This window comes from Phycicoccus sp. CSK15P-2 (assembly GCF_016888005.1).
In the GTDB taxonomy this organism is placed as follows: Bacteria; Actinomycetota; Actinomycetes; order Actinomycetales; family Dermatophilaceae; genus Phycicoccus.
In genome coordinates, this window is sequence record NZ_JAFDVE010000032.1 from 1 (window position 1) to 57,671 (window position 57,671).

The window sequence follows — 57,671 nt, forward strand, 5'->3', positions numbered from 1 at the left end:
CCATCCGCCGCGGCACGTTCCGATCCGTGCGCGAGCTCAACGCCAAGATCCGCGTCTTCATCAACGGCTGGAACGACCGCTCCCACCCCTTCGTGTGGACCAAGACCGCCGACGACATCCTCAAGAAGGCCAACCGTCAGAAAACTTCAAACACGAACCACTAGCTCTCTGGTCCCTGGCGTTCGCGGTCGTCCAGAGCCAGTTGGGCGGGTGTTCGATCGCCGTCGCGACAGCGCCACTAGCATCTTTCCCGGATTCGACCGTCGAGGGCAGGTGGGTGCGAGCAGTGGTGGACGTCGACTGGATGGGCGTGCGCCGGTGTGCTGGGGCACTGGGAGGTGAGGGCACGGTGATCCTGCGGCTGCGCACCGACGCCGAGGTCGACGAGCAAGTCCTGGATGCCGCTCTCCCTCCGGACGAGGGGGACTCACCGGCCAACGGGGGCTGGTTCGCCGGTCCGGGAGGGTTCCTGCTGCTGGCCGAGGGGCTGCGCGCGGAGGTCGACCCGTGGATCGAGCAGCTCGCGGCCGGTCTCGACGACGCCGGGTTCGAGGGCACGCTCACCGGCGCGTCGGTGGTGGGAAACCCCCGGTGGGCCCAACGGGTCGACCGCGAGGCGGTCTCGTTCGTCGCCGTGCTCGGCTACCGGCCCCGGCCCGGAGTGGGCTACTACGACGGATGGTTGCCCGACGCCGAGGTCCTCGACCGCGCCCTGGGCCTGGGCATGGGGTGGCTCACGGCCCACGGTGCCCGCGTGATGGCGCTGGCGGACCTGCGCGCCCGATTCTGGGTCGACGCCACCACAGCCAGGCGAGTCATGCGTACCGACCTGCAGCGGCGCTCGATTGCCTTGTCGTCCGGCTACGACAAGCACCGCTCCGAGCTGCGTCATGTCAGCGTCGCCAGACGCGGCTTGGTCAGCCTGACCAGTCGCGGGCTGCGCCCGTGGCGGGAGACTGTCGACGAGTTGCGAGCCGCGCTCACCACAGCACCTCTGGAGGGCCTGGCCATCGCCATGGTCACCCCTCACGATTTCTCGGGCCTGCGCCTGCCGAAGTACTCTGGCGCGGCCGACGGACGAGCCTACGACTACCATCCCGAACGGTGGGCCGAGTTCACCCTCGACCCCTGCGGCATCCAGATCCTCACCGACCAGCACCTCGCCGCGGCCACCGACCTCACCTCCTGGGTCACCACCCGGCTGGACCACGACCACCACCTGGTCGAGGCCCGCGACCTCGCCCCCTGGTACGAACCCGTCGCCGCCCGCCGGCCCGTCGCGCCGGACGTGCTCGACCAGGCCCGCCGCGACTTCGGCGAAGCCATCCTCACCTACGATCGCGCCGAACGGCTCGGCCTGAACACCAAACCGCCCCGGCCACGCTGAGCCGTCTCGGTCAGTCTGGCGGATCACGACATCGATGCAGGTCAGCCGCCCGATCGGTCGTAGAGTCGCGTCATGGCGAGGTTGCGGCGGGTGTCCCCCCGATCGGCGGGGTGGACACGCAGGCGTGCCGGCAGGCACTTCTCGTACCGCGACGCCGGCGGCGAGTTCCTCCCACCCGCCGAGGTCGCCCGGATCAAGGCGCTCGCCATCCCGCCCGCCTGGGAGGACGTCTGGATCTGCCCGTACCCCAACGGCCACATCCAGGCCATCGGCACCGACGCCGCCGGACGCCGCCAGTACCTCTACCATCCGGACTGGCGGACCCAGCGCGACGAGCTGAAGTTCGACCGGGTGAAGATCGCGGGTGCGCGGCTGGCCAAGGCCCGCGAGCGGATCGTCGACGACCTGGCGGGGGAGGGGATGCCGCTGGCCCGCGCCGCCGCCACCGCCACCCGGTTGCTCGACCTCGGGTACTTCCGGATCGGCTCGGACGCCTACGCCGACGCCAACGGCTCGTTCGGGCTGACCACCCTCGAACGGCGGCACGTCCGCCGCCAGGGCAGCGACCTCGTCTTCTCGTTCGTCGGGAAGTCCGGCATCGAGCACTCGATCGTCATCAGCGACCCCCAGGTGATCGACTCGCTCAACTTCATGCGGCGGCGGCGCGGGGGGTCGGCCCGGCTCCTTGCCTACAAGGGAGAGGCGCGCTGGGCCGACCTCGACGCCTCCGCGGTCAACGACTACATCTCGACGATGGTCGCCGAGGACCTCACCGCCAAGGACTTCCGGACCTGGCACGCGACCGTGCTCGCCGCCGTCGCGCTCGCCGAGTCCGAGGAGCCCGGCGACACGACCACCTCGCGCACACGGGCGGTCAAGGCGGCGGTGGAGGAGGTCGCGGCCTACCTCGGCAACACCCCGACGATCGCGAGGAAGTCCTACATCGACCCGCGGGTCATCGACCAGTACGAGGACGGCGTGACGATCGCCGGGACGCTCGCCAAGCGCTACCGCGACGACGCGAAGCGCCAGGCGGCGGTCGAGAAGGCGGTCGCCCGGCTCATCGACGGCGCCTGACGGCGGCGGGGCCCCGCGCCGGTAGGCTCGCGGGCGATGAACGAGCACCCCGCCGCGGCCGACGACGGCGCCCTGCACGCCGCACCGACCGAGCGCATCGCCACCGCCGGGGCCGCCGACACCCTCGACGTCCGCACCGGAGAGCTCGCCGGCCGGGGCTACGACCCGTCGGTCACGCCACGCCCGGAGACCACGCGCACCGCCACCGGCCACGTCATCGAGGACGGCCCCGACGGCCCCGGGCCGGCGCCCTACGTCACCGTCGTCCTGCCCTGCTACAACGAGGGCGCGCACCTCCTCGAGGAGATCGACCGCTGCAGCCGGGCCCTCGAGGACTCCGAGCTCACCTACGAGCTGCTGTGCATCGACGACGCGAGCACCGACGACACCCTCGCCGTCCTGCGCGACGCCCAGACCCGCTACCCGCACATCCGCGTGCTGCCGTTCCGGCGCAACGGTGGTTCCGGTACGGCCCGCCGGATCGGCACCCAGCAGGCCCGCGGCGAGATCGTCGTGTGGACCGACGCCGACATGACCTACGAGAACGAGCGCATCCCCGAGCTGGTCCGGATCCTGCGCGACGACATCACCTACGACCAGGTCGTCGGCGCCCGGACCACCGAGGAGGGCACCCACAAGTGGGCCCGCGTCCCGGCCAAGTGGTTCATCCGCAAGGTCGCCGAGTGGCTCACGAAGACGCGGATCCCCGACCTGAACTCGGGGCTGCGCGCCTTCCGGCGCGACGTCTCGCTCCCGTACCTGCGGCTGCTGCCGGCCGGCTTCTCGTGCGTCACGACGATCACCATCGCGTTCCTGTCCAACCAGCACGACATCAAGTACGTCGAGACCGCCTACGCCAAGCGGGCCGGGGTGAGCAAGTTCCACTTCGTTCGCGATGCCTACCGCTACATCCTCCAGGTGCTGCGGATGGTCATGTACTTCGACCCGCTCAAGGTGCTCATGCCACCCGCGCTGTGGATGGTGGCCATCGGCGCCGTCAAGGCCGTCGTCGACATGGTCCGGCACCCGTTCTACTTCCCGGCGAGCACCGTGCTCCTCGTCGTCAGCGGCATCATGATCGGCTCGCTGGCCCTGCTGTCCGACCTCGTCGTCCGGTCCCGCGACGGTGTCTGAGCCCGCCGCCCCGGCCCTCGGAGGGTCCGACGCCGCGCTGCGGGTCGCCGTCGTCGGCCCGTCGCACCCGTTCAAGGGCGGGGTCGCCTCGCACACGACCACGCTGGCCCACGAGCTCGCCGACGCCGGGCACGACGTCACGCTCGTCTCGTGGAGCCACCTGTACCCCTCGGCCCTCTACCCGGGCGAGCAGGCGGTCCCCGGTGGGGCCCCGGACGTCGACCCGTTCCCGCGGACGCTCCGGGTGCTCTCCTGGGCGCGGCCCGACACCTGGGTCCGCACCGGCCGCCGGCTGCGGGACGTCGACGTCATCGTCGTCGTGCACGTCGTCCCGGTCGTCGTCCCGGCGCACCTGGCACTGCTCCGGGCGGCCGGGGCCATCGGAGGCGCGGGGCACCGCGGGCCGCGGGTCGTCGTCATCGCGCACAACGTCCTGCCGCACGAGCCGCACCCGGGGGACCGGCAGCTCGTGGGCTCCCTCGTGCACCGGGCCGACGCGGTCGTCGTCCACTCCGACGAGCAGGCGCGGGTGGCGGCCGGGCTCGGCGCGCACCGGGTCCGCGAGGTCGACCTCCCACCGCACCTGCCGGGCGGCCCCCCCGAACCACGGCCCGAGCACGACGGCCCCGTCCGGCTGTTGTCCCTCGGCATCGTGCGCGACTACAAGGGCGTCGACCTCCTCGTCGACGCGCTCCGCGACGTCGGCGGCGTGACCCTGACGGTCGCGGGCGAGCTGTGGGGCGAGGCCGGGCGGCGGGTCCGCGAGCTCGCTGCCGACCCCCGGCTGGGTGGGCGCGTCGAGGTCCATGGGGGCTACGTCCCCGCGGACCGGATCGCGGGCCTCCTCGCCCGGCACGACGTCCTCGCCCTGCCGTACCGGTCGGCGACGGCCTCGCAGAACGTCCTCCTCGCCCGCCGACACGGCCTGCCGGTGCTCGTCACCTCGGTCGGCACCTTCCCGCGCCAGGTGCGCTACGGCGTCGACGGCCTCGTCGTGCCACCCGGCGACCGGGACGCGCTCGTCGACGCGCTGCGCCGCCTCGCGGAGCCGGGCGTCGTCGCGGGGCTCGCCGCCGAGGTCCGCGAGCCCGACCTGTCCGGGCCATGGGCCAACTACGTCGGGGCCATCGAGGCGCTCGCCGCCGAGCCCTCCCTCCTCGACGACGGCGCCGAGGCATCGGCGGTCCCGCTCGGTCCCCTCGGCCGCGCACGGGCGACGGTCGCGGGTCTGCGGGCCCGGCGGGGGCCGGTGCTCGAGCTCAACTCCCAGGACCTGCCCGAGGCGCTGCGGTCCACCGAGCTCCTCACCGTCGACGCCGAGGCGGTCGCCGCCACGGAGGTGGCCCGGAGCCTCGGCCTGCCGCGGGCCAAGGACCCGGTCGCGGCGTGGGCCGCTCTGGGTGCGATCGCCGCCCTGGTCCGGATCCTCGACGACCCCACGGGCACCGCGGTCGTCGTCGACGAGTCCGGTAGCGGCAGCCCCTTCTCGCGATGGGCCCGAGCCCTGGGCTTCGCGCCGGTCGAGCTCGAGCTCACCGGACGCCGAGCGGCGGTCGAGGTCCTCGACGTCGACACCGCGAGCCTCGACGTCCTGGCGCGGCTGCATCCCGGCGGGTGCACCGCGTCCGACGTCGACCACGTGGTCGGCCAGGCCTCGTGGGCGCTGCGGTCCGGCGGTCTGCTGGCGGTCACGGTCCCGATCGGCGACGACGACCCCGACTTCGCCGTGCGGCCGGCGGACCTGCGCGGCGTGCTCGCCCGGGCCGACGACCTCGGGCTCGCGCTCGTCGGGGACGTCGACGGAGACGTCCTCGGCCGGATGCGGGAGGCGCGGGACTGGTTCGGGGACAGCGACTCGCCGGCGTACGCCGTCCTCCGCCTCGTCTTCCGTCGCCGGTGAGCCGATGACCCGCTCGCGCGTCCTCAACGCCGTCCGCTACGGGCTGCTCGTCGTCATCCTCGTCGCCGTCGGCTGGGCGCTGGCCCGGAACTGGACGGAGGTCTCGGGCGAGCTCGGGCGGATGAGCGTCGGGGCGCTGCTCGCCGGGTTGGTGCTCACGACGGGCGCTCCGGTGTTCACCCTGCTCGGGTGGCGCGTGCTGCTCGCCGACCTCGGGTCGCCGCTGCCCGCGGCACCGGCCGCGAGCGTGTTCTTCGTCGGCCAGCTCGGGAAGTACGTCCCGGGCTCGGTCTGGACGGTGTTCGCGCAGGCCGAGATGGGCACGCGGCTCGGGGTGCCGAGGCGACGGATGGCGGTGACCGGTCTGCTGTCCATCGGCCTGGCGATCCTCTGCGGCAGCCTGCTCGGCGTCGTCGCGCTGCCCCGGCTCGTCGCCCGCGGGAGCTCGCCGGTGACGGCCTGGGTCGTCGTCGCGGCAGTGCTCGTCGGGGGTGTGCTGCTGTGGCCCCGTCTGCTCAACGCCCTCGTGGCGCTCGGCCTGCGGATCCTGCGCCGCGACCCGCTCGAGCACGCCCTCGGCGGCCGGGCGGTCCTCGTCACGTGTGTCTGGTTCCTCGCCGCGTGGGTGTCGGCCGGGGCGGGCGTCGCGGTCCTCGTCCGGGCCGTGCAGCCGGCCGCCGGGGCCACCGACCTCGCCGTCGCGGCCGTCTGCGGGTTCGCTCTCGCGTCCGCCGCCGGACAGCTCTCCGTTCTCGTGCCGGCCGGGGTCGGGGTCCGCGACGGCGTGCTCGCCCTGCTGCTCGTGACGTTCATGCCGCTCTCGGCCGCCACGGCGGTCGTCGTCGTCGCGCGTTTCCTCGCCGTCGTCTCCGACCTCCTCGTCGCCGGCGGCGGCTGGGCCTGGGGGCGTCGGCACCACCTCCTAGGATCGCAGGGGTGAGCGAGCGACCGGAGCGCGAGGAGCAGCTGGCCTACTCCGAGCAGATGGCCAAGATGCTCGACGAGCAGGGCCGACGGCAGAAGGCGGCGAAGATCGTCGCGGTCGTCCGGCATGCCCTGGGGGTGGCGGACCTCTCCGGTCTCACCGCCGTCGACGTCGGGTGCTCGGCGGGCTTCATCGCCGACGAGCTCGCGCTCGCCGGGGCGCGCACGAGCGGTGTCGACATCGACGAGCCCGGGCTGGAGAAGGCGCGGGCGAGGTTCGGCAGCCGTGTCGACTTCCGGGTGGCCCGCGGCGAGGACCTCCCGTTCGAGGACGGCACGGTCGACGTCGCCGTGCTCAACCACATCTACGAGCACGTCGTCGACCCCGAGGCCGTCGTCGCCGACATCCACCGGGTGCTCCGCCCGGGAGGCCTGCTCTACCTGGGTGTCGGCCACCGATGGCAGGTGGTCGAGCCGCACCACCGGCTGCCCTTCCTGTCGTGGCTGCCCCAGGGTGCGGCCGACCGGTACATGCGGCTCACCCGCAAGGGCGACTCGTACTACGAGCGCTACTACACCCCGCGTGGTCTGCGGCGGCTCTTCGCCGCGTACGACGTCTGGGACTACACGCTCCCCGTGCTCGCGGACCCGTCGGCGTTCGCCGCGGGCGACAACGTCCCCGCCTGGGCGGCACGGGTGCCCGAGCGGGTGCTCGCGGCCGGTCTGCCCCTGGTGCCGACGTACGTGTGGGTCGCCTTCAAGGGGGCCGCCGCGCCGGCCGGCCCCCCGCTGCGGGTCGCGCCGCGCCACGTCGCCGGACCATGACCGACGGCACCGTGCGCACGGTCCGGTGCTCCCGGCCGGTGCCGCTCGGGGCCGTCGTCGGCATCCTGCGCCGCGGGGGCGGCGACCCGGCCAGCAGGCGCGACGGCCACGGCTGGTGGTTCGCCTGGCGGACGCCCGACGGCCCGGCCACGCTCCGGCTGGAGGCGGCGGGCGGCGTCGCCGAGGAGGTCACCGCGACGGCCTGGGGGAGTGGGGCCGTCTGGGCGCTCGAGCGGGTCCCCGACACCCTCGGCGAGCACGACGACCCCACCGGCTTCGACCCCTCCCTGCACCCTCTCGTCGGCGAGGAGTGGCGGCGCCGCCCGCACTGGCGGGTACCACGCACCGGGCTCGTCGTCCAGAGCCTCGTCGCCTCGGTCATCGAGCAGAAGGTCACCGGCAAGGAGGCCTTCGCGGGGTATCGGCGGCTGGTGCGCCGCTTCGGCGAGCCCGCGCCCGGCCCGGGGGAGGCGCTGCGGCTCGTCGTCCCACCGACGCCCGAGGGATGGCGGACCATCCCCTCCTGGGAGTGGCTCGCCGCGGGGGTCGACGGTGGCCGGTCGCGCACCGCGGTGTCGGCGGTCCGGCACGCGGGCCGGCTCGAGGAGTGTGTCGGCCTGCCCCGGGACGCCGCGCACGCCCGGCTCACCGCCCTGCCCGGCGTGGGTGCCTGGACGTGGGCCGAGGTGGCCCAGCGTGCGCTCGGGCTGCCCGACGAGGTGAGCTTCGGCGACTACCACGTCGCGAAGGACATCGGCTGGGCGCTCACCGGGAGCCCGGTCGACGACGCCGGGCTCGCCGAGCTCCTCGAGCCCTGGCGCGGGCACCGGTACCGGGTCCAGCGGCTCCTCGAGCTCGGCGGGCACCATCGGCCGCGGCGGGGGCCGCGGATGTCGACGCCGACCCACCTGCCGGTCCGCGGCCGCTGACTGACCGGGTCGGCGTGGGTCGACCGCGGCGGCCGAGGACCAGCGAGACCTTGCGGGAGCCGGTCGTCGGGTCGCCGAGCTGTACGGACGACCACGCGCCGGCCCGGTCGGGGGACCAGCCACAGCCCTCCGTCCATCGACGCTTGTCCCGGTCTTTGCACAGATTTTCGATCCGTTTACATGCCTACGTATTGCCATATATCGATGAATGGGTGGAGGGTGCTGCCACGCGGTCGTCATCGGGGACGACGCCACCGCAACCGACCGGAGGAAGAACCATGGGCTCGTGTGTCGTCGTGTCTCCGTTCGAAGCAGGGCTCCAGCCGCTGGCCTCGGCCAGCGCCGCGGGCGCCCTGCGGGACGCCGGGGTGGAGGTGACGGCCTGGGACCAGGACCTCGAACCCACCACCGCCCCATCCGTGCAGCCCGAGCTCGTGCTGCTCTCGGTGCAGCAGTTCGAGGCGCTCCAGCGCTCGGTGGACCTGCTGCCCTCGCTGCACCGGGCCTTCCCCGGCGCGAAGATCGTCACCTTCGGGCAGTACGCCCAGATGAACCCCGGGGCCTTCCTCGACAGCGTCGACGGCGTGCTCTACGACGAGCCCGAGCGGGTGGCCACCGACCTCGCCGCGGTCGCCGACGGCGCGGCCCCGGACGTCGTGCCGGGCATCCGCACCCGCACCGGCTTCAGCCCCAGGGCACCGCGCGGTCGGCTGGCCTTCAGCAAGCCGGCCCGCGACCTCTTCCCCGACCTCGTCCTCTACCCGGGCCACCACGGGGCCCGCGGGCTGGTCGGCAACATCGAGGCCTCGCGCGGGTGCCACCACAAGTGCACCTACTGCTCGGTGTACGGCGCCTACGACGGGGGTAGCGCGGCCTACGAGGTCGAGCCGGTCGTCGCTGACGCCCTGGCGCTCGCCGAGGGCGGGGTGCGCCACTTCGTCTTCATCGACGCCGAGTTCTTCAACACCCGCACCGTCGGCGAGAGCGTGATGCGGCGTATCCGCGAGGAGCTCGGCGACTCGGTGACCTTCGAGCTCACGACCCGCGTCGACCACGTCCTGGACTACACCACCGAGCTCGAGCGGCTCGTCGACCTCGGCCTCGTCACCGTCACCTCTGCCCTGGAGTTCCCCTCCGACCGCATCCTGCGGATCTTCGACAAGGGCATCGACGTCGACGACATGCGCCGCGCCATCGCCGAGGCCCACCGCATGGGCTTCGTCCTCAACCCGACGTTCATCCCGTTCACCCCGTGGGTCGAGTACGACGAGCTGCTGACCTTCGAGGACTTCCTCGTCGAGACCGGCCTCGCCACCGTCGCCCACCCGACCGTGCTGCAGACCCGGCTGCTGCTTTTCAAGGGCTCGCCGCTGCTGTCCTCCCCCTGGGTCCAGGACGTGCCGCTGGAGGACCGCGGGTCCTACCTGGACTGGACCCACGACGACCCGCGCGTCGAGGTCCTCTGGCACGAGCGCCGCGACGAGGCCGAGGACGCCGGCGCCGTCCGATGCTGCGTCAAGTGCTGAGGAGGACACGATGACCGGATCCGCGCGCGTCAAGGTGCACACGGCGAGCGAGCTGCCCTCGCTCTCCTGGAGGGTCGACGTCGAGAACACCCCGGACGCCTGGCCGTTTCTCGCGCCGTCCTGGCTCGCCGGGACGACTGCAGGGCTGGCCACCGAGGCCAAGCCGCTGCACGTCGTCGCCACGAGGGCGCGCGGTGAGACCGGGGTGCTTCCCGGGTACCTCTTCGATGCTCCCGCGGGCGTCGACTGGGACCCGCGCACCTACCTCGGCTGGGAGGCACCGGACGGCACCAAGGTCTGCTGCGGCGTCACACCCGACCGCACCGCCAGCGACGAGGTCGACGGCTGGGGTCCGGACGCGCTGTTCCCGAGCCTCGTCGTCGGATCGCCGCTGGGCTACCGCAGCGAGCCGGCGTACAACTTCTGGTCCGCCGGCATGATCGGCACGCTCACCGAGACCCTGCGCGCCGCCGCCGCCGAGGCCGGGGCACGCAGCGTCGTCGCCCCGTGGGTGCCGGACCGCGCGGGTAACGAGGAGATCCTGACGGGCATCCGGTGCGCGGGCGGGGGGAGCACGTTCTGGGGCCTCGAGGACCACCTGCCCCTGGAGGCCGGCTCGTACGCCGAGCACCTGGAGTCCCTGCCCCGCAAGCGTCGCCAGCGGGTGCGCCACGACCAGGTGATGCTCGCCCGCTCCGGCCTCTCCGTCCGGCACGTGCGCGGCCAGGACCTCGCCCCGTACGTCGACCGGGTGGCCGAGCTGGTCTGCCTCAACCGCGAGAAGAACGGCGCGAGCCAGCAGCCGCACCAGATCACCGCGATCCTGCACGAGCTGCTCGCGGCGGACGCCGACCTATGGGGCTACCTCGGCGAGCGCGACGGCGCGGTCGTCGCCGCCTGCGTCGCGGTCCGCCGCCGCCGCCGGCTGTTCGTCAAGTGGGCGGGGTTCGACTACGACGTCGTCGGCGAGCGGTCCGGGCTGTACTTCCCGTTCGCGTTCGACATGCCGATGCGCGACGCCTACGCCGAGGGCGTGCGCTCCATGGAGCTCGGCGCCGGCGCGCACGAGGCCAAGGCCCTGCGCGGCTGTACGTCCCGGTCGATCAGCACCGCCCTCTGGGTGCGCGACGAGGCCCTTCGCCCGCGCGCCACCGCCCTGCTCACCGCCTTCGGCCAGCGCCGGCGGCGGACCTTCGACGACGCGGAACCCCGCCCGTCGACCACCATCCTGCCGCTCGCCGGCGGCGGGGACGACTGCTGTGGAGGTGCCCCATGACCCTGAAGGTCATTCCCCTGTCCGGCTTCCTCGGGGCTGGCAAGACCACGACGATGGTGTCCGCGGCCACGGCCCTGGAACGGGTCGGCGCACGTGTCGCCGTCATCACCAACGACCAAGGGACCGACCTGGTCGACACCGCGACCGCGCAGAGGGCCGTCGACCAGGTCGACGAGGTCACGGGCGGCTGCTTCTGCTGTCGCTTCGAGGACCTCGCCGCGCTCGTCGACCGGCTTCTCGCCGCGGGTAGCGCGGACACCGTGATCGTCGAGGCGGTGGGCTCGTGCACCGACCTGCAGCGCACGGTGGTTCGTCCGCTCCGCGACATCTACGGCGACCGCCTCGAGGTCGCGCCGCTCACCACCGTCGTCGACCCGCTGCGCTACCGGGCCTTCGTGCGGGTGTGGGAGCGCGGCCAGGAGTCCGACGTCACCTACCTGTTCAACCACCAGATCGCCGAGGCCGACATCGTCGGGGTGAGCAAGACCGACCTGCTGCCCGTGGAGGACGTCGACGCCGTCGTGGCCCTCGTCGAGCAGCGTTACCCCAAGGCACGGGTCGTGCCCTACTCGGCGCGGTCCGGTGACGGCTTGGAGGACCTCGTCGCCGCCTGGGACGGTGCGGCCGGGTCGGAGTGGGACGTCGACATCGACTACGACCGCTACGCCAGCGCGGAGGCCGAGCTCGCGTGGCTCAACGCCACCTACACGCTGCAGGGCGAGAGCGTCGACCTCACCGCGTGGGGACGAACGGTGATGCAGGCGATCCACGACGCCTGCCGCGAGCGCGACCTGCTCGTCGGGCACGTCAAGGTCCGGGCCACCGCAGACGAGGGCGAGGTCAAGCTGAGCCTCGTCGGCGAGGGGCCGGTGCTCGACGAGAGCCTGGAGACGCCGGTGACCTCGGCCCACGCGGTCGTCAACGCCCGGGTCTCCTGCGAGCCCGAGGCGATGGACGGCATCCTCGCCGATGCCGTCGCCCTGGCCGACACGGTCGCGGGGGACTCCTCGGTGGCCGAGGCAGAGCTCGCGTCCTTCAAGCCCGGCTACCCGACCCCCGTGCACCGCGTCGCGGCGCGGGCCTGAGGAGGCATCATGAGCGGAGACACGCTCCGTGCGGACGTGCGCGAGAAGTACGAGACCGCCGCGAGCACCGCCCGGGCGGGCGCGTGCTGCGGCCCCAGCGACCCGGCCGTCATCGGCGCGGCGCTCTACACCGAGATCGGTCCCGGCGAGGCCCCGGACGCCGCGCTGCTCGCGAGCCTCGGCTGCGGGAACCCGACCGCCGTCGCCGAGCTGCACGCGGGCGAGACGGTGCTGGACCTCGGGTCCGGCGGCGGGCTGGACGTCATCCTGTCCGCACGGCGGGTCGGCGCCACCGGCCGGGCCTACGGCGTGGACGCCCTGGACGAGATGCTCGAGCTCGCGCGGGACAACGCCCGTGAGGCCGGCGTCGAGAACGTCGAGTTCCTCGAGGGGACGCTCGACGAGGTGCCGCTGCCCGACGGCAGCATCGACATCGTCATCTCCAACTGCGTCATCAACCTCGCGGAGGACAAGCCGGCGGTGTTCGCCGAGATCGCCCGGCTGCTGCGGCCGGGCGGCCGGCTCGGGGTGTCCGACGTCGTCGCGGAGGACGACCTGGGCGTGGCCGACCGTGCCGACCGCGGCTCCTACGCCGACTGCGTCGCCGGAGCCCTGAGTCGCGGCGAGTACGTCGACCTGCTGGCGGCGGCGGGCTTCACCGGCGTCGAGGTCTCCTTCACCCACGAGGTGGCCGACAGGATGCACGGCGCGATCATCAGGGGCCGGCGATGAGGGATATCCCGCTGTGGCGTCGGCTGCTCGCCGAGCTGCTCGGCACCGGGGCACTCGTCTGCCTCGTCGTCGGCTCCGGGATCATGGCCGCGAGCCTGTCGCCGGACGACGTCGGGCTCCAGCTGCTCGAGAACAGCATGGCCACCGGGTTCGGGCTGTGCGTGCTCATCGTCCTGCTCGGCCCCGTGTCCGGTGCGCACCTCAACCCGGTGGTCACGCTCGGCATGGTGCTCTGGGAGGGGCTGCGGCTTCGCGCGGCCGGGGCGTACGTCGTGGCCCAGCTGGTCGGGGGGGTCGGCGGCTGTATCGTCGCGAACGTCATGTTCGACCTGCCGGCGGTCAGCGCGTCGACCACCGAACGGACCGGCGCGCCGCTGCTGCTCGCCGAGGTCGTCGCCACCGTCGGCCTGCTCACCGTCATCCTCGGGCTGCTGTGGCAGGACCGGGCGGCCTGGATCCCCCCGATGGTCGGGGCGTACATCGCGGCGGCGTACTGGTTCACGTCCTCCACGAGCTTCGCCAACCCCGCCGTCACCGTCGGCCGCGCCTTCACCGACACCTTCGCCGGCATCGCGCCCGCGTCGGTGCCGGCCTACGTCGCGGCGCAGCTCGTCGGCGGCGGGCTGGCCCTGGTCCTGGCCGGCGTCGTGTTCACCGGGGCGGTCCGCGCCGCCGCGCGGGCCGAGTCGGAGACGCTGCCCCCGGGCCCGGGCCCGGGCCCGGGCCCGAGCCCGGCCGCCGGCGCGACGCCCGGGCCGGTCCTTGATCGGACCTGATTGGATCGTTTAATCTAGAGATATGGATGGAGTGCTCACCGACGACGAGGCCGAGCTGTTCGCCTCCTGGTTCCACGCCCTGTCGGATCCTACGCGGATCCGCATCCTCAACCTCCTGTCGACGACAGGCGAGGAGATCGGGGTCGGCGCCATCGTCGACACGCTGCGGCTGCGCCAGTCGACCGCGTCCCACCACCTCAAGGTCCTGCACGGCGTCGGCTTCCTCTGCCGCCGCCGGCACGGCACGGCGGTGCTGTACCGGGTCAACGCCAACTGCCTCGAACGCTTCCCGTCGGCGGCCGACATGGTGATGGGTCGGCTTCGCGTCGACGCCGGACCGCAGTCCCCCGGCTGGATCCCGACGACGGCCTGACCGCCGCTGCCGACCGGTCCCGTCCTCCCGGCCCGGGCGGCGGGCCCCCTGCCCGAGGTGAAGGAGGAGCGCCGTGCTGGGTGAGCTCTGGTGGTTCGTGACGTTCACGGCCCAGGCCGTTCTCGAGCTGCTGCCGTGGTTCCTCGTCGCGATCGTCCTCGGGGTGCTCATCCAGCACCTCGACCTCGACATGCTCGCCAAGCGGGCCCTCAGCCGGCACGGCGTCCTCGGGGTGCTCCTGTCCGCCGCCGTCGGTGCCCTGAGCCCCTTCTGCTCGTTCACCGTCATCCCGCTCATCAGCCGTCTGCTCCGGGCAGGGGTGCCGCTGTCGGTCATCATGGCGTTCTGGATCGCCTCCCCCGCCATGGACCCCGAGATCTTCGCGCTCTCGGCGGCGGCCCTCGGACCGGACGTGGCGACCGCCCGGCTCGTCGGCGCCATCGTGCTGAGCGTGGGCTCCGCGCTCGTCGTCCTCGCCGTCGAGCGGCGCGGCGGGTTCCGCGACGTCCTCGTCCGCGAGCGCCCGTCCCGCACCGCCGAGCCCGCCCCGGACCGGGTCGCCGCGTCGGTGGCCGTCACTGTGCCGCAGGGCGGCCCGGCGACGCCCGTCGCGCCGGTGGCGGGCCCCGCCCCCGCGAGCGGTCCGGTGGCCGACGAGGTTTCGGGGGCCGCGTGCAGCGCGACCTGCGGTGGCGACACCGCGGAGTCCCCCTGGGACGACGACGACGACGGCTGCGCGTGGCAGGAGGTGGTCCGGGCGAACGCTCGCACCATCGACTGGCGGCGCTTCGCCCGCGACGTCGGGCGCGACCTCACGGGGCTCGGGCGCTGGCTGCTGCTGGCCGTCGTCGCGCAGGGCGTCATCGTCCGCTACGTGCCGCAGGAGTGGGTGACCACGGCCATCGGGAGCTCCGACTGGTGGGCGGTGCCGCTCGCGGCCCTCGTCGGGGTGCCGTTGTACCTCAACGGCGTCGGCGCCATCCCGATCACCCAGGGCTTGCTCACCCAGGGGATGATGCCCGGCGCCGCCGTCACCTTCCTCCTCGCGGGCGCGATCACGACCGTTCCGGCGATGGTGGCCGTGCGCTCCGTCGTCCGCTGGAGGGTCTTCGCCTACTACGTCGGCGTGGGCCTGGTGGGCAGCATCCTCATCGGGGTGGCGGCCCAGCCGTGGCTTTGAGTGCCACCGAGGCCGACGACGCGGTCTGGGACCGGCGCAACGGTCGTCACTTCTACACCGGCAGCGCGTGGCTGCGGGCGTTCGCGGAGCTCGCGGGCCTTTCGTTCGTTCGCGTCGACGGGGTCGCCGCCTCGGCCGTCGGGCACCGCGTGCACGCCGACCGCACGAACCCCCGCTACACCCACCGCGTGCTGTACGACGACGCGCTGCTGGAGCCCGTGGGCGACTACGGTCTGGTCGGGGGGTGCGCCGGCTACGAGGGGCACCTGCCGCGCGAGGACGTGGCTACCGCTGACGACGAGCGGGCGGTGGTCCGGCGGCTCGCGTCGCAGCTCGGGACAGAGGTGCTGCTGGCCGCCCATCTCCCCGAGGACGAGGCCCGCCGGGTCGTCGAGCACGAGGTGCTGCCCGGCGCCGCGACCCCGGTCCTGGGGATGGTCGTCGCCGAGCTCGACCTCGCCGGCGCGTCGACCTTCGAGGACTACGTCGCCGGGCTGAGCCGCAACGCGCGCAGCGTGGTCCGTCGCGACCTGCGACGTGCGCAGACGGCGGGCCTGCGCACCGAGGTCGGGCCGTTGGCTCCTGTCGTCGCCGAGGTCGCTCCGCTGCTGGGCCAGGTCCAGGGTCACCACGGCGACGACCCCGACCCCGAGGCCGCGGCCGCGTACCTGCGGCTCTGCTGCCACGGGTCGCTCGCAGACGCCGCGCTCGCGTTCGTCACCCGGGACGCCGGGGGCCGGGCCGTCGCCTTCTCGCTCGGCTACTCGTGGCACGACACCGTGTTCATGCGGGTCGCGGGGCTGGACTACACCCGGGCCGGGGAGAGCGGCGCCTACTTCGAGTCCTACTTCTACGCCCCGGTGCGCCACGCGCTGGACACCGGTCGGGTGCGGGTCGACTTCGGCGGCGAGTCCCTGGAGAGCAAGCTGCGGCGGGGGGCTCGCCCACAGGCCCGGTGGTCGCTGTCGGTCGGGGCCGCGGTCGACGCCGACCGCGCGCGCGAGGTCACCGCTCGGCGGGTGGCGTCACTGCCGTCCGGCCGGGGGCCGGCGCCGGGCTCCGCGGGGTGGCTGGAGGTCCACGACGCCCTCACGGGGACGGCCGCAGGGCGGGCATGGCACCCGATGGGCGCCGGCAGGTAGTCACCGGCGCCGGCCGCGTCCGGTCGACGTCGTGGCCGCGTGGTCGGACCCGGTCGATGCCGCCCGGCTTCGCGACGCGCTCGCCGAGCGCCCACCAGTGGCGGCCGAGGCGCTCGTCGAGGTGGTCGGACAGCACGGACTGCCCCGGTCGCGGCGAGGAAGGCACCGCGGGTCACCATCGGTGCGATGTCGTCGTTCACGGGCGCCCCTGTCGGCTCCGGTCCGGTGCGACCAGGGTCAGGGCCGCGGGCCGAGTCACCCGGTCAGCGGTCGCGCAGACGCACGGTCGTGCCGTCGGCCCCGCGGGAGACGACGACGCCGTACAGGTCCTCGCTGCGGGCGGCCACCTGCACGCGGACGACGAGCCGGCCCGCGTCGAACGGGTCCGGTGCCGCCAGGACGACCTCGGCGGTGTCCGGCCCGAGCGCGACGTCGGCCGAACCGTCCTCGACATCGTGCAGCGCGAGCGCGAGGACCCGGCCGACCCGGTCCGCGAGCGGTTCGGGAGCGACCGAGCGGATGCCCACAGCGTCGGACGCGGCCGACCCGGAAGCGACGCCGAGGGCCTCCCGGACGGCTTCGGCGTGCCCGAGGGCGAACCAGTCGCCGGGCCCGGTCCGCACCAGCGTCCGGGCGCCGTCGGCGCCGACGGTGAGCCACTCGGACGGCAGCCCGCGGACGAGCGCGGCCGGAACGCCGTCGGCCTTCCCCTTGACGAGGTCCGCGGCCGCGGCGACCTCGTCGGCGAGGGCCCGGGCGGTGACGAGGAGGGGCCGCCCGTCGTGGTCGGTCCCGCCCCGGAGGTCCTCGAGCACGGAGAGCCCCGCGGCGCCGAGCGCGAAGTCGGTGAGTCCGGCGCGCCACGGACGCCCCGCGGTGTCGGTGAGCACGACGGCGAGCGCCGCGTCCCCGGGCAGGCCGGCGGCGACCCGTAGAGCGTCCCGCAGCGACGCGGCCTCGGCGTCGGGGTCTGGCGGGAGCAGCAGGACCTGCCCGCCGGGGCCGGTGTTCGAGGCGTCGACCCCGGCCGCGGCCATGACGGGTCCCGCCGCGGCCTCCACGACCCGCGTCACCCCCGTGAGCCCGCGCCGCTCGGCCACGACCCGCCGGGTCTGCGCCGTGACGGCCTCGCCGCGCTCGCCCTCCCAGGTCAGCCCACGCGCCTTGGAGACGACCTTGCTCGACACCGCGAGGCAGTCGCCCGCTCGCAGGTCGAGCCCCGCCGCGGTGAGGGCGTCGACGAGCAGGGCCCCGAGGTCGTCGCCGGGACCGACCTCCGGGACTCCGGGCACCCCGCGCACCGTGAGCGCAGGGGAGGATGCGGGCATCGCCTAGGCCGTGACGGTGGTCGCGAGCCGGAGGGCGTGGGCAGCGATCCGCCCGGCCGCCGGGACGTCGGTCATGAGGAGCGGGCCGTCGAAGACCTCCACCCGCGCACGGGGCAGCCTGACGTCGCCATCCGCGGGGTCGACGAGCCAGGCGTCGAGGAAGTCCTCGTAGAGCCCGGCCACCGCGCCCGCGGTGGACTCGACGCCGATGGCGGTCAGGCAGGCGTCGGCATGGCCCCGCACCGGGCGCCCCGAGATGATCGGCGAGACCCCGACGACGGGCGCCGTCGTCCCTCGCAGGACGTCGCGCACCCCCGCGACGCCGAGGACGATGCCGATGGACACGACGGGGTTGCTCGGGGGGAGGAGGACGACGTCGGCCGTCCGGATGGCGTCGAGGACGCCGGGGGCCGCGGCTGCCCGGTCGAGCCCGGCCACGACGAAGCGACGGGCCGGGACCGACGTCTGGTGGCGGACCCACCACTCCTGGAAGTGGATCGCCGTCTCTCCGTCGCCGTCCTCGACGACGACGTGGGTCTCGACCGGCGCGTCGGTCATCGGGAGCAGCCGGATGCGCCGGCCGGGCAGGCCCCAGCGGTCGGCGAGCCGCGCGGTGACCTGGGACGGCGTCCAGCCCTGGCCGAGCAGCTGGGATCGGACGACGTGTGTGCCGAGGTCGCGGTCCCCGAGGGTGAACCACTGGGGCTGAGCACCGTACGCCGCCAGCTCCGTCTGCACGGTGTGGCTCTCGTCGGCCCGCCCCCATCCCTGGCTCTCCTCGACGCCGTCGCCGAGGGTGTAGAGGAGGGTGTCGACGTCCGGGCAGACCCGCAGGCCGAAGAGCGTGATGTCGTCCCCGGTGTTCGCGACGACGGTCACCTCGCTGTCGGCGAGGCCGGGCGTGGTGTCGAGATGGTGGCGCAGGCCGCGGACGAACCGCGCGCCGCCGACACCTCCCGCGAGAGCCGTGATGCGCATGGGGCGAGTCTGGCACCCGGGCCCGCGGAGGACGACAGGACCCTGCGACCAGGGGCTCCTCCCGCCACTATCACGACGGAACGCTCCGCGAGAAATTGTCCCGATATCACCGAACGGCTTGACGAGGGCTGCATGACACGCGTGTAATTTCATGCATGTCCTCCGACCGGCCGGTCGGAGGACGAGGGTCGAGGGTCGAGGAGGCGCCATGCAGGAGCTGGTCCTGGTCGAAGGTCTGCTGGGGGAGGTCGAGCCCGAGGAGGGCGCGCTGTCGTGGCAGGAGAGGTCACTGTGCGCGCAGACGGACCCCGAGGCGTTCTTCCCCGAGAAGGGTGGGTCCACCCGTGAGGCGAAGAAGGTCTGCGTGTCCTGTGAGGTCCGTGCGGAGTGCCTCGAGTACGCGCTCGCCAACGACGAGCGCTTCGGCATCTGGGGTGGCCTGTCCGAGCGCGAGCGGCGCAAGCTGAAGAAGCGCGCGGTCTGAGCAGGGTCGCCCCTGCCGCTGCACCCCGCATGACTCTGGCCCCGACGCGCCCAGTCGAGACGGTCGTGACCCCCGGAGCCGGCGCCGTCGCACCGCACGTCACGGCGGTGCTCGTCAGCCGGCGTGACCCCGCCGGTGTCGCCGAGGTCCTCGACGCGGTCCTCGCCCAGACCCTGGCGCCCGACACCGTCCTCGTCCTCGACCGCACGGCCGGGCGGACGACCCCAGCCCCGGGCGGTGACGGAGAGCTCACCCTGGACGACCTCGTCGCGCCGGTGGCCGAGCGGCACCGCGTCCCGGTCACCGTCCTGCCCACCGACGACCGGCTCTCCGCGCGCACGGCCGTGCTGCGGGCGGTCGTCGCCCGCGAGCCGAGCGAGGACGCCCACGACCTCGTCTGGCTGCTGCCCGTCGGGACGGCCCCGGAGCCCGGCTGCCTGGTCCGCCTCGTCGACGCCTGGCGAAGATCGCCCTCGACGGGGGTGGTCGGCCCCAAGCACGTCGACACCGACGCCCCGCACCGCCTCCGGGCCCTGTCGATCCGGACGACCCGCGGTGGCCGGCTCCTCTCCCGCCCTGCGCCCGGGGAGCCGGACCAGGGGCAGTACGACACCACGACGGACGTCCTCGCGGTGCCGTTCGCCGCGTCCCTCGTCGAACGAGACCTGCTGCTCGCGCTGCGCGGCTGGGAGACGAGCTTCGGTGACGTCGCCGCCGACCTCGACCTCGGCTGGCGCGCCCACGGTCTCGGCCGCCGGGTCGTGGTGGTCCCGGCCGCGCGGACCCGGTCCGGTCCCGGGGTCGCCGTGTGCACCGCGACCACCTCGGCCCGCCGCCGCGCGGCCCGCCGGGTCGCACTGGCACGCGCCCCCTGGTGGAGTGCTCCTTTCCTCGCGCTCTGGGTGGCCGTCACCTCCGTCGTCGCGTCAGTAGGGCTGCTGTTCCTCAAGCGTCCGCGGGGAGCCCTCGCCGAGCTCACCGCGCTGAGCTCGCTCGACCCCGTCCGTGGCCTCAGCGCACGCTGGCGCACCCGGCAGCGCTCGGCCGTGCGCCGTCGCGATCTCGGGATGTTGTTCGCACCCCGGCGGTCCGTCCTCACGGCCTGGGGCGATGCGGTCCACCATGCCCTCGTGCCCCCGCAGGCGCCGATCGGCAACGAGGCGTCCGACCTCAACCCGCGGTCGTGGGTGGGCAAGGTGCTGCGGCACCCAGGCGTGGTCGCCGTCGTGGCGTCTCTGGCCGTGGCCGTGGCCGCGGGGCGGACGCTCGGCCTCGACGTCGTGACCCGTCTCGGCCAGGGGCTCGACGGCGGTGAGCTCACGGGCACCCGTGCCGACTCCTCGGCGCTGTGGCACGCGTGGCGGGACGGCTGGACCGGCGCGGGCCTCGGGGGCCCCGACCCCACCGGGCCGTCCGGAGCGCTGCTCGCCGCGCCCGCGTGGCTCGTCGCGCACCTGCCCTTCGTCCCGGCCCCGCAGTCCCCGGCCGGGCTCGTCGCCGGGCTGCTCGTGCTCCTCGCGATGCCTTCCGCGGCCCTGTCGGCCTACCTCGCCCTGCGCGTCGCGGCGGGACGGCCCTGGGTCCGTGCCCTCGGTGCGGTGGCCTGGGCGTGCTCCCCGCCGGCCGCCGCAGCGGTGGCAGAGGGCCGCCTGGGAGCGACCGTCGCGCTCGTGCTCCTCCCCGGGGTCGCCGCCGGCCTGTGGCTCATGGCGGTCCGTCGCTCGACCGCGACGAGCGCGTTCGCCACGGCGCTCGCCGTCACGGTCCTCGGTGCCTTCGCTCCCGTGCTGGCCGCGTCGGCCGCGGCCCTCTCCCTCGTCGTCGCGGTGCTGCGACGTGGGGCCCGGGTCCACGGGCTCGTGTCGGCGCTCGTCCCGCTCGGGCTGCTCGCGCCCTGGGCCGTCGCGGCGGGTGACCAGCGATGGCCGGTCCTGCTCGCGGGGGTCGGCCTGGCGGAGTGGGGCGGCCCGGTCCCGGAGGCCTGGCGTGTGGTGCTGCTCGACGCCGGCGGCCCGGTGGGGCCTGCAGGGTGGGCGGGCGCCGCGCTCGTCGCGGGTGCGCTCCTCTCGCTCGGGACCGGCCGTGCCTGGCGGGGTGCGCCGGGTGTGCTCGCCGTGGCCACGCCGTTCCTCCTCGTCCCCGCCCTGCTCGCCCCGCAGGTGCGGCTGGGGGTCGTGCCGCCGGGGCTGGAGGCCGCGGGGGAGGCCGTGCGGCCCTGGGCCGGGACCTTCCTGCTGCCCGTCGTCCTGGTGCTCGTGCTCGCGCTCGTCCGTGCCCTCGACACCGTGCCGACCTCGGGCCCGACCCGGGGCGCCACGGTGACCCGCAGGGCGGCGCTCGTCGGCGGCTCGCTCGCCGTCGTCGTCACCGTCGGCGGCGTCGCGCTGGCAGGGCTGGGCTCCGCGCTGCGGCCGTGGTCGGACCCCCGGCCGGCCGTCTCGGTGGACCAGGCGAGCGGTGCGTTCGCCACCCGCGCGCTCTTCGTGAGCCCCGGTGACGCCGGGGCCGCCTACCGCTTCGTGGGACGCGAGTCAGCCTCCCTCGTGCGAGGCCTCCCCACCGGGACCGAGGCCGATGCCGCGCTCGCCGACGACGTCACGGCGCTGCTGGCCGCCGCCCCCGGCAGCGAGGCCCTCATCGACGCCACGGCGGCCGACCTCCTCGCCATCCGTGGCCAGCAGGTGCCCGAGGTGGTCCGTCGGCTCGACGCCACGGACGGTCTCCAGCGGATCAGCCCGCGGGACGGGTGGATGCTCTGGCGGCTCAGCCCGGTCGACGACCGCGCCGAGGCGCTGGTCGCCTCCCCGCGGCTGCGCCTCGAGACGTCCGGGGAGTCGCGGCTCGTGCCCACCACCGGTGCCCACGGCGCGACCCGCACCCGGATCACCGTCCCGGAAGACGCCCGGCTCGTCGTGGCCGAGCCCGCAGCCTGGAGCCGGTACGCCGCCGTGACCGTCGACGGCCGGGTGGTCCGTGCCGAGCCCGATGCCGCGGTCCCCACCTACCGGCTGCCCGCCGGGCAGGTGACGCTGAGCGTCCAGGTACGTGACCCCCGGCGCTGGGAGCATCGCGGTCAGGTGCTCGGGCTCGCGCTGCTTGCCTTCCTCGCGGTCCCGTTCGGCCGTCGCGAGACGCGGGTGACCCGGTGAACGCGCGGACGGTGTTGGCCCGGGTGCGGCCAGGGCTCGCCGGTGCCGCCCGGGTGGTCACGGCCGCAGCCGTCAGCGCGGGGCTGGTGTGGGGCGCCACGGCCCATCCGGTGGAGGTCGACCTCGCCGCCGCCACCGGCGCCGCCGAGGAGTCGGCCGCGAGGACGAGCCTCGCGACCAGCCTGGCCGCGATGTGCCCGGGCAACGAGCTGAGCGGCATCCCGGGCGTCGAGGACGTCACGGTCGGCGGCACGGTGACGGCGGCGACGGGCCCCGACGAGCTGCTGCCGGTCGAGCCCGAGGGCACGGGCAGCGCCGGCCTCGGCGCGGGCTCCGCACCGCTCGCCGAGCTCGCCCCGGCCCGGCCCGCGACGGCATCCGCCGACCTCCCGCGGAGCGGGCCGGTGGCGCTGGACGCCCGCGGCGCCGCCGCCCCGGCCGTCGTGGGAACCCAGGAGTGGCTGCGCGCCACGGACGACCTCCGCGGTCTCGTGACCACACCGTGCCGGGTGGCGACGACGGACCTCTGGCTGCTCGGAGGAGGAGCCGGTCCGGGCCGCCAGGAGCGGCTCGTGCTCACCAACCCCGGAGGGAACCCGGTCACCGCGACCATCACCGTCCACGGCGCCGCTGGGCCGGTCGGCAGCTCTCGGAGCACCTCGGTGCCCCCGGGCGGCAGGGTCACCCTGCTCCTCGACGCCATCGCCCCGGACGAGGCGACGCCCGCGGTGCACGTCGTCGCGGGAGGAGGTGGGCTGCACGCGACCCTCACCGACACCTGGCTCGAGGGCAGCACCCCGCTCGGCGCGGAGACCGTCGTCCCGGCCGCCGACCCCGCCCCGGTCCAGGTCGTTCCCGCTGCCGTCCTCGGCACCCGGGCCGCGGTGCGCGTCGCCGTCCCGGGCGAGGAGGAGGCGGTCGCGAGCGTGTCCCTGCTCGGCCCGGACGGTGAGGTCCCCGGGTCGGAGGACAGCGTCCTGCGGGTCCCCGGCGGCACGGTCGCAGAGCTCCCGCTGCCCACGGTCGACCGGGGCAACTACGGTGTGGTCGTCAAGGCCGACGTCCCCGTCGTGGCCGCCGTCCGCACCGAGACCCGTGGCGAGAGCGGGCCCGGCGACATCGGCTGGTCCGTCGCGGCGCCCGCCGTCACCGCGGTCGGCGGCACGGCCCTGCCGGCGACCGCCGACGTCGTGCGCAGCCTCCGGGTCGTCTCGACCGGTGGGGCGAGCACCGCCCGGGTGCTGCTGGTCGTCGACGGCCAGGTCCGCGTCCGGACCGTCGAGCTCGGGTCGGAGGAGTCGGCCGACGTCGCCCTCTCGGGTGCCTCCGCGGTCTGGGTCCGGCGGCTCGGTGGTGGCGGCGAGCTGCGCGGCGGGGTGGTCAGCGCCTCCGGTCCGTCGACGGGGCTGCTGCTGTCCGTCATGCCGCTCGGGCCCGCTCCCGTCACCTCACCGGTGAGCCGGGCCTTCCCGCTGCCCTGACGGCCTACCGCGTGCCGGGGTCGAGCTCCTCGGGTGGTACGCCGAGCAGCGCTGCCACCTGCTCCGTGACGACCTCGGCGACGATCTCGGCGAGGTCGAGCGCGTCCGCCGCCCGGGCCTCCACCGGGCGGCGGTAGACGACCACGCGGTCGGCCCGCTCGGGTGTGGCGCGCAGCAGCCGGCCGAGTGGTGCCATCTGCTCGTCCCAGGGGGCCGGGTCGGTGGGGGGCACGTCCTGGACCGCGAACTCGGTGGCTGCGTAGCGCGTGCCGAGCTGTGGCCGGAGGCGGTCGGCCGCGTCGAGGACGAGGTCGTCGAAGCGCTCACGGCGGGTCGTCATCGACGGGACGGGGGGCCAGGCGAGCGGGCCACGGGCCCTACGGCCGTGACGGTCCCGGCGGCGCGTACTCACCACGGCATGGTACGGCGTGCCTGCGGGGGAGCCGTGGGCCGCAGGTCTAGGGTCGGGGACGTGAACCTGTCGCGTACGTGCACCAAGACCGGCTGTCGCCAGCCGGCCGTCGCGACGCTCACCTACGCGTACTCCGACCGTGCCGCGGTGCTCGGTCCGCTGGCCACCTACTCCGAGCCGCACACGTACGACCTCTGTGCCGACCACGCCGGCCGGCTCACCGCCCCGCGCGGCTGGGAGGTCCTGCGCCTGGTCACCGAGTACCCGGAGCCGCAGCCGACGTCCGACGACCTCCTCGCGCTCGCCGACGCGGTCCGTGAGGCGGGGCGCCCGCGCCAGGAACCGTCGCCCGCGCCGCTGCCCGACCCGGGCGAGGTCACCCGGCGCGGTCACCTCCGGGTGCTGCGCGGCAGCGCCGAGGCCTGACCCACCCGAGGGAGTCGGCGCTCTCCGCGGAGCGCGGACCTGACACGTTGAAACCGGCTCCCGGCGGTCCCTGACCTCGTGCCGGTGTCGAACGGACACACCTGGATCGGCCGAACGGCTGACACCGACACCATTTCGCCCACCGGCGACTCCCTGGTCTCCGTAGGTTGCTCGTGAACCACCCCTGAGAACAGCACATGCTCGATACCCCTCCACACTCTCGCCAGGAAGGGACGTCGTGAACCGCTCATCACCACGTCCAGACCGGCGCCGACCGTCACTCCGGGACCCGCAGGCCCCACGGAGCGAGTCGGGCGCCGTGGCCATCGAGGCTGCCATGGTCTCGATGCTGCTGTTCACGATCCTGGCCGGCATCGTCGACCTCTCCACCTTCTTCCGGACCTCGTACCAGGTCAACACGGCAGCGCGTGCCGCCGCGCGGACCGCGGCCTCCGATCCGATGGCCTCGACGTTCGCCTCGGGCGCTGCGGCGCAGGTGGCCAGTGCTCTGAAGGGGACGGACCCGGCGAGGGTCACCAAGATCTGGGTCTACAAGGCGAGCACGGCCACCGGACAGCCGGTGTCCGGAGCTGCCTGCTCGTCCCAGTGTGTCCGGTTCACCCTCGACGGCTCGGGCAACGTCAACGGGTCCACCGGAGCCTGGTCCAACCGCTCGGCATGCGCAGGAGGAACAGTGGACGCCGTGGGCGTGCTCGTGGAGTACCGGTACAACGCACCGATCGTCTTCTTCGACGAAGGGCTGATCACGGACCGCACCGTCATGCGCCTCGAGCAGGTTTCCTCGACCTCGACGTGCGTGTCGTCATGAGGATCGCACGACGCCGTGAGGGCGGGGCCACGGCCGTCGAGGCCGCGCTGGTCACGCCCGTCATCCTCGGGCTGATGCTCGCGATCCTCGAGTTCGGGCTCTTCTTCAAGGACTCCCTCTCGGCGTCCGAGGCCGTCAAGGCGGGGGTGCGTCTGGCCTCCGCCGCTCCACGGCAGGCCGACTACGCACAGAACGCCGCAAACCGCGTCAAGGCCGCCTCCGGGGCCCTGCCGCGCGGTTCGATCCAGGAGCTGTGGGTGTACAAGGCGAACACGAACAACAACTACCCGACGGGGTACTCCTCCTTCGCGGGATGCACCACATGCGTCAAGTTCACCTGGACCGGGACGGAGTTCGCCCCGAGCTACTCGAACTGGGCGCCGACGACCCAGAACGCATGCGCGAGCGGGCCACCGGACCGGATCGGGGTCTACCTCAAGGCGCGACACGACGCCCTCACCACCGCGATCTTCACGTCGCTGACCATCCAGCAGGCCGACGTACTGCGGTTCGAGCCGGTCCCGGCGAGCCACGGGTGCACGCCGTGAGGCCCGGACGTTGCGCTCGGCGCCGAGAGGAGCGCGGCTACGTCGCGGTCCTCACGGCCATCATGCTCACCGTCCTCGTCGGGCTCTCGGCCTTTGCCGTCGACGTCGGCCACTGGTACCTCGTCGGTCAGCAGCAGCAGCGGGCGGCGGACGCTGCCGCGCTCGCCGGGGTGACGAGCCTGCCGGACGACCCGTCGAGCGCCTACACCAAGGCACGGACGTACGCGACGGCCAACGGCTTCACGTCGGGGGCGGCCAGCGCCACGGTGACGCCTACGCGCGTGGGGTCAACCCAGCTCAAGGTCGAGGTGTCGCAGACGGTCGACAACTTCTTCGGGGGGCTTCTCGGGCTCTCGCAGACCACGGTCGCCCGCCACGCGATCGCCGAGTTCGCCGGCCCGGTGCCGCTCGGGAGCCCGTGCAACCGCTTCGGTGACGACCCGGACCCGGGCGGCACGGCCAGCGCGAGCTGCGCCGCGGCCGGCAACTTCTTCGCCATGGTCGGGAACCGGGGGACACTGAAGCACAACGGTGACGCTTTTCAGAACGACACGTGCAGCAGCGGTGTCGACGGTTGCACTGGTGGCGTCAACACCGACTTCGACCCCGACGGCTACTTCTACACGGTGACGGTGAGGCAGCCGGTGTCGAACCTGACGATCGAGGCGTTCGACCCGGCGCACGTCGTCACGGGCGGCACCTGCACGACGAACAACCTCGGAGGCGCGTCGGCTCTCAGGGCGTCGGACACCGTCCCCGGGGACCCGGCAACCCGATACCAGACCGGTGCCGGCGACTGGTGCACCGGCGACTCGGCCTTCTCCAGCGGTGACAAGCTGACTACGCGCTTCTCGGTCAGGGCACCCGGCGGGAACCCGTGGGACCCCACCTCGTGGCCTGCCATCGGTGGCTGCCAGCAGACGTTCCAGGGGTTCAACGGCGATCTCTCCAAGGTCCTCAAGAAGGACACGGACGAGTACAAGGCACGAACGGACGTCGCCCAGAACTTCCGGCGCTGGGTCCAGCTGTGCCGCGTCAACGGTGTGGTGCAGCCGGGGACGTACGCCGTCCAGGTGAAGACGAACGGTCTGGGGTCGGACGGCGAGAACGCGCACAACCGGTTCTCGCTGAGGGCCTACGGGTCGAACAGCGGCGACAAGGACAAGATCTCGGTCGCCGGTTACGGGAAGATGGCGCTGTACGCGAACACCCCCAGCGGGACCTCGACCTTCTACCTGGCACGCATCCCGAGCAACAGCAGCGGCCAGCTGTTCCACGTCGACCTCTTCGACGTCGGTGACGGCGCCAAGGGCAGCTCCCGGATGACGGTCCTTCCGCCCGCCGAGACCGGGGGCAGCTTCAGCGGCTGTACTGGTTCCGGCCCGGTGACCGGGTCCTTGTCGGGCTGTCGGGTCTACCTGACGAGTCCTGATTCGTTCAACGGCAAGTGGCAGCGGATCACTGTTCCCATCCCGTCCTCGTACTCCTGCTCCGACACCTCGGCCACGGGGTGCTGGGTCCGCCTGCAGTTCTACTACGGGAGCGACTCGAACCCGACCGATACGACGTCCTGGACCGCGACGCTCGAGGGCGACCCGATCCGGCTCGTCGAGTGAGGTGACCCCTCCTCCCGTATCCTCACGGCCGTGACGACGCCTTCACTCGCCGACATCGTCAAGGCCTACGACGTCCGGGGGACCGTCCCGGACCAGCTGGACGACAGCGTCGCCCGTGCCCTGGGGGCGGCCTTCGCCGAGATCGTGCTGGTCCGGGACGGTGCGCGGGCCTGCGTGGTCGGCCGGGACATGCGCGACACCGGCCCGGACCTGGTCGCCGCCTTCGCCGACGGCGTCGCGAGCCGCGGTCGCGACGTCGTGCTCGTCGGCCTCTGCAGCACGGACGGCCTGTACTACGCGAGCGGCGCACTCGACCTGCCGGGCGCGATGTTCACCGCGAGCCACAACCCGGCCGCGTACAACGGCATCAAGCTGTGCCGCGCGGCCGCCCGCCCGGTCGGTCAGGACTCCGGCCTCGCCGACATCCGCGAGCTCGCGCAGGGCATCCTCGACGGCGAGGTGCCGGACCCACCGGGCCCTCGCGGCGCGGTCACCGAGCGCGACGTCCTCGCCGACTACGCCGGGTTCCTCCGTGGCCTGGTCGACCTGTCGGACATCCGACCGCTGCGCGTCGTCGTCGACGCCGGGAACGGGATGGCCGGCCTCACGGTCCCGGCGGTCCTCGGGACGGCCGCGGGGCTGCCGGCGCTGCCGCTGACCGTCGAGCCCCTCTACTTCGAGCTCGACGGCACGTTCCCGAACCACGAGGCGAACCCGCTCGACCCGGCGAACCTGCGCGACCTCCAGGCGGCGGTGCGGGCGCACGGCGCCGACCTCGGGCTCGCCTTCGACGGCGACGCCGACCGCTGCTTCGTCGTCGACGAGCGCGGCGAGCCGGTCAGCCCGAGCGCGATCACCGGGCTCATCGCGCGCCGCGAGGTCGCCCGAGCCGTGGCGGACGGCACCCCGGCCGCGGACGTCGCGGTCGTGCACAACGTCATCTGCTCGGCGCAGGTGCCCGAGGTCATCGCCGAGACCGGTGCCCGAGCAGTCCGGACCCGTGTCGGCCACTCGTTCATCAAGGCCGAGATGGCGCAGCACAGCGCGGTCTTCGGTGGCGAGCACAGCGCGCACTACTACTTCCGCGACTTCTGGTTCGCCGACACCGGGATGCTCGCCGCGCTGCACGTCCTCGCCGCCCTCGGCGAGCAACCCGAGCCGCTCAGCACCCTGATGGCCGACCTGTCCCGCTACCCCGCGTCAGGGGAGGTCAACTCGACCGTCGCGGACCCTGTGGCCGCGACCGAGCGCGTCCTCGCCTGGGGAGCCGAGCACGGCGTCGAGGTCGACCACCTCGACGGTGCCACGCTGGTGCACGCCGGTGGGCCGGGCGACCCGATGTGGTGGCTCAACCTGCGGGCCTCGAACACCGAGCCGCTGCTGCGCCTCAACGTCGAGGCCGAGGACAGCGTGACGATGGCACGGGTGCGCGACGAGGTGCTCCGCGTCGTCCGGCAGACCTGACACGCAGCGACCGCACAGCGCTCGCGCAGCGCGGCTCACCAGAGTCGGAGCGTCCGGCACGACACCGACCGAGGAGACCGCCATGCCCCGTCGCCACCCCCTCGCCCTCACGGCAGCAGCCGCGCTCGTCGCGCTCTGCGGGGCGGCACCCGCCGTCGCCGACCCGCTGCCGACGACCGACGGCCTCTCCGCGCTGCGGCAGGACACGGTGACGCGCGCGGACAAGGCGCTCAACAACCCGCGGAAGTTCAAGGTCGCGGGCTCCGAGACGATCCACAAGAGCACGGTCCGTGCGGCGAAGAACCGCAACGTCCTGGAGCTGGACGGCAGCAACGACAACCGGGTGGTGTTCAACGACTACAACGGCAACTCCTGGTGTGGATCCTTCGTCGCAGCGATGTGGACCGGGCACACCATGCCCGACCCGTCGGTGTACCCGAGGATCCCGACGAACTACGAGAGCTCACAGGCCTGGGCCACCGACCCGAAGGTCCGGGACCTCTTCCACCCGTACACCGGGGCCGACCAGAAGCTGCCGAAGCCGGGCGACGTCCTCGTGTGGAAGGACGACGACTCGTCGTGGACCGGGCACGTCGGCCTGGTCGTCAAGGTCTACCCGGGCACGCGGAAGATCGTCACGGTCGAGGGCAACGTCGACGGCGACGAGATCGCCAAGAAGATCTACACCTGGGGTGCCGGCGGGCCGGCGCGAGCCGGCAAGACCTTCCGCGGGTACACCTCGCGGCACTGAGGCTCAGGCGGGGCCCGGGCTCCGGCGCTGCGCGACCGGCCTCGCGGCGGTGGCCCGGCGCGATGCGGCGACCTCCTCGACCCGCGCGGCGCGTGCCTCGTCCGGACGGCCCGAGGCGTCGAGGACGGCCGCGAGGACCTGGTAGCTGAAGGCGACGCTGAGCGGCCGGTCGAGCTCCGAGAAGTCCAGGACGGCCTGCCGCAGCGCCGCCTCGGCGGCGTCGAGACGGCCGAGGGCGAAGAGCGCGCGGCCGTAGGTGCGGCGCGCGCGGGCCCCGAGGAACGCGTCCCTCGACGTCAGGGCGCGCTCCAGCGCCCGTCCGGCCTCATCGAGGGCCTGAGGCGCCTGACCGCCGGCGAGACTGACCTCGGCCCGTGCGTCGAGGGCGTACGAGTACATGTGCACGGCTCCGACGTCGTCGAGCAGCGAGAGGGCCTCGTCGATGAGGATCGTCGCCGCCCCGAGGTCGCCGGTCCTGCGCCGGGCCCGGGACAGCTCGAGGGTCGCGAGGGCGAAGGCGACCGTGTGCGGCGTGCCGACGAGGATCTCGCGGGCACGGGTGAACTCGCGGGCGGCGTCGTGGACCTCGTCGTAGTCGTTGTGGACCGTCCCGCGGGCGATTGCGGACCAGCCCGAGAGCACGGGGTCGGACGCGTTGGCGAGGGAGGCATCGGCGGTGGCGATGGCCTCCTCCGCCCGGGCCCGCAGACCAGTGGAGGTCGCGGCCTGGGCGACGACGAGCGCGGCGGCCGCCGCAGCGGCGTGGGCGCCGAGCGCCACGAGCCGTGGATGGGCGTCCTCGGCGAGTCCCGCGGCCTCGCCGGAGGCGGAGCGGCGATCCTGGAGCAGCCAGGCCCGGCACAACAGCAGCAGGGCACTGCCGAGCCTGCCGTCCTCGTCGGCGTCGGCGAGGTGCGGGCGGACACGCTGCTCCGCCTCGAACCAGGCGTGCACGTCGGTGGCGGCCGCGGTCCCGAGGGCGGCGTCGGAGAGGAGCCGCCAGGCCAGGTGTGGGTGGTCGGGCGCCAGCTCCACGGCCAGCGCGAGCAGCATCGGGGTCTCGGTGCGGAAGAACCGCCGGCCGGCTCGCACCGGCCGGGTGGGCGCGACCGCCTCGAGGTCCGAGGGGCGTGGCGCGGGTGGGATGAAGCGCTGGGGCAGGGTGCCGAGCAGGGCCCCCGCCCGGACGACGGCCGCCTGCGCGATACGCACCGCCCCCGTCCGGAGACGCCCGGCGACAGCGGGGTCGCCGTCGGTCCGGGCGCGGATGTGCGCCCGCACGAGGTCGTGCAGCCGGAACTGCGGGTCGTGCCCCTCACGGAGCACGGTCTCGACGAGGCCGGTCTCGGCCAGGACGTCGAGGACGGCGTCGCCGGTGGCGACGTCGTCCAGGGCGGCACCGAGCACCCATCCGCTCACGGTGTCCATCGGCAGGTGGGCGATCCCCTCGAGCGCCCACTGCGCGGCCGGGGCGAGGTCGGCGAGGATCCGGTCCAGGCCGTCGCGCAGGGCGGCCATGCCGTCAGACCCGTCACCCGCCGCCGGCTCCACGAGGCGGTCCGCGACGTCCGCGAGCGTGAGGTCGGGCCGCTGCGCGAGCCGTCCCGCGACGAGCCGCAGCCCGAGCGGCATCCGCCCGGTCAGCCGGAGCACGTCCGCGGTGGCCTCGGGCTCCTCGGCGAGCCGCTCGGGCCCGACGAGGGTCTCGAGCAGCCCCTTCGCCGGTCCGGGGCGCAGGCTGCGCAGCCGGATGCGGCGGGTCGACGACAGACCCGGCACCGTCTTGCGGGACGCGATGATCGCCATCCCGCCGGGGCCTGCCGGGAGGAGGTCGGAGAGGACGCAGCCGCCGGCCTCCGCTGCGGTCTCGGGGCACACGAGGTTGTCGACGACCACGAGCATCCGACGTCCGTCGAGCAGCGAGCGGAACAGACCGGCGCGGGAGCGGGGGTCGGACGGCACGGCCTCCGGGTGCACGCCGAGGAGCGGGAGGAACGAGGCGATGACGGCGTCGACCGAGAGCCCGCCCGGGGTGTTCGCGCCGTCGTGGTACAGGGCGCCGTCGGGGAACGCGTCCCGGAGCCGGTGCCCGGCCTCCAGGGCCAGGGCGGACTTCCCCGAGCCGGGCAGCCCGGTCACCGCGACGACCACCGCGTCCCGGTCGACCTCGCCCGCGGCGGAGAGGATCTCCTGCAGCTCGTCGTCGCGCCCGACGAAGGAGGGCGGTCGGCGGGGGAGGGTCCGAGGTACCGGCAGGCCGTGGACGGCCACGAGCACCTCCTCGCCGACGGTCCGCGGAGCCGGTGGGTCCGCCTCGCCGGAGAGTACGACGCGCTGGGCCTCGGTGAGCTGGTCGGACGGACGCACCCCGAGCTCCTCGTCGAGCCGCGTGCGCGCCGCGCGGAACACCTCGAGGGCCCGGGACTGCTGCCCGCTCGCCGCAAGGGCCAGCATGAACTGCGCGATGAAGCCCTCGTGGTACGGATGCTGCGCCGTCAGGGCGTCGAGCTCGGCGACGAGCCCGTCGAGGGCTCCGGCCCGCAGGGCGGCGTCGTGCCGCTCCTCCAGGACCGACAGCCGTTCCTGGGACAGCCGGCTCCGCTCGACCTCGACGGCACCGGTGTCGGGCGTGCCCTGGAGCGGCTCGTGCCGGAACACCCCCAGGGCACGGTCGTAGTGGACGAGCGCCACCCCGGGGCGGGCGACGCGTTCCGCCCGCGCCGTGGCGACCTCGTCGGTCCAGCTCGTGACGTCGATGTCGACGGCGTCACCGAGGCGGTAGCCCCGGCCGTCCGTCACGATGACGGGGACGTCGGTGGAGGCCTTGCGCCGGATCCCGGAGACGAGGGACTGGACTCGGTTACGTGCGGACGACGGTGGGTCGCCGTCCCACAGCCACTCCCCGAGCGAGTCGACCCCGATCCGCCCGCGAAGGGCCGCGAGGGCGAGGAGGCCGTGCTCCAGCTCGGTCAGCCGGACGGGCCCGTCGGGACCGGACAGCCGTACCCGACCGAGTATCTCCACCTGCACGTGTCGTCCTCTCCCTGCCCATGTCTCGTTGGTGACCCTAGGCACGTGGGCGGGGGACATCAACAGGAGTCCGCGGGGAGCCCTCCCCGCCCGGCCTGTGGGAGGATCGGGGACGCGCCGAACGCCCCGAGAGGACCCCATGACCGAGCCCGCCGTCCCGCCCTCGCACCTCGAGCCCTGGCTCCGTGACATCCTGCGCTGCCCCGGCTGCCGGAGCGAGCTCCGGGACGCCGAGGGGACCGCCGGTCCCGAGCTCGTCTGCGTGTCGGACGCCTGTGGCCTGGCCTACCGCATCGACGACGGGGTGCCGGTCCTCCTCGTCGACGAGGCGCGTCGGCCCGCCTGAGGGCCCGCGCGCCCACCATCCGCTCCACGTCGAGGAGGTCGGAGCCCATGCCCTGGGTCGACGAAGCCCGGTTGGACGACGCCGACGCCCTCGCGGCCCTCGACTCCCGCGGTGCGCTCCGCTCGGTCGCCGGGGCGGGTGCCCAGGTGCGCCGGGCGCTCGTCGCCGCCGACGAGGCCGGGATCGGCCGGGTGGGCGGGGGAGAGCGGCCGCGGTCGGTCCTCGTCGCGGCGCTGGGTGGGTCGGCCGTCGTCGGCGACGTCCTCGACCTCCTCGCCGAGCCCGGCTCGCCGGTCCCCGTCCTCTGCCGGCACGACGGCCCGCTGCCGGGGTGGGTCGGCCCGCTCGACCTCGTCATCGCGGTCTCGCAGTCGGGCCGTGCGGGCGGGCCCCTCACGCTGGCGACGGAAGCGGCCCGGCGTGGAGCATCGTTGCTCACCGTGGGTGCGGCCGGTTCGCCGCTCGCCGAGGTCGCCGCCAGGGCCCGGGGGGTGCATGTCGAGACAGCGCTCCCGACCCCGTCGTCGCGGACGGGTCTGTGGTCCCTCCTCACCCCGGTCCTGCGCGCCGCCGACGTCCTCGACCTCGCGTCCTGCCCGACAGACGTCCTCGAGCGCACCGCCGACGTCCTCGACGAGGTCGCCGAGGAGTGCCGTCCGACCTCGGAGTCCTTCGTCAACCCCGCCAAGGTGCTCGCCACCGGGCTCGACGGCACGGTCCCCGTCGTCCTCGGCGAAGGCGCGCTCGCCGGGGTCGCCGCGTCCCGCGCCGCCCAGATGCTCGCGCGCACGTCGCGGGTACCCGCCGTCCACGGCGTGCTGCCGGACGCCGCGTCCGCGCTCGTCGCCACGTTCGACGGCCCGTTCGGCAGCGGCCTCGAGGCACCCGGTGTCGGTGCCGAGCGGGACATCTTCGCCGACCCCTACCTCGACGGCCCGGCGGTGCCCCGACTCGGCCTCCTGGCGCTGCGCGACCCGGATCTTGACCCCGACGCCCGTTCTCTCGGCGACGCCGTGCTGGCCTCGGCCCGCGACTCCGGCGCCGTGGTCCTCGAGCAGGAGGCCCGCCCGGGACATCCCGTGGAGCGGTTCGCGTCCCTGGTCGCGCTCACCGACTTCGCGGCGACGTACCTGGCGCTCGGGCTCGGGCTCGACCCGTCGGTCTCCCGTCACGTCACGGACCTGCGCGACCGGACGTCCTGACCTCCTCCGGGCCCATCCGGCGCGCTGATGTCGACCCGCGCGAGTGGGGTGTCGGCCGAGCGCGTACCCTGGCCGCGGTCCTGGCATGGGCCGGGGAGGGAAAGGTCATGTCACGTTCTGCCGGAGACGGCGTCCACACGGGTGCGCTCGGGACCGGGGCGGTCGTCGCCAGCGCGATGACGAGCCTCATCGTGCTGGCGGCCGGCGCCGCTCGCGGACTGGACTTCTGGGACGAGTCGTACACGCTGCTCCTCGTGGACCGTCCGGACGCTTCGTACGCTGCGGGGGAGGTGTTCCTCTTCCAGTTCCTCCTGCACCCCGTGTTCGTGGCGCTCGGCCGTGACGTCGCGCTGCTCCGGCTCGTCGGTTTCCTCATGCTTGTGCTCGCGGCGGTGGCGGCCACACGAGCGGTCGGGGCGTTCCTGGCATCCGAGGAGGTGCCGGTCACACCGTGGTGGTCACGGATGGCGCCGGCGGTGGTGGCGGCGACGACCCCCATGGCGTTCATCGGAGCAGGCAGGGTGCCCACCTACCGCGTAGTCGTCGTGATCGCCCTGCTGGTCGTCGTGTGGGGGGTGTGCCGGATGTGGGCGAGTGCCCGTCCGGAGTGGGGCCTGCTGGTGGGTGCGGCTCTCGTCGTGACCTTCACCGGCAAGCCGCCCTCGGCGCTCGCAGCCGGCGTGGTCGTCGCCCTCGCGGTCGCAGGGCGTGGCGAGCCGAGGTTCGTCGGCCGGGCGGCACTGTACGGGCTTCTCGGGGCGATCGTGGCTGTCTCCGCTGTGTTGGTCGCTTCGGGCCTTTCGCCTCTGGGAGTCGTGGCGTACCTGCAGGGTGGACTCGAGATGGTGTCCGCCTCGGGGACCCACTCGTCGTGGTGGACGATGCTGGGGTTCGCGCCCGTATCCGCCCGGGTCCTTCTCGTGTTCGGGCCTCTGCTGGTGCTCCCGCTGCTCCTGGCTCTGCACGACTCCGCTCGGAGGGGCGACGACCCCCGTCGGGCAGCCCTCCTCCAGGTGGGGATGGGCATCCTGGCCCCCGCGGTCGCCGCCGTCCTGGCCGTGGTGTTGCTGTCGGCCCAGGGGTACGGTAGCCAGGTCCAACAGTGGACCTTCCTGTGGGGCATCGCGGCAGCGCTGCTCCTGGTCGTGTCGGTGCATCGCGCGAGCGGTCCGCGGCGCCTGCGTGCGGTCGGGGTGGTGCTCCTTCTCCTGTCGCTGCCCTATGCGGCGACAGTCGGCACGAACACGAACTTCGCCCAGACGATGACCCAGGCCGCGGCGTTCTGGGCCCTGGCCGTGATGGCGGCCGGGCTCCTCCTGGCTCGGGAGTGGCCGCCGGGTCGCGGACTGCTCCTTCCTCTCTCGCTGTGGCTCGCCGCGACGACCGTGGCGGTGCAGGTGGCCTGGTTCGCGGACCGCGAGGAGGGCATCAGCCTTCGCGAGGACACGGTGCAGTCACGGGTTCTCGGAGGGTCGCTCTGGCTCGAGCCGGACAGCGCCGAGCTGGTGTCCGAGCTGTCCACGATGACCCGCAACGCGTCGTTGACGGATCGCCCGGCTATCGACCTGACCGGCTACGGCGCAGGCTACGAGCTGCTCCTGGGGGCCCGTCCCCTGGGGAGGGCGTCGTTCTTCGGGACGTTCGACGGGGCCTATCGCGGCGCGCGTCTGGGGCTGGAACGCGAGAGCTGCCGCGACCGGGCCGAGGCGGTCGTGCTGGTCGCGTCGCACAACCCCTTGGATGTCAGCGCAGCGGTCCAGGCATGGGGTCTGAACCTGGATACCGACTACACCGAGATCGGGCGCTTCCGCCCTACGCACGGTGGGGCGGTCGTCCGCAGCCAGACAGTGCGCGTGTTGCTGCCGACCGAACACGTCGGCCAGGTGCTCGGGTGCCCCCACGCATGACGCATCCGCGACTCTCCGGAACCGCGACCGCCCCACGTCGTCGGGGTGGGAGGCGGGCGGGACTCAGGGGGACGGCGCTGCCAGGACGAGACGTTCGGCGTGGGGGAGGCGCAGCAGGTCCGCACCGGGGACGAGGATCTTGCTGCGGCGCAGTCCGCTCCCGATGACGACCTCCCCGGCGTCCACCACGGCGTCGTCGACGAGCACCGGCCAGCCGTCTGGCAGACCGACCGGGGTGATCCCACCGAACTCCATGCGGGTCAGCCCGACCGCGTCGTCGTGGGGCGCGAACGAGATCTTCCTCGCGCCGAGGTGACGCCGGACGACACCGTTGATGTCGGCCCGGTGGGTCGCGAGGACGACCACGGCGGCGTAGGTCGTGACACCGGCACGCTTGGCTGCGACGACAACGCAGTTCGCGCTGGCGCCCGGAGCGACGTCATAGGCGTCGCAGAGTGCGGCGGTGTCGGCGAGGGCGGGGTCGATCTCGGCGACCTCCGCTCCCGGTACTGAGCCTGCCGCCGCGGCAACCGGCGGTGCGAGTAGCTCAGGGCGGGCGGAGGCGGGGATCCAGTCGAGGCGTCCGCGGGATGTCGGCATGTTGGCCACGGTAGGTGAACGGAGCTACTCCCGGCGTCGTCGTCGACGCCGGGAGCGCCGATTGGAGGTTCGACCGGTTGGGGGCGCCGTTGATGCGCGTGCCGAGCCCGGACCCGTTCCGTGGGTTCTCCGGGGATGGGGCCCTCGTGTCGGCGATCGTGACGCCTGGGCGTGCCCGACCATCTAGGGTGGTGGAGGTGCGACTGTCCTCGAGCGATTAGGTCCGTTCGTCGAGCGAGGAGACCAGGGCGGAGCGGTAAGACGAGGAAGGACGCGATGGGGGAGACTTTCACCGACCCGTTGCTCCCCGTCACCCGCACGGGCGACACCTCCCGTGAGTGAGCCGACCCTCGGCCCGGACCAAGCCGACCCACGTCCCACTGACCGGTTCACCGGTCGTGCCCTGCTGTCCAGGGCCGCCCGGGACGCGCTGTGGGTCGCTGCGGTACCGGCGCTTCTCTTGGTCTGGGTCCCTCTGATGGATGACATCGGTACCGACTCCGCCCATGCGTACTGGAACGCGTGGAACCAGGACCTGTACGGGGCCGGGCCGGGGTCGGTCGACGCCTACAACTACTCGCCTGCTTTTGCCCAGCTGTTGTACCCGGTGACGTTGTTGTCGTGGCCGGTGTTCCTCGTCGTGTGGTCGGCCCTTCTCGTGACAGCCCTCGTCTGGCTCATGTGGCCGCTTCCTCACAGCTGGCGATGGCCCGTCCTGCTGTACGTGATACCGCCGGCGGTGGCGATCGGGAACATCGAACCTCTGCTCGCGGTCGTGGCGGTGCTCGGGTTCCGGTGCCCGTGCCTCTGGGCGTTCCCACTGCTGACCAAGGTGGTGCCCGGGGTGGGGGTCCTGTGGTTCGTGGTTCGCCGAGAGTGGCGCCACGCGGCGTGGGCCGTCGGAGCGACTCTCGGCGTGCTGACGCTGTCCTTTGTGGCCGACCCCGGACTGTGGTTCGCCTGGGGGCAGTTCCTGCTGGCCAGCTCTGATACGCACATCCGTTACCTGCCCCTCTGGATCCGCCTACCGGTGGCCGTGGGGCTGACCGTGTGGGGTGCGTTGCGAGCCCGTCCGACCACTCTGGCCGTGGCCATGATGTTCGCGATGCCGTTGTGGTCGTCCGGAGTGCTTCTCATGCTGACGGCGGTTCCACGACTCTCCCGCCTCCGAGGGCCGGAGACGGCGTCACGGCCGCAGAGGTAGCCCTGGGACTGCACCACCGGCTCGGGTGATGGCTCTCGCGCTGCCCCAGAAGGGCGAGTCCACGTGGCCGGCCAGGACGAGCCGGAGCCCTACTCGCTGCTGAGGTTCCGCAAGGCGTGCGGAGGGCCGTTCCGTCCGGGGTGGCCCTCCGCCGTTCGTGGGCGGCTCGTCCGGGGGTCCTCCGAACGGTCAGAACTCCCCTCCGGGGTCTTCGCCCCACGGGGGTCCCTGAATACCGTTCAGTGACTCCCGCGCGCGAGGCGCGGTCCTACCCACGACGCCGGAAGGGGCGAGATGAGCTCCCTGGACGACGCGGTCCGGGACGGCGTCACCGTCGTCGTCCCGTGCTACCGCTCCGAGGAGACCCTCGGACCGCTCGTCGACCAGCTGCTCCCGGCACTGTCCGCGCTCACCCCCCACCACGAGGTCCTCCTCGTCGTCGACGGGTCGCCCGATGCCACGGCGGCGGTCGCCCGCGAGGTGGCCGGTGCTGCGCGCGACACCGTGCGGGTGATCGAGCTCCGACGCAACTACGGACAGCACAACGCGCTCATCGCCGGCGTCGCCCAGGCACGTTACGGCGTGACGGTGACCATGGACGACGACCTCCAGCATCGTCCCGACCAGCTCGGCACACTCCTCGCGCCGCTCGATGACCCCCGGGTCGACCTCGTGTACGGCGTGCCGGTGGAGGAGGAGCACGGCGCGGTGCGCTCGCTCGCCTCTCGCACCGTCAAGTCGGCACTCGCCGTGGCCGGTGTCCCCAACGCACGTGACGTCAGCGCCTTCCGTGCCTTTCGCACCGACCTGCGCGAAGCCTTCGCGCACGTCACCGACCCGTTCGTCTCGCTCGACGTCGTCCTCTCCTGGGCGACGACAGGGGTCCGCCGAGCGCAGGTGCGGATGGACCGTCGGGTCGACGGGGAGTCGGGCTACACCGTCCGGCGCCTCCTCGGCCACGCGGCGAACATGGTCACCGGCTACAGCGTGCTCCCGCTGCGCCTCGTCACCTGGCTCGGGCTGGCCGTCTCCACGCTCGGGCTCGTCGCCCTCGCCTCGGTCCTCGTCATGTACTGGACCGGTCGGATCCAGGTGGCCGGGTTCACGACCGTCGTCGCGATGCTCAGCATCCTGTCCGGAACCCTCATGCTCTCGCTCGGCGTCGTCGGCGAGTACCTCGGCCGGCTGCACGTCCGCTCGATGCAGCGTCCGGCGTACGTCATCCGCCCCGAGCGGCTCGCCGCGTCCGGCGTGGGCGCTGCGTGCGACTGCGTGACCGACGCACGAACGGGCCACCGGCGATGAGCAGTCTGCCCCGTCCCGGAGTGCGGCGCACGGCGGCTCCGGTCCGGTTCACGGCACCGTTGCGCACGGGCCGGGAGCAGGAGTACCTGGCCCAGGTACTCGCGTCACCCATGTGGCACGGCGACGGGGTCTTCACCCGGCGGGCGAGCGCGTGGCTGCGCGAGCTGACCGGCGTCCCGGGGGCACTCCTCACTCCCTCGTGCACGCACGCACTGGAGCTCGCGGCGATCCTCCTCGGGCTCGGCCCCGGTGACGAGGTCGTGTGCCCGAGCTTCACGTTCACCTCGACCGCGACCGCCATCGCGGTGCGGGGCGCGACGCCGGTGTTCGTCGACGTCCGCCCGGACACTCTCGGCCTCGACGTCGAGGCGGTCCGTGCAGCCCTCACGCCGCGGACGAAGGCGATCTTCGTCGTCCACTACGGCGGGGTCGCGGCCGACATCGAGGACCTCGTCGCCCTCGCGGACGACCACGGGATCGCGGTCGTCGAGGACAACGCCCACGGGCTCGGAGCCCGCTGGCGCGGGCGTCCACTCGGCACCTTCGGTGCTCTCGCGGCGCAGAGCTTCCACGACACCAAGAACATCACCTGTGGTGAGGGCGGGGCGCTGCTCGTCAACGACGCCGTGATGCTCGAGCGGGCCGAGGTCGTGCGGGAGAAGGGCACCGACCGTTCGCGCTTCCTCCGCGGAGAGGTCGACAGGTACACCTGGCAGGATGTCGGCTCCTCGTACCTGCCGAGCGAGCTGACGGCGGCCGTCCTCGTCGCGCAGTCGGAGGCGTTCGACCGCGTCCAGGCGCGGCGCCACGAGGTCTGGGACAGGTACGCCCGCGAGCTCGCCCCCTGGGCCGCGAAGCAGGGCGTCACCCTCATGCACGTTCCCGAGGGCAACGAGCACCCGGCACACGTCTTCTACGTGCTCGCGCCCACCCCCGAGGACCAGTCCGGGCTCATCCGCCATCTCGGTGAGCAGGAGATCTCGGCCGTCTTCCACTACCAGCCCCTCGACTCCTCGCCTGCGGGCCGGAGGCTCGGCCGGACTCCCGTCCCGTGCACGGTGTCGGCCGACGTCGCCGGCCGCATCGTCCGGCTCCCGTTGCACCCAGGTCTCGACGACGACGAGGTCGCGCGAGTGGTCGACGCGGTCTCGGCGTACCGTTCCGAGGCATGAGCTGGGACAGCCTCGGGGGGACCGGGGTCATGGGTGCCCTGTCCGTCTACGACACCCGGCGTTTCGGGATGCGGGTGGCTCGGATGTCGGTGCGTGCCGAGGAGCACGACGTCCGGGGTGCGGCGCGCGAGATCATGCGGCACTGGGAGCGCCTCAACGTGAGAATCGCCGTCGTGCGCTGGCCTCTGCACGCGGCTGCTGTGGCCGACCACCTCACCGACGCCGGGATGACCGTCGTCCCCGCGGACCGGCTCGCCTACTGGGGGGCCGACCTTTTCGCCTCCCCGCCCGTCGGCTCGGACAGTGCGGTGGTTCCCCTGTCTGCACAGCCCGAGCTCGCCGACGCCGTCGCCGAAGCGACCGCCGAGACCTTCCGCGGTTACCGGAACCACTACGAGGCGAGCGAATGCTTCCCGGCCGAGGACGTCCTCGCCGGCTACGTCGAGTGGGCCCGGCGCTGCATCGACACCCGCCCGGAGCACGTCGTCGTCGCCGTGGACGGTGACGAGGTCACCGCCTTCGCGACGACCACACCGCTGGCCGACGGACAGACCCTCGAGGTGGACCTCGCCGGGACGGTCGAGGCTCGTCGCCGTGAGGGCTGGTACTCACGGCTCGTCGACGGCCTGCTGTCGCACGCCGAGGCGCTCGGCTTCGACCGGGTCGTCATCTCGACCCAGGAGTGGAACCGTCCCGTGCAGGCGGTCTGGGCGCGCGCGGGCTTCCGGGGTTTCGCCGCCTTCGAGACCGTGCACCTCACCCGCACCCCGGCCGACGATGCGGACACCTGACCGAGGTCGGCGTCACCCGGATCTCCCCGCCGTGGCCGGGACGGTTCTTGCTGCCGCCGTTCTCGTCGCGCTGCTCGCGACCGCGGGACGTGGTCTGGACCTCATGGACGAGAGCTACGTCCTGCGCCTCGTGCGCGAGCCGGATGCGTCGCGTGGTGCGGGTGAGGTGTATCTCTTCGGTTTCCTCGTCAACCCGCTGTACGCGGCCGTCGGGTACGACATCGGGATGTTCCGGGTACTCGGGTTCCTCCTCGTCGCGGCCGTGGCGGCAGGGACTGCCCGTGAGCACCTGCTTCTCGTCGGCCCGGATGCGCTGCGTCGGCCCCGGGGTCGGGCGGTCGTCGTGGGTGTCGCCGCGGCCTCCGAGCTGGTGTTCCTGCTCGAGGTGCGGGTGCTGAGCTACCGGTCGGTCGCGGTGCTGGGGCTTCTCGGTGTGGCCTGGGGCGTCGCACGGCTGGAAAGGGGGCATCGGCGTTCGGGCGCGGTCATGGTCGGTGGCGCGACGGTGGTGGCCTTCGTGGGCAAGCCGACCACCGCGGCCGCCCTGCTGGTCGGCCTTGTGGTGTGGTCCGTCTGGCGGCGCGTGGACCGGCACGCGCTGTCGTGGGGTGTCGTCGGGGCGCTCGCGGCGGCCGCCGTCGTGTGCCTCGTGGCTCGGATGACGCCGTGGGGCGTGGTCGAGTACCTGAGCGGAGGAGTGGAGGTCATCGACGATCTCGACGCCTACCGAGGGCTCGCAGAGGCGCTGGGGCTCAGTGCCTTCCGCCCGACCGCCCTCCTCGTCTTCGGCCTCCCCCTCGTCGTCGCCGGGCTCCTCGCGGTCGGGGCGAGTGTCTTCTTCCCGCGGCTCCTCGGGGATCTCGTGTCGATGGGTGTGCTCGTGGTGACCGCCGCGCTGGTGGCTCGTCTCGCGGTGGTGTTGCTTGCGCCCACCACACAGGGGTTCCTGATCCTGCAGCTGGGCCTCCTGACGGCGGCTGTGGGCGGTGCACTCCTGTGGACTCGCTGGTCGACGATGTCGACGCCGGTCCGCTCGACGGCGATGATCCTCGCGGCCGCGCCCTACGCCTTCTCGGTGGGCTCGAACCGCGGTCTGCCGTCCCTGACCGGGCAGGCGGTGGCGTTCTGGGTGCTGCTCGTCGGGATGCTCGCCTCGTGCGCAGCCCCGCGGCCCGACGGCAGGTGGCCCGACGCGGCCTGCCGCGTCGCACCGCTCGCCGTCACCGTCGTGGTGGCTGTGATGACGACCGTGCTCCTCCTCGACGGATCGCAGGGGGCGAACATCCGCCAGGCGTCCACGAGGACGGAGATCGGAGGCGGGAGCCTCGCGCTCCCCGCAGCCACCGCACGCGACGTCCGGCGGCTCCGCGAGGTGGCGGACGCCGGCGGCATCACCCACGACACCCCGGTGGTGGACCTCAGTGGGAAGGGGGCCGGCTACGCCATTGCTCTCGGTGGTCGGTTCCTCGGGCGGGCGCACTTCTACACGACGTGGTCCGGGCGGGGCGCGTCCGCGGCCCGTGCTCTGAGGTCCGTGTCCTGCGAGGACCGGGCGCGGGCCTGGCTGATCGTGCCGAGCGGAGGCGACGAGACGATGTACGACGCGTGGTCGTCCGGAGGCGCGGCGACCATCGCACAGTACGACCGCGTCCTGAGGTTCCGGGCCGAGTGGTACGGGCGGCTCGACTCTTTCGACGTGCTCCGTCCCACCGAGCGTTCCGAGCGTGCTGTGTGTCGCCCGGACCCGCCGGAGTGACCGGACTGTCGACTCGAACGTGGAGCGGGGTCGGCCCGGACGGTGGGCCTACCAGCACCCTCGGGACCACAGGTCCTGGGACGTGGCTGCACCCGACCATCTAGGGTGATGGGGGTGCGACTGTCAGTGGGGGAGGGCACGAGTGCGTCCTGCTCGTTCCGCGTCCGGATGTGGGCCGTGCCGATGGCGTGCGTGGTGGTGTTCGTCGTCTACCAGGCGATCGCAGCTCTCGCTTTCGACTCGGCCGGTGTGGGAAGCGCTGAAGCGCGTTCGCAGTGGGACGCCCACGCCTACGTCTGGATAGCTGGGCACGGGTACCCGCCGGAGACGACGTGGAACCCCGACGGGGCGTACTTCGCCTTCTACCCGTTGTTTCCGGCCCTCATCCGGGCAGGCGTGCTGCTCACCGGTCTGGCTCCTGAACCGGTGGCCGTCGCGGTCAGCCTCGGGTGCGCCACGGTGGCGGTGGGTGTCCTCGGCCGATGGCTCCATGGCGTCGGGAGTGCCGCGGCGGCTTTGGCAGCGGTCGTGGCGCTCCTTGCGTGGCCGGCGAGCCCGGTGTTCCAGCTCGCCTACACCGAGGGTCTGGCCGTACTCCTGCTCGTCCTGTCGTGGATGTTCGTCACGAAGGAACGTGACGGGTGGGCGGTGGTGTGCATTCTGGCGCTGTCGCTGACCAGGGGGCTCGCGCTGCCGCTGTGCGCTGCGGTCGCGACACACCTGTGGACCACGGGTCGGCTTCGCCCAGGCCATCACCCTCGAGGCGCCGTCGGTGTGCTCGCCGCCGCGGTGGTCGGGGTGCTTCTCTGGCCGGTCCTCGCCGGGGTGCTGGCCGGTGACGTGGGGGTCTACTGGAGCTCGCACGTCGCTTTCGCTCCCGACGGCCTGCCTCAGTCGGTCCTGGAGGCCGGGCTTCGGCATCCCGAGATCGCCGTCCTCGTCGTCCTGTTCCTCGCGATGACGACCATCCTTGCCGTGAAGCTGCTCCCCGAGTGGACCCCTCCCGTGGTCCGGTGGTGGTGCGCCGTCTACCCGGTCTACCTCGTCGTGGGCTCGCTGGTCACCCCGTCGATCGTGCGCTACCTCCTGCTGCTCTTTCCCCTCGGCCTGGCAGCCGTGCCCCTCGCTCGTCGGCGGTGGGCCGTCGCCGTCGCCGCGCTGGTTCTCGTACTGGGCCAGGTAGGCGCGTGGTGGTGGGTGGAGGAGTTCGTGCCTCTCGGCGGGGACTGGACCTACCCGTGAGCAGCGGTCTTCCGGCGACGGTCCTCCGGAGATGCTGCGGTAGCCTGGAGCCGCACCACCGGCTTGGGTGATGACCCTCGCACTGCACGCGGCCCAGAAGGGCGACGCCGGTCAACTCCATCCGCACGCTGCCCCCGAGGAGCTTCCGCATGTCCGTTGACCACAAGGTCCGGGACCTGGCCCTCGCCGAGTCCGGACGCCACCAGATCCGCCTCGCCGAGCACGAGATGCCGGGCCTCATGGCCCTGCGCGAGGAGTACGGCGAGGCCCAGCCGCTGGCCGGGGCCCGCATCGCCGGCTCGCTGCACATGACCGTCCAGACGGCCGTCCTCATCGAGACCCTCGTCGCCCTCGGCGCGCAGGTCCGCTGGGCGTCCTGCAACATCTACTCGACCCAGGACGAGGCCGCCGCGGCCGTCGTCGTCGGGCGGGGCACCCCCGAGGACCCGCAGGGTGTCCCGGTGTTCGCGTGGAAGGGCGAGACCCTCGAGGAGTACTGGGACTGCACCGAGCAGATCCTCACCTGGCCCGGCGACGAGCTCGCCAACATGATCCTCGACGACGGCGGCGACGCGACGATGCTCGTCCACAAGGGCAAGGAGTGGGAGACCGCCGGCCAGGTGCCGCCCACGACCCACGAGGACTCCGAGGAGTTCGGCGTCTTCAAGGCCCTCGTGCGCCGGACGATGGCGTCCGACCCGCAGCGGTGGACCACGGTCGCCGCCGAGATCAAGGGTGTCACCGAGGAGACGACCACGGGCGTCCACCGCCTCTACCAGCTGGCCGAGGCCGGCGAGCTGCTCTTCCCGGCGATCAACGTCAACGACTCGGTCACCAAGAGCAAGTTCGACAACAAGTACGGCTGCCGCCACTCGCTCGTCGACGGCCTCAACCGCGCGACCGACGTCCTCATCGGCGGCAAGGTCGCCGTCGTCGCGGGCTACGGCGACGTCGGCAAGGGCTGCGCCGAGTCGCTGCGCGGCCAAGGTGCGCGGGTCATCGTCACCGAGATCGACCCGATCTGCGCGCTCCAGGCCGCGATGGACGGCTACCAGGTCGCCGCGCTGGACTCGGTCGTCGACCAGGCCGACATCGTCGTCACCTCGACGGGCTGCTTCAACGTCGTCACCGCCGAGCAGATGCAGAAGATGAAGAACAAGGCGATCCTTGCCAACATCGGCCACTTCGACAACGAGCTCGACATGGCCGGCCTGGCGAAGGTCCCCGGTGTGCAGAAGCAGGAGATCAAGCCGCAGGTCCACGAGTGGACGTTCGAAGACGGCGACTCGATCATCGTGCTGTCCGAGGGGCGCCTGATGAACCTCGGCAACGCGACGGGCCACCCCAGCTTCGTCATGTCCAACTCGTTCTCGAACCAGACCATCGCCCAGGTCGAGCTGTTCGGGAAGGACGCGGAGTACTACGACGAGGACGGCAGGCCGACCGTCACGACGCTGCCGAAGCACCTCGACGAGAAGGTCGCCCAGCTGCACCTCGAGGCCTTGGGGGCAGAGCTCACCGAGCTCACCAAGGAGCAGGCCGAGTACCTGGGCGTCGACGTCTCGGGCCCGTACAAGCCGGAGCACTACCGGTACTGACCGGAATGTTCTCCTGACGCGCCCCCGGACGCGAGTCCGGGGGCGCGTCGCGTGCCGGGGCAGCGGCATCCGACGTTCGGACCGATCTCGCCGGACCGGGCGATGCGGGCGTGCGCGGCTCCTACCGTGTAGGCCATGGCTCACGACCTCCAGACGGCCGTCGCACGCGTCCCGGCGGTCGCCACCCCCGCCGTGGGCCGTACCTCGGTGGCGGTCACGGCGCTGTTCGCCGTCACCGCCTTCCTCGGCGCCACCCTGCTCTTCGTCGTCCAGCCGATGGTGGCGCGGATCGTCCTTCCCCGTTTCGGCGGCTCGGCGACGGTATGGAGCACGAGCTCGTTGTTCTTCCAGGTCGTCCTTCTCCTCGGCTACGTCTATGCCCATGTCGCCACGACGCGTCTCGGCCGTCGTGCCCAGATCGGCGCGCACCTCGCAGTGCTCGTCCTTCCCGTGCTCGTTCTGCCGGTCACGGTGCCGGTCGTCGCCGACACCGGCTCATCGCCGAGCCTGCGTCTCCTCGCGGTCCTGGCGACGATGATCGGCCTCCCCTTCGCCGTCGTCTCGACGACCGGCCCTCTGCTGCAACGGTGGTACTCGTGGACGTCGGCAGCCCGCGCCGAGGACCCGTACTTCTTGTTCGCCGCGAGCAACCTGGGCAGCTTCGGCGGCCTCCTCGCGTACCCGGTCGTCATCGAACGCGTCCTGACCCTCCAGCAGCAGCGCACCGCCTGGTCGGCCGGTCTCGTCGTCCTGCTGCTGCTCGTCGGGGCGTGCGGGGTCGTCGCCTGGACCGCTCCCGGCCGGCGGTCACCCTCGTCCGAGGGCTCGCGGGCCCCGGCGACGCAGAGGGTGCTGACGCCTACGGTGCGGCAGCAGGTCGCGTGGCTCGGTCTGGCGTTCCTGCCGTCCGCCCTCCTGCTCGCGGTCACCTCGCACCTGTCGACGGACATCGCTCCCGTCCCTCTGCTGTGGGTCGTACCCCTCGCCATCTACCTCGCGACGTTCGTCGTGGCGTTCGCGCGCACCTCCCGGGTCGTCAACCCTCTTCTCGCCCGTGCAGCGGGGGCCGCGGCAGTCTTCGCCCTCGTCGTGCACGTCATCGGCCCGTCGCTGTCCGTCGCCGTCGGGGCCGTCGTCGACCTCACCGTTCTCACCCTCGTCGCGTTCGTCGCCCACTCCCGCCTCGCCGCCACCCGGCCGTCGGTCGAGCACCTCACCCGCTTCTACCTCGTCGTGGCGCTGGGGGGTGCCGTGGGTGGCCTGCTCAACGGGCTCGTCGCGCCGGTGGCGTTCGACCGGATGTGGGAGTACCCCGGTGGCCTGATCGTCAGCGTGCTGCTCGGTGTCGGGGTGCTCGGGACGACGGGCACGGTGCTCACCCGGCGCTACGGAGCCCGGCCCGGGGTGGTGCTGCACGCGCTGGCCCTCGCGGCCGGCGCCATCGGACTCGTCATCATCGCGTCCCTGACCCTCGGGACCTGGTGGCTGCTCCTCCTCGGTGGCGCCGCACTCGCGGGGGCAGCGTGGTATGCCGCGGCTCGGCCGGTCCCCGCAGTCGGCGCGGCGGTGCTCCTCATCGCCTTCGTCTCGGCGTTCCAGGCGATCGGGTCACTCGAGACGACCCGCACGTTCTACGGCTCCTACCGCATCGCCGAGACCGAACGCGACCGGTCGCTGTCGCACGGGAGCACGATCCACGGTACCCAGCTGAGCGAGGACCCGGGCGAGCCCACGATGTACTACGCCCGGAACGGTCCCTTGGGGCAGGCGATGAGCGTGCTCCGACCACAGCGGGCCGGGGTCGTCGGCCTCGGAGCCGGCACCATCGCCGCCTACGGCCGCCCGGGGGACGTGTACGACTTCTACGAGATCGACCCTCAGGTCGTCACCTTCGCGGAGGATCAGCGGTACTTCACGTACCTGCGGGACTCCGCGGCCCGCGTGACCTCCATCGTCGGCGATGGTCGACTGCGCATCGCCGCAGCCCCCGAGGAGGCCTACGACCTCATCGTCCTCGACGCCTTCAGCTCCGACGCCGTGCCGGTCCACCTCCTCACCCAGGAGGCGTTCGACACGTACGCGAGCCGGCTCGGCCCCGACGGCGCGATCCTCGTCCATGTGAGCAACCGGTACCTCGACCTCGAGCCGGTCGTGGCCGACGCCGCGGACCACCTCGGGTGGAGTGCCTCGGTGGGGCTGGACGCCACTCCGGAGCCACCTGCCATCGAGTCGCGCTGGGTGCTCGTCACCGCCAACCAGCGGTGGACCGCGGCGCTGCGTGACGAGGACGGCTGGCGACCGGCGGGCGACGCCCGGGTCGAGTGGACGGACGACTTCAGCTCAGTCCTGTCCGTCATGGCTGGGCCCTGAGCGAACCGACCCGCCCGGCGTGAGTGAGGGGCGCTCGCTCACCTCTGGGGTTGCGCGGTGAGGAGGGACCACCCATCCGCAGAGACCACCGCCCACCCGTCCGCCGCGAGGGTGGAGGCAGGTGGCGACCCGGTCTCGACGAGCGCAGCGTCACAGTCACGGCGGGTCGCCCTGTCGATGGTGCCGGCTCCCCCCGCCATGAAGCGGACATATGCGTCGAGCTCGGCAGGGCCGTACAGCTCGGTCCGACCGTCGATGACCGGGACGAGGGTGGGGTGGGTGAACCACAGCCATCCTCCGGTGTAGTAGTCGTTGCAGACCACGGTGCCCCGAGGAAGCTCGTCCAGTTCGGCCGATAGTGCAGTCGGGAAGCCCTCGGAGGCCATCGGCTGGGCAACGGCCGCCACTCCCGCGACAACGAGGCCGACGACCGCGGCAGCCGCTGTGGCGAGGATCTCGGATGGTCGAAGCCGCTCCCGACCCAGGGGAAGGTGGTGCGTCAGCGCGGCCGCGAGCAGTGGAGCGAGGACGGCGGCCGCGAGTGCGACGGTGCGGCCGTGGATGATGAGCAGGAACACCGCGGAGAGGAGCATGCCCACCTCCGTCCAGGTCGGCGTGGCGCGTACCGTCCTCAGGAGCGCGATGCACGCGGCCATCAACGCCGTCGCGACGAACGCAGGCATTCCGACAGTGGGCGGGTCCCACTCCTCGACGTAGCCCGTGACAGGGCTGATCTGGAACGGGGCGAGCAGGAGCCGCGGACCGACGGGTGTGAGGGCTGCCGCCACCCCGCAGCCGACGGGGAGGGCGGCGAGCCGCAAGACCTCGCGCCATGGCGCGCGCTCCAGGAGAAGGGCTACGACGACGACGCCGCCGAGCACGGGGGCGACGATCCAAAAGCCGTGGACGCACGCCCACAGCCAGGTGAGCGGGACGAGCCACCATCTGGGCCGCCGGTCCTGGGACGTCGAGAGCCAGGCGCCGGCAGCGAGCACGGTGAACGCGAAGGACAGCGACTGGGGCCGCGCCGTCAGCGACATGGACATGCCGACGAAGGCAACGACCGAGACCGCGGCCGAGACCAGGACCGGAGCGTGCCGTCGGCACACGAAGTAGGTCGTGGTGGTCGCCACGACGGAGAATGCCGCGACGAGCCAGGACACGCCGGCGAGGTCTGCCGCGGAGTGAACGGACCAGATCAAGAGGTCCCCGAGCCACTCGTGCCTTATCCATTCACCGGTGGTGAAGGGGCTCCATGGGTCCGGCCCGACGAAGACGAGGTCCTTGACGAGCTCTCGCCCGGTGCGAAGGTGCCACCAGGTGTCGGGGTCGTCAACGGGCCGGACGGTCTGAACGGCGATGACGACCAGGGCGGCGAGCAAGGGGGCGAGACGGAGCCACCCGGGTGTGCGCCAGGCCCCGTTCCCGGCCAAGGAGGTGCCGACACTCACCGACCGCCCTCCGGGCTGGTCGCGGCGGTCCTGCCGTGACGCCGACAAGGAGCTCCCACGAGCCGCGGGTCCGTGTAGTGGCCGTGATCGAAGTGCACGGGTTCCTCCACGGTTCGGATCCGACGGCTGCAACAGCCCAGACGATAGTCGGAAGGGAGCTTTGGGGAGTGGGGCCCGGGTCGGCCGTTTGTCCCCGGTTAGACCGGAGCGCGCGCGAGCGTCACGAACTCGTTGGCGTAGAAGAATCGTCCGGCCGGTCGGGGGAGCGGAAAGCTGTAGGAGCCCACCGGGCGGCACCCCCGGCCCGTGAGCATGGCGACGGCATCCTCGGGGCCCACCCATCGAACGTGGGTGGGGTCAGAAGCGTACCCGCGCTCCTGGGGAGTGATGACGACGATCTTTCCGCCGGGCCTCAGGTATCGCAGGTAGTGCTCGAGCAGGGCGTCGCCCGTGGCCGTGTCCAAGTGCTCGAGGACGTGTGCCATGAGCAGGGAGTCGAAGGGCGGCCACGGCCGACCGGCGAACTCCTCTGGCGTGTAGGCCTCCAGCCGACGGTCGCGGCACACCCGGACCGAGCTGACATTGTGGTCCACCCCGACCGACCCGTCGTCCAGGCCGACCAGGTTGCGACCCGTCCCGCAGCCGATGTCGAGACAGCGCCCCAGCTCGAGGCGACGCAGGTTCCAGCGGTACGGCCGCTGGACGTCAAGCCGACGCCGCCACCCGCTCTCGCTCGTGAGGAGCCGTTCGGTGTAGTCACGCCCTCGGGTTCGCGGTTCTGTTTCGTGGTCGTCGGCTGTCATCGTGGATTCCGTGCTCGTCGGTGGGCTCTGGACCGAGTGTGTGCCTCCCCAGCAGCGAGTGACCACGGTGTCGAGCAGCCTGAGTCCCGCCGGGGGTCGGAGGTGTCGTTGGGTCAGGCGGGTCGTCAAGACGCCATGCAGAGCGGTCGGGGCGGCAGGTGAGTTGGTCATCCCACGGCGCCGCTCGAGGAGCCGGGAACCGTGCGTGGCGACCCACCAGGACGCTCGCAGCTTCTCTCGGGCCCACCCATCGCGTACGGCCACCAACAGGATGAGCGGCTCGGTGAGAAGGACCAGTGGCACGACACGACGGAGGACGGATGAGGGGAAGACGGTGAGCACGCTAGTCAGCCGGTTGCGCTCCAGGAGGTACATCTTCTGCGGGTTGCGGCCGAACTCGTACGCGTGGGACGCCACGGCCGTGGGTACGTAGCACACCCGCAACCCGGCCAGCCAACAGCGCAGGCTGAGGTCGGCGTCCTCGTAGTACATGAAGAACGAGGGGTCGAGCCCACCGAGCCGGTCCCACACCTCGCGCCGGAGGGCGAAGAAGGCGCCGCTGACGGAGGCGACGTCACAGGGTTGCTGATGCTGCGCCACCGGATCGCCGTACCCTCCCGCCCAGCTGATCCCGGTGACATGCACCGGGTTGCCGACGGAGTTCACGAGGCGGGGGTCGTCGGCGAGTGTCACGCAACCGCAGACCATGCCGATGGTCTCGTCCTCGAGAGCGTCGACGAGGGCACGTACGGCCCCCCGCGCCACCACGGCGTCGCTGTTGACGAACACGAGCACCTCGCCGCTGCTTCGCTCGACGCCGAGCACTGCCCCACCTGCGAAACCGAGGTTCCCCGGCGAGGTGACGACGTGCACGCCATCGACCTCGGGTGGTCGTTCGATGCCGTTGTCGACGAGGACGACCTCGTGGTCGACGTCGTCGCGTCGTAGGGCGGCGAGGCAGGTCTCGAGGGTGGGCTGGTGCCCGTAGCCCACGACGACAACGGAGACACGCACTCTCAGTCGTCCTCGGCCGGCGGCGAGCCGGGCTCGGAGGTGGCCCGTGGCGGGGCTTCGTGTCCGTCGTCCAGCCGGCTGGACAGGATCGCGACCTCCTCGGCCAACCGCCTCGTCCGGGCCTCGAGACGCCCGACCTCGCCGGCCAGCTGCATCGAGATGACGAGGAGGAACAGGACTCCCGAGAACAGCACGAGGTTGAGCGGCACCTGGACATGAAGTGCCGCCGTGAGCCAGGTCAGCAGGGACGGCAGCACCGAGAAGACGACGGCGATGACGCCGAGGACGACCCACGCGAGGGCGAGGCGCCCCCGGACGTAGCGCCGCCGGACCAGCTCCACGGACAGCACGAGGACGATGACACCGCCGGCGAGCCCGAGCCAGTAGCCGTCGGGCCTCACGAGGCGCGCCTCGCAGCCGCGGGCACGACCCAGTGGCGCACGAGTCCCAGGGCGATCGCCACGAGGGCCCGGGACACGTACATCACCGACCCGAGCACGCCCTGGCTGGGCCGTCCGTGCTCCCTGGCACTCATCCGTACGGGCACCTGGGTCACGGCCAGGCCGCACCGACGTGCGATGACGAGTGCCTCGACGGTGTCACCGAGGTACTCGGCCGGGTAGTTCTCGGCGAACACGGCGATCGCCCGCGGGCCGAGGGCTCGGTACCCCGACGTGACGTCCGTGAGCCGGGTGCCGACGACGAGAGACACGACCCACGCGAGCAACCGCATGGCAAACCGGCGCGCCGAGCCGACCGCGTACGGGTCGCTACCGGCGAACCGCGCACCGATGACGATGTCGGACGTGGCGAGTCCGTCGAGGAGCTCGGGGAGGTGCTCGGGGTCGTGCTGGCCGTCGGCGTCGACCTGCACGACGGCGTCGAACCCGTATCGCGCGGCGTATCTGTAGCCGGTGCGCATCGCCCCGCCGACCCCGAGTGTGTACGGCAGGCGTGCGACCCGTGCACCGGACTCCGCTGCAGCGCGCGAGGTGCCGTCGGCCGAGTGGTCGTCGACCACGAAGACGTGGGCGTCGGGCAAGGTGGCCCTGACCGCGGACACGACGGAACCCACGGTGGCCTCCTCGTTCAGCGCCGGGACCACCACGAGGACGCGCCGCGGAGCGGCGGCGCCCACCAGGTCGGGTTCAGGGCCGTGCACGAGGGTCCTCCGGTGGCTCGGTGACGCCGACATTGTGCCCACCCTTGCGACGTTTCGCAGGTCATCCTCGGGAGCGTGTCCGTATGCTCGACCCGGGCGCCGGGGGAGCGGCTCCACCCGACCTGACGATGCGCAAGAGGGACAACCGTGGACAACCGTGAGCCGGGCGCATCGCCTGCCGATCCCATGGCCCTGATCGGCGGGGTGGGGTCTGCAGGGGTCGTCGGTCTCGCGGCAGTGGTCACGGTCCTCGTGTGCGCGCAGGATCTCGCGCTGCAACCACTGTCCAGCACTGCAGGTGGGCTGGCCGTGGTCGCGGTGTTCATGGGTGTCGGAGGGGCTACGTACGGATGGTGTCTGCGTACCCGCACGGCTCCGCCCGACGTGACCGTCCGGGGCGCCGTGCCCAGCCTCGCGACGGCCGCCCCCACGGTGCTGATGATCGGCTATGCCCTCGCGGGGCGCCTGCTCCCCGCCGGGACGCGGAACGAGTGGTTCCTCGGAGGCGACCACGTTCGCCACGTCGTCCTGGCGGCCGAGCTCCAGGCCGATGGGGGGCTGGACTACACGACCGAGGTGTACCCGCGCGCTTGGCATGCCCTCCTCTCCGCTACCTGGACCGCGGCCGGCCTCGATCCGCGGCGGTCGCTCGTCGAGGTCATCGACCTCACCGCCCTGCTGGTCTGGCTCCTGGCGGCCGGCATGGCCCTGACGACGTCGGCGCTCGCGGCGACGCTGGCGCACCGTGTCGGGACGACTCCCCATGGAGCGGGCGTCGCCGCCTTCGTTGCGGGCTGCATCGTTCTCTGGCCGCCGTTCCTCGCGAACTACCAGGCTCTGGGTCTCCAGGGATCCGTCGTGGGTGCCTGCGTCCTCGCGGCCGTGCTCCGTCACCAGCTGGTCGACACGGGCGGGCTGCGGGCGTTCGTGGTCGCCGTGTCGGGCTGTGTCGTCCTGGCGCACACCTGGCAGCTGTTGCTGCCGGTCACCGGGCTGGCGGCTGCGTGGTCCGGGTTATCGGTGCTGCGCCGGTCGCGTGGAAGGGCCCGGGCGCTGGTGGGTGTCCTCGGGGCTGGGTCGGTCGCAGCGTCGTGGCCCGCGATGGCCGCGGTCGTGAACCGGGTCGGGGTGGGGCACGCCGCCGAGGCCGACATCCACGCACCCGTCCCGTGGCTCGTCCTGGGGCTGGGGCTGGTCGCCGCGATCGTCCTCGCCGTCCGGTCGAGGCTCCATGAGGTCCCCTGGTTCCTGGGTCTCCTCTGGGTACCCGCGGTGACCGGGGCGGTCCTCGCATGGCGAGTGGGAGTCTCGCCGGAGTCCTACTACCCGAGCAAGCTGCTGTGGCACACGGCGTTGCTGTCTCTGCCGTCGATCTCCGTGGTGGGTGTCGCGCTTGCTGTCCGGGTCGACCGGTCGGCCGCGGTTGGCTCGTCGCTGCTCAGGGTCTTGGGCGGGGCGGCCGCCGCACTCGTTCTGCTCTACGCGGTCGTCGGGCCGACGGCCGCCTACACCGGTGGCTGGTCGACCGTGGACGGTGCCACGGTCCTCCGGCTGCTCGGAGCGTCCGAGGCCGCCCGGGCGCAGGTCGTCCACTCCGACGGGCGGCTCGTCACCGACACCGTCACGCGCATCCTTCTGGATGCCGAACGACCGGAGCACGACGAGCGCACTCCCCAGGAGTCATTGAGCATCGAGGAGGAGTGTGCTCTTCTCGAGGAAGCGGACGATCCGACCGTTCTCACCGACCGTCCGGTGCCGGAGATCCGTGAGCGTTACTCGTGTGTCACCCCGATCGTGGTGGTGCGTCCTGGCTGAGAACGCAGGTCCCCCGAACGGCCAGAGCGCGTCGGCACGCCCCTCGCTTCGCTGGGTCAACCCCTACAGTGACGGCGATGGTCCGCAGCCCGGGGACCGGTTCGGATGAGGAGGGCAGCGCCATGGCCACAGGCGTGGTCGCCCGTGCTCCGGGTCGTTCGCCGACACGGGTCCGCCGCCTGCGGCTCAAGCAGTGGACGACGAGCTCGCCGCAGCAGACGGCCCCGGTCGACACGTCGAGGGACTCCGCGCTGGACGGTCTGCGCGGCTTCGCGGCGCTGGCGGTCTCTTCGTCGCACCTCGCCGTGTACTTCGGGCTGTTGCCGTTCCCGCCGTTGGGAGCCATCGGAGTACTCGTCTTCTTCGTGCTCTCCGGGTACCTCATCGCGACGATCTGCTGGCGCAGCGCCCCGACGGCCCGTTCGTACGCGCTGTTCCTCCGCCGTCGTGTCGTACGGCTCACCCCCGTCGTGCTCGCACTCGTGCTCGTCGGGGGCCCGGCGCTCGTATTGTGGGGCGGGCTCGACCCGGGCGAGGTCGTCCGGGACGGTGCTGCGACCCTGTTCCAGGTCACGGCCTTGACGGCGCTCGTCGTCGACGACCAGGTCGCGGCTTTCAACCCTACGTGGAGCCTCACCGTCGAGTGGGTCTTCTACCTCGTGTTCCCAGTTGTCCTCATCGGGCTGCGCCGTCGGGGTGACACGCCGCGGGAGGCGGCCCGGGTGCTCGCCGGTGCGGCAGCGGTTCTGTACGCCGTAGGGCTGTTCCTGCCGGTCAAGGCGTTCTACCTGCTTCCCGTCGCCAACCTCGGGGTGCTGTTCGCGGGTGCCGCGCTCGCGACGTGGCACCTGGCGCGGGAGCGTGACGAGCCCTCCGACACGGGGCGGACGGCGATGGCGATGGGAATGCTCGCGGTCTTCGTCGTCCTTCCCGGCTACACGCTCGGATGGGGGTGGAAGGCCGTCATCCTGCCGGCGGTCACGCTCGCGACGCTCGTGGTGGTCCACGGGTGTCGGACCGGCTCGCTGCCCACCCGTGGCCTCGCCGTGCGCCCCTTCGTAGTCGTCGGGGTACGAGCCTACAGTCTGTACCTGTGGCACCTCCCGGTCATGTGGATCGTGTGGGTGCAGCTCCCCGGGCTCGGAGGCTGGGAGAAGGCCGGGGTGAGCGTCCTCGTCCTCGCCGCCGTCGTCACCGCGAGCTTCGAGCTGCTCGAGCGTCCCGTGCTGCGTGGTCGGGTCCGCGACCGAGTGCCATTGGCCATGGCCGACGACCGCGCTGCTGCCGTGGGGAGCGGTCCTGTCCTCCCCTGAGCTCACCAGCACCTCTCGGGCGGCCTCGACGGTGGGCCGGGCGGTCGCGCCTGTGAACGCCCTGCTCACACCGGACCGTTTGCTCGTCTACCCGGTCGTCGTGATCGCGGTCTTCGGCGTCGTCTGGACGGCCTCCCTGCACAGCGGGGCAGTTCTCCTGCCAGACCTCCTGGCGCGGTGGTCCGGCGGACGGCTCCTCGTCGACGGTAGGGCGGAGGTCCTCTACGACCCCGGCGTCCAGTCGGCGCTCCAACGCGTGGTCGTCGACGCGCAGCGGCTGTCCTGGTTCGTCTCACCTCCGCCCGTCGCCGTCGTCTTCGCGCCACTAGGGGCACTTGCATACCCGATGGCCGGCCTCGTGTGGACGGTGGGGTCGGCAGCTCTGCTCGCGTGGACGGCCATCCGCGCGGCCCGGCTGCATCCGGCACTCGAGATGCTGGGGACGCGCCGGGGGATGCTCGTCGCAGCGTCCTGTCAACCGGTCCTCGAGCTCGTGGGTGCCGGGCAGGACACCGCGCTGGTCCTGGCGGCGCTCGTCGGGGGCGCGAGCCTGCTGGTCGAGGGCCGGGAGGTGCTCGCCGGTGTCGTGCTCGCGGTCGGGACGGTCAAGCCCCACCTCGTGCTGCTGGTCCCTGTGGTCCTTCTCCTCGGTCGTGCCTGGAAGGCTCTCGTCGCGCTCCTCGCCGTCACCACGGCCGCGGTCGTGGCCACGACCGCCTGGCTCGGTATCGGGGTCTGGTACGACTGGGTCGCGGCCCTCACGTCCCCGCTCTACCGCACCGAGGTGGGGGAGGGGCAGGCGTGGAAGAACGCCAGCCTGCGAGGCCTCCTCGACACTCTCGGACCCGGCGCTGCCGGGCCCTGGGTCTCCGGTGTGTGGATGGTGCTCGTCCTGGTGGTCCTCGTGCTGACGGCCGGGTGGCTCCGGGGACAAGGGGTGCCCCTCTGGGCGCACCTCGTCGTCACGGTCCCGCTCGTGACCGCGCTCGTCGCGCCGCACGTTCTCGTCTACGACCTGGTCCTGGTGCTCCCGGCCGCGACGCTCCTCGTCGCCCGCGGAGGACCGACCGCACGTGCAGGTGTCGCCGTCGGCTACGTCCTGCTGTTCCTCGCCCCCCTATGGCACCTCGTGGCACTGCGCCTTCCCGCGGTCTCGGTGATCGGGGCGCCGTGGGTGGTCCTCGTGGTCGTCGGGCTGTGGTTGTCCGCCGTCCGGCCCGCAGGCGTGCTCAGCCGTCTCTGACCCAGACGCGCAGGCCCTGCTGCTTCCACACGGTGGTCCAGGAAGGGTCGGCGGCCACGGCCTCCGCCAGTGGGGTGTCCGTCTCCAGGGCGACGCAGGTGGCCTCCTGCACCGGACCGACCGAGGCGTCCGAACCCCGGAACGTCCGAATCGCCGCCACGTTGCGTTCTCTGCCCCAGTAGTCAGCCCGCCCATCCGTCCAGATGGGGACATCCGGACGGAGCAGGAGGGTCGCCGACGCGACGGCAGGCTCGGCGAGGAGCCGACAGCCGGAGGGGAGGGCATCGACTGCCGAGGCCTCGGGCTGCGGTCTGCCGCCCCGCAGCGCCGAGAGGACGACGAGCGGGGAGAGCACGACGAGCACGAGCGTCGTGACGACCTGCCACGGGCGGCCGTTGCCCCAGCGCCGAACAGCGGAGTGACGGAAGAGTCCTGTGGGAGTGTCCTCGCCGGCACGGCGTGTCACCCGCCCAGCGAGCCAGGTGGCTCCGAGCGCAGCGATCGGAGGCAGAGCGAGGAGGGAGAGGCCGACGAACCGGATCGCCAGTACACCGCCGAGGGCGGTGGGGACCGCAAGGACGAGCAGAGCCGCCACCAGGCCGACACGTTGGTCGT

At 72.9% G+C, this 57,671-nt stretch carries 48 protein-coding genes and 1 pseudogene (1 of these 49 running past the window's edge); 39 read left to right on the top strand and 10 right to left on the bottom strand.

The window, feature by feature from the left end; genetic code table 11:
- From JQN72_RS18600 to JQN72_RS16935, 16 genes and pseudogenes are all read left to right on the top strand, one after another.
- Positions 1 to 164: pseudogene (locus JQN72_RS18600) on the top strand (IS630 family transposase); the annotation flags it as partial.
- Positions 165 to 277: 113 nt separating this feature from the next.
- Positions 278 to 1,387, top strand: a complete 1,110-nt coding sequence (locus JQN72_RS16865) for a hypothetical protein (protein ID WP_204136303.1) — start codon at positions 278 to 280, stop codon at positions 1,385 to 1,387.
- A 72-nt stretch (positions 1,388 to 1,459) separates the two neighbouring features.
- Positions 1,460 to 2,464, top strand: coding sequence for a DNA topoisomerase IB (locus JQN72_RS16870; RefSeq protein WP_204136304.1), 1,005 nt, complete (start codon positions 1,460 to 1,462; stop codon positions 2,462 to 2,464).
- Positions 2,465 to 2,500: 36 nt separating this feature from the next.
- Positions 2,501 to 3,598, top strand: a complete 1,098-nt coding sequence (locus tag JQN72_RS16875) for a glycosyltransferase family 2 protein (RefSeq protein WP_204136305.1) — start codon at positions 2,501 to 2,503, stop codon at positions 3,596 to 3,598.
- A complete protein-coding gene (locus JQN72_RS16880) occupies positions 3,591 to 5,498 on the top strand; it encodes a glycosyltransferase family 4 protein (protein WP_204136306.1) in 1,908 nt (635 codons plus the stop codon). The genes JQN72_RS16875 and JQN72_RS16880 overlap by 8 nt, the downstream gene beginning before the upstream one ends.
- A gap of 4 nt (positions 5,499 to 5,502) precedes the next feature.
- The gene (locus JQN72_RS16885) at positions 5,503 to 6,438 is read left to right on the top strand and encodes a lysylphosphatidylglycerol synthase domain-containing protein (RefSeq protein ID WP_204136307.1); all 936 of its coding nucleotides are present in this window, start codon (positions 5,503 to 5,505) and stop codon (positions 6,436 to 6,438) included.
- A complete protein-coding gene (locus JQN72_RS16890; RefSeq protein ID WP_307812791.1) occupies positions 6,435 to 7,247 on the top strand; it encodes a class I SAM-dependent methyltransferase in 813 nt (270 codons plus the stop codon). The genes JQN72_RS16885 and JQN72_RS16890 overlap by 4 nt, the downstream gene beginning before the upstream one ends.
- A complete protein-coding gene (locus JQN72_RS16895) occupies positions 7,244 to 8,176 on the top strand; it encodes a DNA-3-methyladenine glycosylase (RefSeq protein ID WP_204136308.1) in 933 nt (310 codons plus the stop codon). Before JQN72_RS16890 ends, JQN72_RS16895 begins: the two co-directional genes overlap by 4 nt.
- A gap of 296 nt (positions 8,177 to 8,472) precedes the next feature.
- Complete coding sequence (locus tag JQN72_RS16900) at positions 8,473 to 9,702, top strand: radical SAM protein (protein WP_204136309.1); 1,230 nt, start codon at positions 8,473 to 8,475, stop codon at positions 9,700 to 9,702.
- Positions 9,703 to 9,712: 10 nt separating this feature from the next.
- Positions 9,713 to 10,978 carry a GNAT family N-acetyltransferase gene (locus JQN72_RS16905; RefSeq protein ID WP_204136310.1) on the top strand — a complete coding sequence of 422 codons (1,266 nt, stop codon included), beginning with the start codon at positions 9,713 to 9,715 and terminating at the stop codon, positions 10,976 to 10,978.
- Positions 10,975 to 12,063 carry a GTP-binding protein gene (locus JQN72_RS16910; protein WP_204136311.1) on the top strand — a complete coding sequence of 363 codons (1,089 nt, stop codon included), beginning with the start codon at positions 10,975 to 10,977 and terminating at the stop codon, positions 12,061 to 12,063. The genes JQN72_RS16905 and JQN72_RS16910 overlap by 4 nt, the downstream gene beginning before the upstream one ends.
- 9 nt (positions 12,064 to 12,072) lie before the next feature.
- Positions 12,073 to 12,795, top strand: coding sequence for an arsenite methyltransferase (gene arsM, locus JQN72_RS16915; protein ID WP_204136312.1), 723 nt, complete (start codon positions 12,073 to 12,075; stop codon positions 12,793 to 12,795).
- Complete coding sequence (locus tag JQN72_RS16920; RefSeq protein WP_204136313.1) at positions 12,792 to 13,571, top strand: MIP/aquaporin family protein; 780 nt, start codon at positions 12,792 to 12,794, stop codon at positions 13,569 to 13,571. The genes arsM and JQN72_RS16920 overlap by 4 nt, the downstream gene beginning before the upstream one ends.
- A gap of 22 nt (positions 13,572 to 13,593) precedes the next feature.
- Positions 13,594 to 13,944, top strand: a complete 351-nt coding sequence (locus tag JQN72_RS16925; protein ID WP_204136314.1) for a helix-turn-helix transcriptional regulator — start codon at positions 13,594 to 13,596, stop codon at positions 13,942 to 13,944.
- A 73-nt stretch (positions 13,945 to 14,017) separates the two neighbouring features.
- The gene (locus JQN72_RS16930) at positions 14,018 to 15,124 is read left to right on the top strand and encodes a permease (RefSeq protein WP_204136315.1); all 1,107 of its coding nucleotides are present in this window, start codon (positions 14,018 to 14,020) and stop codon (positions 15,122 to 15,124) included.
- Entirely contained in the window at positions 15,115 to 16,266 is a 1,152-nt protein-coding gene (locus tag JQN72_RS16935; RefSeq protein WP_204136316.1) for a GNAT family N-acetyltransferase, read from the top strand. The genes JQN72_RS16930 and JQN72_RS16935 overlap by 10 nt, the downstream gene beginning before the upstream one ends.
- A 263-nt stretch (positions 16,267 to 16,529) precedes the next feature.
- On the opposite strand, the gene JQN72_RS16940 is transcribed toward JQN72_RS16935, so the two are convergent.
- Both JQN72_RS16940 and cofD read right to left on the bottom strand, forming a co-directional pair.
- Positions 16,530 to 17,558 carry a coenzyme F420-0:L-glutamate ligase gene (locus JQN72_RS16940; RefSeq protein WP_307812792.1) on the bottom strand — a complete coding sequence of 343 codons (1,029 nt, stop codon included), beginning with the start codon at positions 17,556 to 17,558 and terminating at the stop codon, positions 16,530 to 16,532.
- 39 nt (positions 17,559 to 17,597) lie between these two features.
- Complete coding sequence (cofD, locus tag JQN72_RS16945; protein ID WP_204136318.1) at positions 17,598 to 18,572, bottom strand: 2-phospho-L-lactate transferase; 975 nt, start codon at positions 18,570 to 18,572, stop codon at positions 17,598 to 17,600.
- A 208-nt stretch (positions 18,573 to 18,780) separates the two neighbouring features.
- Here cofD and JQN72_RS16950 point away from each other — a divergent pair, with 208 nt between their 5' ends.
- The 3 genes from JQN72_RS16950 (at position 18,781) to JQN72_RS16960 (ending at position 23,686) form a co-directional block, all read left to right on the top strand.
- Complete coding sequence (locus JQN72_RS16950; RefSeq protein WP_239100815.1) at positions 18,781 to 19,056, top strand: WhiB family transcriptional regulator; 276 nt, start codon at positions 18,781 to 18,783, stop codon at positions 19,054 to 19,056.
- Positions 19,057 to 19,121: 65 nt separating this feature from the next.
- A complete protein-coding gene (locus JQN72_RS16955; RefSeq protein WP_204136319.1) occupies positions 19,122 to 22,205 on the top strand; it encodes a glycosyltransferase family 2 protein in 3,084 nt (1,027 codons plus the stop codon).
- Positions 22,202 to 23,686 carry a DUF5719 family protein gene (locus JQN72_RS16960; RefSeq protein WP_204136320.1) on the top strand — a complete coding sequence of 495 codons (1,485 nt, stop codon included), beginning with the start codon at positions 22,202 to 22,204 and terminating at the stop codon, positions 23,684 to 23,686. Before JQN72_RS16955 ends, JQN72_RS16960 begins: the two co-directional genes overlap by 4 nt.
- A gap of 4 nt (positions 23,687 to 23,690) precedes the next feature.
- On the opposite strand, the gene JQN72_RS16965 is transcribed toward JQN72_RS16960, so the two are convergent.
- Entirely contained in the window at positions 23,691 to 24,098 is a 408-nt protein-coding gene (locus JQN72_RS16965; RefSeq protein WP_307812794.1) for a metallopeptidase family protein, read from the bottom strand.
- A gap of 60 nt (positions 24,099 to 24,158) precedes the next feature.
- Here JQN72_RS16965 and JQN72_RS16970 point away from each other — a divergent pair, with 60 nt between their 5' ends.
- The 6 genes from JQN72_RS16970 to JQN72_RS16995 all read left to right on the top strand — a co-directional run bounded on the left by JQN72_RS16970 (position 24,159) and on the right by JQN72_RS16995 (position 29,732).
- Complete coding sequence (locus JQN72_RS16970; protein WP_204136321.1) at positions 24,159 to 24,524, top strand: DUF3499 domain-containing protein; 366 nt, start codon at positions 24,159 to 24,161, stop codon at positions 24,522 to 24,524.
- A 319-nt stretch (positions 24,525 to 24,843) separates the two neighbouring features.
- Complete coding sequence (locus JQN72_RS16975; protein WP_204136322.1) at positions 24,844 to 25,353, top strand: TadE/TadG family type IV pilus assembly protein; 510 nt, start codon at positions 24,844 to 24,846, stop codon at positions 25,351 to 25,353.
- On the top strand, positions 25,350 to 25,901 hold the full coding sequence (locus JQN72_RS16980) for a TadE/TadG family type IV pilus assembly protein (protein ID WP_204136323.1): 552 nt from the start codon (positions 25,350 to 25,352) through the stop codon (positions 25,899 to 25,901). The genes JQN72_RS16975 and JQN72_RS16980 overlap by 4 nt, the downstream gene beginning before the upstream one ends.
- Entirely contained in the window at positions 25,898 to 27,517 is a 1,620-nt protein-coding gene (locus tag JQN72_RS16985) for a pilus assembly protein TadG-related protein (protein ID WP_204136324.1), read from the top strand. The genes JQN72_RS16980 and JQN72_RS16985 overlap by 4 nt, the downstream gene beginning before the upstream one ends.
- A 30-nt stretch (positions 27,518 to 27,547) precedes the next feature.
- Positions 27,548 to 28,981 carry a phosphomannomutase/phosphoglucomutase gene (locus JQN72_RS16990; RefSeq protein WP_204136325.1) on the top strand — a complete coding sequence of 478 codons (1,434 nt, stop codon included), beginning with the start codon at positions 27,548 to 27,550 and terminating at the stop codon, positions 28,979 to 28,981.
- 82 nt (positions 28,982 to 29,063) lie between these two features.
- Entirely contained in the window at positions 29,064 to 29,732 is a 669-nt protein-coding gene (locus tag JQN72_RS16995) for a CHAP domain-containing protein (RefSeq protein WP_204136326.1), read from the top strand.
- Positions 29,733 to 29,735: 3 nt separating this feature from the next.
- Here the strand turns inward: JQN72_RS16995 and JQN72_RS17000 are convergent, their stop codons facing one another.
- Positions 29,736 to 32,762, bottom strand: a complete 3,027-nt coding sequence (locus JQN72_RS17000; RefSeq protein WP_204136327.1) for a BTAD domain-containing putative transcriptional regulator — start codon at positions 32,760 to 32,762, stop codon at positions 29,736 to 29,738.
- Between the two features lie 139 nt (positions 32,763 to 32,901).
- Here JQN72_RS17000 and JQN72_RS17005 point away from each other — a divergent pair, with 139 nt between their 5' ends.
- From JQN72_RS17005 to JQN72_RS17015, 3 genes are all read left to right on the top strand, one after another.
- Positions 32,902 to 33,108, top strand: coding sequence for a Trm112 family protein (locus tag JQN72_RS17005; RefSeq protein WP_204136328.1), 207 nt, complete (start codon positions 32,902 to 32,904; stop codon positions 33,106 to 33,108).
- 47 nt (positions 33,109 to 33,155) lie between these two features.
- Positions 33,156 to 34,310 (top strand): SIS domain-containing protein, encoded by a 1,155-nt coding sequence (locus tag JQN72_RS17010; RefSeq protein ID WP_204136329.1) that lies wholly within the window; start codon positions 33,156 to 33,158, stop codon positions 34,308 to 34,310.
- A 107-nt stretch (positions 34,311 to 34,417) separates the two neighbouring features.
- On the top strand, positions 34,418 to 36,217 hold the full coding sequence (locus JQN72_RS17015) for a hypothetical protein (protein ID WP_204136330.1): 1,800 nt from the start codon (positions 34,418 to 34,420) through the stop codon (positions 36,215 to 36,217).
- Positions 36,218 to 36,280: 63 nt separating this feature from the next.
- On the opposite strand, the gene JQN72_RS17020 is transcribed toward JQN72_RS17015, so the two are convergent.
- A complete protein-coding gene (locus JQN72_RS17020) occupies positions 36,281 to 36,817 on the bottom strand; it encodes a YbaK/EbsC family protein (RefSeq protein WP_204136331.1) in 537 nt (178 codons plus the stop codon).
- Between the two features lie 478 nt (positions 36,818 to 37,295).
- Between JQN72_RS17020 and JQN72_RS17025 the strand changes: the two genes are divergently transcribed.
- From JQN72_RS17025 to JQN72_RS17060, 8 genes are all read left to right on the top strand, one after another.
- Positions 37,296 to 38,021 (top strand): glycosyltransferase family 87 protein, encoded by a 726-nt coding sequence (locus JQN72_RS17025; RefSeq protein ID WP_204136332.1) that lies wholly within the window; start codon positions 37,296 to 37,298, stop codon positions 38,019 to 38,021.
- Positions 38,022 to 38,315: 294 nt separating this feature from the next.
- Positions 38,316 to 39,326 (top strand): glycosyltransferase, encoded by a 1,011-nt coding sequence (locus tag JQN72_RS17030; protein ID WP_204136333.1) that lies wholly within the window; start codon positions 38,316 to 38,318, stop codon positions 39,324 to 39,326.
- A complete protein-coding gene (gene rffA, locus JQN72_RS17035) occupies positions 39,323 to 40,498 on the top strand; it encodes a dTDP-4-amino-4,6-dideoxygalactose transaminase (RefSeq protein ID WP_204136334.1) in 1,176 nt (391 codons plus the stop codon). The genes JQN72_RS17030 and rffA overlap by 4 nt, the downstream gene beginning before the upstream one ends.
- Complete coding sequence (locus JQN72_RS17040) at positions 40,495 to 41,289, top strand: GNAT family N-acetyltransferase (protein ID WP_204136335.1); 795 nt, start codon at positions 40,495 to 40,497, stop codon at positions 41,287 to 41,289. The genes rffA and JQN72_RS17040 overlap by 4 nt, the downstream gene beginning before the upstream one ends.
- Positions 41,290 to 41,320: 31 nt before the next feature.
- The gene (locus tag JQN72_RS17045) at positions 41,321 to 43,045 is read left to right on the top strand and encodes a hypothetical protein (RefSeq protein ID WP_204136336.1); all 1,725 of its coding nucleotides are present in this window, start codon (positions 41,321 to 41,323) and stop codon (positions 43,043 to 43,045) included.
- 114 nt (positions 43,046 to 43,159) lie between these two features.
- The gene (locus tag JQN72_RS17050) at positions 43,160 to 44,287 is read left to right on the top strand and encodes a hypothetical protein (protein WP_204136337.1); all 1,128 of its coding nucleotides are present in this window, start codon (positions 43,160 to 43,162) and stop codon (positions 44,285 to 44,287) included.
- Between the two features lie 149 nt (positions 44,288 to 44,436).
- The gene (ahcY, locus tag JQN72_RS17055) at positions 44,437 to 45,885 is read left to right on the top strand and encodes an adenosylhomocysteinase (protein ID WP_204136338.1); all 1,449 of its coding nucleotides are present in this window, start codon (positions 44,437 to 44,439) and stop codon (positions 45,883 to 45,885) included.
- 135 nt (positions 45,886 to 46,020) lie between these two features.
- Positions 46,021 to 48,255 carry a fused MFS/spermidine synthase gene (locus tag JQN72_RS17060; RefSeq protein WP_204136339.1) on the top strand — a complete coding sequence of 745 codons (2,235 nt, stop codon included), beginning with the start codon at positions 46,021 to 46,023 and terminating at the stop codon, positions 48,253 to 48,255.
- Positions 48,256 to 48,293: 38 nt separating this feature from the next.
- On the opposite strand, the gene JQN72_RS17065 is transcribed toward JQN72_RS17060, so the two are convergent.
- From JQN72_RS17065 to JQN72_RS17080, 4 genes are all read right to left on the bottom strand, one after another.
- Positions 48,294 to 49,706 carry a hypothetical protein gene (locus tag JQN72_RS17065; protein ID WP_204136340.1) on the bottom strand — a complete coding sequence of 471 codons (1,413 nt, stop codon included), beginning with the start codon at positions 49,704 to 49,706 and terminating at the stop codon, positions 48,294 to 48,296.
- A gap of 197 nt (positions 49,707 to 49,903) precedes the next feature.
- Complete coding sequence (locus tag JQN72_RS17070; RefSeq protein WP_204136341.1) at positions 49,904 to 51,523, bottom strand: glycosyltransferase; 1,620 nt, start codon at positions 51,521 to 51,523, stop codon at positions 49,904 to 49,906.
- Between the two features lie 2 nt (positions 51,524 to 51,525).
- Positions 51,526 to 51,924 (bottom strand): DUF2304 domain-containing protein, encoded by a 399-nt coding sequence (locus tag JQN72_RS17075; protein WP_204136342.1) that lies wholly within the window; start codon positions 51,922 to 51,924, stop codon positions 51,526 to 51,528.
- Positions 51,921 to 52,718 carry a glycosyltransferase family 2 protein gene (locus tag JQN72_RS17080; protein ID WP_204136343.1) on the bottom strand — a complete coding sequence of 266 codons (798 nt, stop codon included), beginning with the start codon at positions 52,716 to 52,718 and terminating at the stop codon, positions 51,921 to 51,923. The genes JQN72_RS17075 and JQN72_RS17080 overlap by 4 nt, the downstream gene beginning before the upstream one ends.
- A 153-nt stretch (positions 52,719 to 52,871) precedes the next feature.
- Here JQN72_RS17080 and JQN72_RS17085 point away from each other — a divergent pair, with 153 nt between their 5' ends.
- The 3 genes from JQN72_RS17085 (at position 52,872) to JQN72_RS17095 (ending at position 57,056) form a co-directional block, all read left to right on the top strand.
- Positions 52,872 to 54,500 carry a hypothetical protein gene (locus tag JQN72_RS17085; RefSeq protein ID WP_204136344.1) on the top strand — a complete coding sequence of 543 codons (1,629 nt, stop codon included), beginning with the start codon at positions 52,872 to 52,874 and terminating at the stop codon, positions 54,498 to 54,500.
- A gap of 122 nt (positions 54,501 to 54,622) precedes the next feature.
- Positions 54,623 to 55,813: an acyltransferase gene (locus JQN72_RS17090; RefSeq protein WP_204136345.1), complete on the top strand. Its 1,191-nt coding sequence runs from the start codon at positions 54,623 to 54,625 to the stop codon at positions 55,811 to 55,813.
- 52 nt (positions 55,814 to 55,865) lie between these two features.
- A complete protein-coding gene (locus JQN72_RS17095; RefSeq protein WP_204136346.1) occupies positions 55,866 to 57,056 on the top strand; it encodes a glycosyltransferase family 87 protein in 1,191 nt (396 codons plus the stop codon).
- Here the strand turns inward: JQN72_RS17095 and JQN72_RS17100 are convergent.
- A protein-coding gene (locus JQN72_RS17100; RefSeq protein WP_204136347.1) for a hypothetical protein crosses the window boundary here: on the bottom strand, positions 57,043 to 57,671 show its 3' end. Its footprint extends 871 nt past the window's final position; only the last 629 of its 1,500 coding nucleotides appear in the window; the start codon falls outside the window, past its right edge; the stop codon is at positions 57,043 to 57,045. The genes JQN72_RS17095 and JQN72_RS17100 overlap by 14 nt on opposite strands.

Coding starts and splice junctions, on each gene's coding strand:
- JQN72_RS16870 (WP_204136304.1), top strand. CDS start 1,460: ATGGCGAGGTTGCGGCGGGTGTCCCCCCGATCGGCGGGGTGGACACGC.
- JQN72_RS16875 (WP_204136305.1), top strand. CDS start 2,501: ATGAACGAGCACCCCGCCGCGGCCGACGACGGCGCCCTGCACGCCGCA.
- JQN72_RS16885 (WP_204136307.1), top strand. CDS start 5,503: ATGACCCGCTCGCGCGTCCTCAACGCCGTCCGCTACGGGCTGCTCGTC.
- JQN72_RS16895 (WP_204136308.1), top strand. CDS start 7,244: ATGACCGACGGCACCGTGCGCACGGTCCGGTGCTCCCGGCCGGTGCCG.
- JQN72_RS16905 (WP_204136310.1), top strand. CDS start 9,713: ATGACCGGATCCGCGCGCGTCAAGGTGCACACGGCGAGCGAGCTGCCC.
- JQN72_RS16910 (WP_204136311.1), top strand. CDS start 10,975: ATGACCCTGAAGGTCATTCCCCTGTCCGGCTTCCTCGGGGCTGGCAAG.
- arsM (WP_204136312.1), top strand. CDS start 12,073: ATGAGCGGAGACACGCTCCGTGCGGACGTGCGCGAGAAGTACGAGACC.
- JQN72_RS16920 (WP_204136313.1), top strand. CDS start 12,792: ATGAGGGATATCCCGCTGTGGCGTCGGCTGCTCGCCGAGCTGCTCGGC.
- JQN72_RS16925 (WP_204136314.1), top strand. CDS start 13,594: ATGGATGGAGTGCTCACCGACGACGAGGCCGAGCTGTTCGCCTCCTGG.
- cofD (WP_204136318.1), bottom strand. CDS start 18,572: ATGCGCATCACGGCTCTCGCGGGAGGTGTCGGCGGCGCGCGGTTCGTC.
- JQN72_RS16950 (WP_239100815.1), top strand. CDS start 18,781: ATGCAGGAGCTGGTCCTGGTCGAAGGTCTGCTGGGGGAGGTCGAGCCC.
- JQN72_RS16980 (WP_204136323.1), top strand. CDS start 25,350: ATGAGGATCGCACGACGCCGTGAGGGCGGGGCCACGGCCGTCGAGGCC.
- JQN72_RS16995 (WP_204136326.1), top strand. CDS start 29,064: ATGCCCCGTCGCCACCCCCTCGCCCTCACGGCAGCAGCCGCGCTCGTC.
- JQN72_RS17005 (WP_204136328.1), top strand. CDS start 32,902: ATGACCGAGCCCGCCGTCCCGCCCTCGCACCTCGAGCCCTGGCTCCGT.
- JQN72_RS17010 (WP_204136329.1), top strand. CDS start 33,156: ATGCCCTGGGTCGACGAAGCCCGGTTGGACGACGCCGACGCCCTCGCG.
- JQN72_RS17015 (WP_204136330.1), top strand. CDS start 34,418: ATGTCACGTTCTGCCGGAGACGGCGTCCACACGGGTGCGCTCGGGACC.
- JQN72_RS17020 (WP_204136331.1), bottom strand. CDS start 36,817: ATGCCGACATCCCGCGGACGCCTCGACTGGATCCCCGCCTCCGCCCGC.
- JQN72_RS17025 (WP_204136332.1), top strand. CDS start 37,296: ATGGATGACATCGGTACCGACTCCGCCCATGCGTACTGGAACGCGTGG.
- JQN72_RS17030 (WP_204136333.1), top strand. CDS start 38,316: ATGAGCTCCCTGGACGACGCGGTCCGGGACGGCGTCACCGTCGTCGTC.
- rffA (WP_204136334.1), top strand. CDS start 39,323: ATGAGCAGTCTGCCCCGTCCCGGAGTGCGGCGCACGGCGGCTCCGGTC.
- JQN72_RS17040 (WP_204136335.1), top strand. CDS start 40,495: ATGAGCTGGGACAGCCTCGGGGGGACCGGGGTCATGGGTGCCCTGTCC.
- ahcY (WP_204136338.1), top strand. CDS start 44,437: ATGTCCGTTGACCACAAGGTCCGGGACCTGGCCCTCGCCGAGTCCGGA.
- JQN72_RS17060 (WP_204136339.1), top strand. CDS start 46,021: ATGGCTCACGACCTCCAGACGGCCGTCGCACGCGTCCCGGCGGTCGCC.
- JQN72_RS17080 (WP_204136343.1), bottom strand. CDS start 52,718: ATGTCGGCGTCACCGAGCCACCGGAGGACCCTCGTGCACGGCCCTGAA.
- JQN72_RS17085 (WP_204136344.1), top strand. CDS start 52,872: ATGGCCCTGATCGGCGGGGTGGGGTCTGCAGGGGTCGTCGGTCTCGCG.
- JQN72_RS17090 (WP_204136345.1), top strand. CDS start 54,623: ATGGCCACAGGCGTGGTCGCCCGTGCTCCGGGTCGTTCGCCGACACGG.